Origin of the sequence: Enterobacter cloacae complex sp. IR5384, from assembly GCF_049237265.1 — a bacterium.
GTDB classification, from domain to species: Bacteria; Pseudomonadota; Gammaproteobacteria; order Enterobacterales; family Enterobacteriaceae; genus Enterobacter; species Enterobacter cloacae.
The window spans coordinates 1-56,915 of record NZ_JBMKHJ010000032.1; the positions used below are offsets into that span (position 1 = coordinate 1).

The following is a 56,915-nucleotide window of genomic DNA, read 5'->3' on the forward strand; positions in this document are numbered from 1 at the left end:
AAGAAAAAGTCGATCACCATGGGTAAAGGATGTTAAAAAGTGTTCACCATGTCCCCGAACACCTGTCAACCATGTCCCCGGACTGTACACCCTCAAGGGAGAGGGGGTCCTCCGTGCAGGCATTATTTTATGGGGAACCCTCAGCCCACAGGGAGAGGGAATGATTAAGAGAACCGGGGCGAGGGGAAAAACTTACTTCTGCGCCTCAAGCGCTTCCTTCACCCAGCCATCAAACTGCTGCTGGTGGGCTTTAATCCAGCCGTCAACGTGGCCCTTCACATCCGCCTCAGACGATTTGCCCGCGTGCATCATCGCATTCTGGGCGTTGATGTCCGCCAGCGGCAGCTTCATTACCGAGAACAGTTTGGCGGCGGCCGGGTTTTTCTCCGCCCAGGCTTTGTTGGCGACGATATGCATCGTATTCACCGGGAAGCCGTAGTTCATGCCGTTCGGCAGTTTGGTGTCGATATCTTTCTGCTCGCCCGGCAGGGAGGAGAACGGTACCTGCAGCCACACCACATCTTTACCCGGCTTCAGCACGTCGCTCACCCAGTACGGGGTCCAGGTGTAATAAATCACCGGTTTACCCTCTTTAAAGCGGGCGATGGTGTCGGCCATCATCGCTGAGTAGTTGCCGTGGCTCACGTCGACGGTTTTCGCCAGACCGTACGCTTTGTTCTGGTGGTTAATCACCGCTTCACAACCCCAGCCCGGCGAGCAGCCCATCATATCGGCTTTGCCGTCGCCGTTAGTGTCGAACAGTTTGGCGATCTTCGGATCTTTCAGCTGCTCAATATTGGTGATGTGGTACTGGTCGGCGGTTTTCTTGTCGATCAGATAACCCTGCGCCGCACCGGTCACGAAGGTGCCTTCACGGTAGAACTTCTTATCACCGCCAGCCGCGGCGTACATATCGTCGTGCAGCGGCTGCCAGTTGACGGCAGTGAAGGTCGCATCACCGGAGGCAATCGAGGTGTAGCCGACGTTGTAATCCACTTCGCTCGGCGTATTGACCGTATAACCCAGCTTCTCCAGCGCGCGGCTGACGATAAGCGTCTGGAAGCTCTCTTCCGAAATGGTGCTCTGCACCGGCTGCACGGTAATGCCTTTACCCGGTAGGTCCGCGGCGAATGCGCTGGTGGAGACAAGGGTGGCAAACGCTGTGGCAAAAAGTACCTTATGTCGCATCGTTGTTCCTTATTTTCTGAATGGGTGGGTGAGTAACCCGACAGGGCCGGTGGTATACCAGCGACGGTTGCCGCGACTGCGTGAATCACGACCGACAGCCTGGGTCAGGCGGTCAAGGATAATGGCGAGGATCACAATGCCCACGCCGCCGACGGTCGCCAGCCCCATATCGAGGCGGCCAATACCGCGCAATACCATTTGACCCAGCCCGCCAACGGCAATCATCGAGGCGATCACCACCATCGAGAGCGCCAGCATCAGCGTCTGGTTAACCCCCGCCATGATGGTAGGCATTGCCAGCGGGAGTTGAACTTTAAACAGCATCTGCCGCGGGCTGGCACCGAACGAACGGGAGGCCTCAATCAGATCCGCAGGCACCTGGTTAATCCCGAGTATTGTCAGACGAATAATCGGCGGCAGGGCGAAGATAATGGTCACCACCACGCCCGGCACGTTGCCGATACCGAACAGCATCACGATGGGCACCAGATAAACGAACGCTGGCGTGGTTTGCATCGCATCCAGCAGCGGACGAACAATCTTCGCCGCCCGTGGACTGCGCGCCAGCCAGATCCCCGTAGGCAAACCAATGACAATGCAGAAGAGCAGGGCGGTCAGCACCAGTGCCAGGGTGATCATCGCCTGCGACCACGCGCCAATGGCACCAATCGCAATCAACGAGATCAGCGTGGCGATCCCCATGCCTGCGCTACCAAACTGCCAGGCGATCAGCGAGAACAGCACAATCGCCACCGGCGCGGGCATGCCCAGCATCAGCTGCTGGAAGCCGTTGAGGATGTAATCCACCGGAACGCGGATCCCCTGGAAGACGGGACGGAAATGGGTAACCACCCAGTCGATCCCCTCCGTTACCCAGCTGTCCAGGGGGATCAGCGTTTTGTGGAACGGATCCATAATATTGAAATGTTCTGGTGCCGGTGCTGGCGCATTATTGAGCCAGTCTGCCGCGCCACCGCCATCGGCCGGTGCTGGCGTGGAACCCCACGCATCGGCCGATTGCGCAGCGCTGTCTGCTGCCTCTGTGGTGCCCCACGGGTTAGATTGATCAGCCATGGTTTGCCCCCTCGCGATCTAAAGCCTGCAGCAACATCCGTTTTGAGATGATGCCGACGTACTGTTGTTCTTCACCAATAACCGGCACGGCACAGGGTGCCTGGCCGACGTGAGAGAGCAACTCGCTGAGCGGCGTTTCGGCATCCACGGCAAGCGGAGCGTCAATTAACGCCGCATCAATTCCCTGGTTTTCGCTGAGCGCGGTTTTGAGAGAATCGATGGAGACAACGCCGACAAATTTATTGCCGCGTTCAACCAGATAACCGTATTCACGGTCTTCGTCCTGCAGAAGCTTAAGGGCAGAGCGCGGACCGAAACCTGGCGTTTTACGAATAATGCCGTTCGGGGTACGACGGGCAATATCTTTGGCGCTAAACACCTGGCTAATATCCACGCCGCGGAAGAAGGTCCGCACATAATCATTTGCCGGATTATTCAGAATTTCATCCGGTGTACCGACCTGCACCACTTCGCCATTTTGCATAATGGCAATGCGGTCGCCAATACGCATGGCTTCATCAAGATCGTGAGAAATAAAGACAATGGTGCGCTGGTGTCTCGCCTGTAATTTTACCAGCTCATCCTGCATCTCGGTGCGAATTAAGGGATCAAGCGCCGAGAAGGCTTCATCCATTAATAAAATATCGGGATTAATGGCTAATGCGCGGGCTAAACCTACACGCTGACGCATGCCGCCGGAAAGCTCATCCGGATACGCATGGGCATAATTTTCCAGCCCCACCTGGCGCAATGCATCAAGCGCTTTTTCCTGACGTTCGCTGGCGGCAACGCCCGCTAATTCCATACCAAAGGCGGTATTATCCAGTACCGTCATATGCGGCATCAGGGCGAACGACTGGAAGACCATCGCAATCTTTTTTCTGCGCACCTCGCGGAGTTCGGCATCTGATATTTGGGCAATGTCTACACCATCAATCAGGACCTGCCCACGGGTGGGTTCAATCAGGCGATTGAGAAGGCGAACCATAGTGGATTTACCCGAACCGGATAACCCCATGATGACAAAAATCTCGCCTTCTTCAATGGCCAGACTGGCGTCTTTAACGCCAAGCGATAGCCCGGTTTTTTCCAGAATTTGCTCTTTCGAAAGGCCTTTTTCAATATATTTGAATGCGCGCTGCGGATGCTCGCCAAATATTTTATAAAGATTCTTCACTTCTAATTTAATTGCCATGCAATAGAGAGTGTCCTGTTATTTGTTTATGTCGATATGATTACCATGGTAAATTGTTAACGGGCATAACCCTAACATACTCAGATTCTGAGGCAACCCTGGGTTTGCTTATGGGTTGAATTTTGCAGTAAGCGAAACGGCTGAATTTCCCATGAGTAAAGGGCTGAGCGCGATCTGAATTTTTGTGAATTTTTTGCTGCGCCATCGGGAGAATTCGCCTGGATCGGAGTGATTCAGGCGAATATGTCGTGGAGATGACAGTGTAGCTGAAGGAGAAATATCCGGAAGGAAATTGGAATATTTATATTTAATTAATGAACGTTAAGGCGCTCATTAAAAATCCCAGTCCTCATCTTCTGTTTCCACCGCTTTACCCATCACATACGATGAGCCGGACCCGGAAAAGAAGTCGTGGTTTTCGTCAGCGTTGGGGGAGAGCGCCGCCAGAATTGCCGGGTTCACGTCGGCCATTTCCGGCGGGAACAACGCCTCGTAGCCGAGGTTCATCAGCGCCTTATTGGCGTTGTAACAGAGGAAGGCTTTTACCTCCTCTTCCCAGCCGGTTCCGGCGTAGAGTTCTTCGGTATAGCTCAGTTCGTTATCATAGAGATCCATCAGCAAATCAAGGGCAAATCCTTTTAGCTCCTCGCGTCTGGCATCACTGACTTTCTCCAGCCCTTTCTGGTACTTATAGCCGATGTAATACCCGTGCACCGCTTCATCCCGGATAATGAGGCGAATGAGATCGGCGGTGTTGGTGAGTTTGCCGCGGCTCGACCAGTACATCGGCAGCCAGAAGCCGGAGTAGAAGAGGAATGATTCCAGAAACACGCTGGCGATTTTCTTCTTCAGCGGCTCATCGGCCTGATAATAATCCAGCACCAGGTTGGCCTTGCGCTGCAGTGACTCGCTCTCTTCACTCCAGCTGTAGGCCGCATCCACATCTTTGGTCTGGCACAGCGTCGAGAAGATCGAACTGTAGGAACGGGCGTGCACCGCTTCCATAAAGCTGATGTTCGACATCACCGCCTCTTCGTGCGGCGTCAGCGCATCGGCCATCAGCGCGGGGGCGCCAACGGTATTCTGGATGGTGTCCAGCAGCGTCAGACCGGTAAAGACGCGAATTGTCAGCTGCTGCTCGGCATGACTCAGGGTTTGCCAGGTCGGAATATCGTTAGAAAGCGGCACTTTTTCCGGCAGCCAGAAGTTGCTGGTCAGGCGGTTCCACACCTCCAGGTCCTTATCATCCTGAATGTGGTTCCAGTTAATCGCACTCACGCGTGACAGTTTCATCCTTTCTCCTTACAGCGCGCAGGACACGCAGCCTTCGATTTCGGTGCCTTCCAGCGCAAGCTGGCGCAGGCGAATGTAATAGAGCGTTTTAATGCCTTTCTTCCAGGCATAAATCTGTGCTTTGTTGATATCCCGCGTGGTGGCCGTATCCGGGAAGAAGAGCGTCAGCGACAGCCCCTGATCCACGTGCCGGGTTGCTTCGGCGTAGGTATCGATGATTTTTTCCGGGCCAATTTCATACGCGTCCTGATACAGCGCCAGGTTCTCATTGGTCATAAACGGGGCGGGGTAGTAGACGCGCCCGGTTTTGCCCTCCTTGCGGATCTCAATCTTCGACACAATCGGGTGAATGCTCGACGTGGCGTGATTGATATAGGAGATAGAGCCGGTGGGCGGCACCGCCTGCAGGTTCTGGTTATAGATGCCGTGGCGCATCACATCGTCACGCAGCTGCTGCCACATTTCGCGCGTGGGCAGAACGATCCCGGCGCGGGCAAACAACGCGCGCACTTTCTCCGTTTTCGGCTGCCAGTCGCCCTCCAGGTACTGACTGAAATATTCCCCGCTGGCATAGCGCGACTGCTCAAAGCCCGCGAAGCGCTGGTTGCGCTCGCGCGCCAGCATCATTGAGGTGTGCAGCGCATGCCAGGTGATGGTGTAAAAATAGAGGTTGGTGAAATCCAGCCCTTCCGGGCTGCCGTAGGCGATGCCTTCCCGCGCCAGATAGCCGTGCAGGTTCATCTGCCCCAGACCGATGGCGTGCGACGCGGCGTTGCCTGCCTCAATGGACGGCACGCTGCGGATATGACTCATGTCTGATACTGCCGTCAGGCCGCGAACCGCCGTGTCGACCGTACGGCCAAAATCGGGGGAATCCATGGTGTGGGCAATATTCAGCGACCCGAGGTTGCAGGAGATATCTTTGCCGATGTCGGCGTAGTCCAGATTCTCGTCATAAGTGGACGCGCTGTTGACCTGCAAAATCTCCGAACAGAGGTTGCTCATGTTGATGCGCCCGGCAATCGGGTTCGCACGGTTTACCGTGTCTTCATACATGATATACGGGTAGCCGGACTCAAACTGAATTTCGGCAAGCAGCTGGAAGAAATCGCGGGCGTTGATGTATTTTTTGCGAATGCGATCGTCGGCAACCAGCTCGTCGTAAAGCTCGCTTATCGCCACGTCGCCAAATGCTTTGCCGTAAATTCGCTCGATGTCATACGGCGAGAACAGCGCCATGTCGGCATTCTCTTTGGCGAGCTTAAAGGTGATATCCGGGATCACCACGCCGAGCGACAGGGTTTTGATACGGATTTTTTCGTCGGCGTTTTCGCGTTTGGTATCCAGAAAACGCAGAATGTCCGGGTGGTGGGCGTGCAGGTAGACTGCCCCGGCCCCCTGACGCGCGCCAAGCTGGTTGGCGTAGGAGAAGGCATCTTCCAGCATCTTCATCACCGGGATCACGCCGGATGACTGGTTCTCAATGCGCTTAATTGGCGCACCCGCTTCACGCAGGTTAGACAGTAAAAACGCCACGCCGCCGCCGCGTTTGGACAGCTGCAGCGCCGAATTCACCGCGCGGCCAATCGACTCCATATTGTCTTCTATACGCAGCAGGAAACAGGAGACCAGCTCGCCGCGCTGGGCCTTGCCGCAGTTAAGGAAGGTCGGGGTGGCTGGCTGGAAGCGCCCGGAGAGGATCTCTTCCGTCAGCTGTTCAGCCAGGGCTTCATCGCCCTGGGCCAGGGTCAGCGCCACCATCACTACGCGATCCTCAAAGCTTTCAAGATAGCGTTTGCCGTCGAAGGTTTTCAGGGTGTAGCTGGTGTAATACTTCCAGGCACCCAGAAACGTCTGGAACCGAAAACCGCTTGCGTGGGCCCGCTCAAATAACCTGACCACAAAGGCGCGGTCGTAACGGGAGAGCACGCGTTCTTCGTAATACCCTTCGTTGACCAGGTAGTCGAGACGCTCATCCTGGCTGGCGAACGTCACGCTGTTTGGACGGACATGGGCGGCAAAAAAGGCGTCCACGGCGTCATGATCTTTACCAAACTGGATGCGCCCCTCGCGATCGTAGAGGTTAAGCATCGCGTTTAAGGCGTGGTAGTCCGGTGTCGCCTGCATTACGCGTTCTGCGGTTGTCGTTGCCAAAATTCGTTCACTCCTTTACGCACGTTCTCTACGTCCTGCTGTGTCCCCATCAGTTCAAAGCGATAGAGATACGGCACGCCGCATTTTTGAGAGATGACATCCCCGGCGCGACCAAAGGCGTCGCCGAAATTACGATTGCCCGCCGCAATCACGCCGCGAATAAGCGCGCGGTTATGGGGATCGTTGAGAAAGCGGATCACCTGACGCGGTACCGCACCTGCCGTACCGCCGCCGCCATAGCTGGGAACCACCAGAATGTAAGGGTCGTCTACCTGAATACGCTCCCGCTCGTTGAGCGGAATGCGCACCGCAGGCAGCCCGACGCGCTCAATAAAGCGGAGCGTGTTTTCCGAGCTGCTGGAGAAGTAGACCAGCCCACTCATGCCCTTGCGGCCTGCGCGGCGAGGCGGTTAATCATGTCCGGGCGAAAGCCAGACCAGCTGGTTTCCCCGGCCACCACCACTGGCAGCTGGCGAAATCCCTGGGAACGCAGAGTATCGGCAGCCTCGGGCACCAGATCGATATTCACCATCTCAAAGTCCACCCCGCGGCTTTCCATAGCGCGTTTGGTCGCGTGGCACTGAACACAATCGTTACGAGTGTAAATAATAATGCTCATGATTCGTATTTCCATTTAAAATAAGAGAACGGCGCGAAGCATCGCGTCAGGTTGTGTGTGTCTTGCTAAAGGGAATACTAGATGTAGTTGCGCTAAGTTTCAACCATACAAGATATGGGAAATTCAGATTGATGGCGCCCCAATGATGAGCACAGCGGGGCAGGGCAGGCTGCACGGGTTTTTCAGGCTTTCAGGCAAAGAAAAGCCCCGGCGCCAGAGGCAACCGGGGCTGATAACGCGCGCTTACTTACGCAGGCTAAGCAGGGCGCCAACAAAAATACCCACCGCCGCGACCGTACCCAGGGTACACAGCGGTTTTTCACGAACAAAGGTGGTGGCGCAATTTGCCATGTCGCAGGCAGCCTGGGTGGCACGAGAGCGGCCATGCATTCGGGCGCGTGTCTCACGCAGCAGAGACTGAGCCTTACGTTTTGCGGCCTCCGCATCGTCCTTCGCATCGGAGCCCCAGGATTTCAGCACCTCCTCCAGCGTGTCCGCTAATCTGCTGACATCATTACGAATATCCTGAGCGTCGTCGTTAATATCGTTTTGGTTCGGTCTGTTAAACATACGATCCTCCATAATTTTGTCTTCCGGTTTAGTTTAGTTCAGAAATTTAATATCTGAAGCGAGTCACGACTCATCAGGCCGTTTATGGAATATTCTGAAAGCCCTGCTAATGCTGAATACTGTAAGGTTGCCGGGCAGGAAAAGATAACGAGGAAAAGATATGTATTTACGACCGGATGAGGTGGCGCGCGTTCTTGAAAAAGCGGGATTCACCATGGATGAAGTGACGCCAAAAGCGTATGGCTATCGCCGTGGCGAGAATTATGTTTACGTGAATCGTGAAGCCAGAATGGGGCGTACCGCTCTTATTATTCACCCGACGCTGAAAGACAGAAGTCTGTCATTTGCTGAGCCTGCCTCGGATATTAAAACCTGCGATCACTACCAGCAATTTCCGCTCTATTTAGGCGGCGAGACGCACGAGCATTATGGTATTCCGCATGGTTTTAGCTCGCGTATGGCGCTGGAGCGGTTTCTGAAGGGACTGTTTGGCGACGCACAATAATACTGCGACTGGCATACGCCAGTCGCTTCATATCAGGCTTTTGCCTGGCTGTACTGGCTGACCCTGAACAGGCGACGACAGTAGTCGAGGAAATAGCCATACACCGCGCCCATCAACATCGAAATCACGATATTTGAGCTCACCGCTGCGGCAATCTGATGCCAGTCTGCCCCCACCGTCAACAGGATCGCCACATACACAGGCGACTGAAACGTCACATAGGCCAGCACATCTGCCAGGTTTTTCATCCAGCCAGACGGGCTGATGCGGCGGGCGAAGCGCATCACGGCATCACGGTATAAGCCGTAAGGCCAGGCGATAATAATGTTCACCGGGATCGCTACCAGACGCGAAGAAAGTGACTGCTCGAAGGTCATTCCGGAGAGGAATATTTCAATCAGCATGTTCACGACGGAACAGTAGACAACCATCGCGAAAGTATCCGCTACCGCGTGGCGCAGGCGAGATTGCGGTGAGAACATGGCTGAGCTCCTTGAGACGCACAAAAGTAATGATCTTAGTGATTTGGGTTGGTTTGGTTGACGTGTATAGCGTATCCTTCTGGCTTTAAACTAACAACTAGTGTTAAATTTTTATTTATTCGCGTTTTTTCCACAAAATCCTCTAAAGACGATGGTTTTTTGCTCGCTTCGTTATTTTCTTTCTCGTCCTGTTTTTTGATGCGCAAAATCAACAAGTTGCTTGCAGTGCGTGGGCGGCGACCGTGCGAAACGCAGCGTGCAGCGTACCCTCCTGTGATTTGCCTTAAAACCGACCGTTTATGTTGTTATGAATGTTTATTAAAAGCAGCGCGACAACGCGATATCCGGATAATATAAGCGGCGTCTTTAAAAATATTTACAATAATGACAAAAAGCGTCGATGGGTGGATATTATGTTTGAAATGAATTATTCTTCGCTTTGATTTTACGACTCACCACAAAAAAGGTTTTCAAATAATATGTCTTTGACGTTACAGAATCTTAATAATATCCGAACTCTGCGCGCCATGGCGCGTGAATTATCCCTGGACGTTCTTGAGGAAATGCTGGAAAAAGTCAGGGTCGTTGCTGAAGAGAAACGTAGTGAGCAGGCGGAATTAGAGCAACAGCGCGCTGAGCAGCAGGAAAAAATTAATGCTCTGCTGGAACGGATGAAAGCCGATGGTATTTCACCGTCCGATCTGCTGGGTGTAGAGCTGGCGCATGCGGGTAAATCGGCGAAAAAACGTAAGCCGCGTGAAGCAAAATATCGCTTTATTGACCAGAACGGTGAAGAGAAGACGTGGACCGGTCAGGGCCGCACGCCGAAGCCTATTGCCAATGCGCTGGAAAACGGCAAATCACTGGATGATTTTCTGATCTAATGCCTGAGCCGGGCGGAAGACTCCGCCCGGTTGTCTGTTTAGCAGACGCCAAAATCACCGTCTTCGGTGTACAGCGCAACATCCGCTGCTTTCAGGGTATATTTCTCGCCCTGCTCATTGCTGGCCTGAACGGCCACAATGCTATCCCCATTCACTTCTAGCACTTTCAGTTTCGGGCCGCCCTGACGCGGTTGCACATAATCACCGACAGAAAACATAGAACCTCCTCATCGTTTTAGCGATCTTCACTGTAGCCCACGTCACACGCCGGGTACAGCAGGGTTCATCGATTACTGCTTATGAGGTATGTCTGTTCCACGGCATCACCTTGAGCAGTCTTGCCATGCCGCAAAATCCGGTCAGGCCAGCAAACAGAAGCCCGGCCCCGACAAAACCGCTCAGCAGGAAGAAGCCGCTGGAGAGCGTATAGCCCAGCACCACGCCGCACAGAATCAGCAGCCCGGCAGCAATTTGCACCTGACGCATCAGCGGCAGCGGCTGGGATTTATCTTCTACGGTCGGCAGTCCGGCCTGTTTCCAGCCCTGAATACCGCCCTCGACCACCAAGGCCTGAGCAGGCGACGCCGCCTGGGCAAGACGTGCGGCGTTGTTGGATGTTCTGGCCCCGGACTGGCAGTGAAAAATCACCGTTTCACCTGCCCCGGCGTTCAGTGCGCCGGGTAAGGTGTCCAGCGGCACGGACTGTGCGACGGGAATATGCTCGCGGGCATATTCGTCAGGATCGCGAATATCAATCAGCTTTGCGCCGTCATCAATAAGCGCGTTTGCCTGCTGTGGCGTAATCAGAGGAAGAGACATGGTGTTTCCTTACGATCGTGTTTTATGTAGTAGAGCATTTAAAGAAGGATTTAAGCCAGTGTAAAGAGGGTAAAGGCAGGTAAAAGCGTGCCAGCCGAATGGCAGTTACCCGTAAACTGGCTACGCTTAGAGATGTCTCTTTTATAATTTTCAATTGGTTAGCTTGCACGGAGTCTTTATGGGTTTTTGGCGTGTTGTTTTTACGATTATTCTCCCGCCGCTGGGCGTACTGCTTGGCAAGGGACTGGGCTGGGCGTTTATCCTGAATATCCTTCTGACCATACTGGGCTACTTCCCTGGACTTATCCACGCGTTTTGGGTTCAGACGAGAAACTAGGTGCGCCACAGTAAGTCGCTGTAGATCCCGGTCAGTACGCCCTGCGGGCCGAACTGCTGTTTGATCCAGCGCGTGACCTGGCCGGTCGCCGCATGCTGCGTGGCAAGCAGCATGCGCGAATCCTGACGCGGGTTATTAATGCGTCGTGTCACCAGCAGCCCGTCCGCTACGGCCTCCCGGGCCATGTATTCCGGTAAAAAACCGATCCCTTCCCCCAGAATCTGACACTGGCATTTGGTGTTAAAATCCGGCACCAGAATCGCCTCCTGCCCGTGCAGCAGCCAGCCGACCTTCTTATTAATGGTGTGCGCGGTGTCCTCCACCATGATGTTCGGGTAGAGGCGCAGCTGGCTTTCCGCGATCGGTTCCGGGACAAACGCCAGCGGGTGTTCCGGCGCGATGGCGAATACCCAGCGAATAGCGCCAATCTCCGTATAATCAATGCCGCCGCCGTCAAGAAGCGTATCCGGCGCGCCAATCGCGATATTGGCCTGGTTATTGATGATTGAGTCCCAGACGCCGTTATAGACCTCCGTGGTGACGGTGATCTGGCAGGTGGGAAACTGCTTTTTCAGCACCTGCAGCAGCCGCGCGGTATGGCGTGGGGTATACAAAAGCTGATTGATGCAGATGCGTACCCGCGCCTCGATGCCCTGAGAGATGGTGTCTATCCCGCGCCTGATGGCATAGAAATCGTTCAGCAGATCGGTAGCCTTGCGGTAAAAGTAAAAGCCGGACTCGGTCAACTCAATGCTGCGGGTGTTACGCACAAACAGCACCACGTCCAGCCCGGTCTCCATTCGTTTGATGGTGTAACTGATGGCCGACGTGGTCACACCCAGCTCGGCGGCGGCTTTGCTGAAACTGCCAAAACGCGCCGCCGTGGTGAAGGCCAGCAGATTCTCTTCAGTAAAGATGGAATTCATATTACGGCTCCGGGTTACCATCAGTTTTGAACATATTTTAACAGCGGCGCAACAACGCATTTGACGGCGGTCACAGTTCTGATGTTTAGCTACAGGCCTTGTTATGCAAGGCTTCTTTGGTCATAAGGAAAATGCCGTGAATGGCCTGAAAAAACGCTTACCCATAAGAAAAAGGTTGCACAGACGCACGTTTTGGCTGAACCGTTGAATTTAACTCAACAATGAATTGACTGTCGATGAATGATTTTTAAGCGGATTCTTTTCTGAAAGGGCTGTTGCTATTCTCAGGTCATCAGCAACACACCATCGGGAGTCTGTATGTCTGCGAACGAACTTGTGACGGAATTTTTACTGGCGGCAGAGCAGGGTAATGTCGACGCGCTAAAAGCCTGCCTTGAGAAAGGTGTCGATATTAACGCCACCAACCGTCAGAAAAGAACCGCCATTGTTATTGCCAGCCTGAAAAAACATTACCCCTGTGTCGCGTTATTAATTGACGCCGGTGCGGATATAGATAAACAGGACCAGACCTGTTTTAACCCCTTCCTGATCAGCTGCCTGACCAATGATTTAACCCTGCTGCGGCTTGTTCTGCCCGCCAACCCGGATCTGGACCGCCTGACGCGCTTCGGCGGAGTGGGGATTACGCCCGCCAGTGAGAAAGGACATGTGGAGATCGTCCGCGAGCTGCTGGAAAAGACCGATATCAACGTTAATCACACCAATTTTGTCGGCTGGACGCCGCTGCTGGAAGCCATTGTTCTGAATGACGGCGGCCCGAAACAGCAGGCGATCGTGAAGCTGCTGCTGGACCACGGTGCGAATCCGCACATGACCGATAAATACGGTAAAACCCCGCTCGAACTGGCGCGGGAAAAAGGCTACCACGCGATAGCTGACCTGCTGCTGGCGGCGGGCGCGTAATTTATTCGGCCAGCCTGTTTCCGGCTGGCCCCCATTTCAAACGTATTTTTCCGACGTGCATTTTGCACGACGGCGGCCCCCTTTTATCCGCATTCAGGAGAAAATAATGCCCACAAAAATCGTGATTAAAAAGAACACGTATTTTGACTCCGTCTCATTAATGTCCGTTTCCACCAAAGCCAATAAATTGCCGGGCGTTGAACAGGCGTTTGTGGCGATGGCGACGGAAATGAACAAAGGCGTATTAAAACATCTCGGGCTGTTAACGCCGGAATTAGAGGATGCGAAAAACGGCGATCTGATGATCGTCATTAAAGGCGACGCGGCCAATGATGAAACCCTGGCGGCGATTGAAGCGTTATTTACCCGAAAAGAGAGCGCGGGCACCCATGAAGCACGCTACGCGACTCTGGCCAGTGCGAAAGCCCACCGTCCCGACAGCAACCTGGCGGTGATTTCAGTAAACGGCATGTTTGCGGCACGCGAAGCGCGCAAGGCGCTTGAAAACGATCTCAACGTGATGCTCTTTTCCGATAACGTATCCCTCGACGATGAACTGTCGCTTAAGCAACTGGCGCATCAGAAAGGGCTGCTGATGATGGGGCCAGACTGCGGCACTGCCATCATCAACGGCGCAGGACTGTGCTTCGCCAACGCCGTACGCCGCGGGTCGATAGGCATTGTCGGGGCGTCCGGCACCGGTAGCCAGGAGCTGAGCGTGCGCATTCATGAATTTGGCGGCGGGGTATCGCAGCTGATTGGCACCGGCGGGCGCGATCTCAGTGAAAAAATCGGTGGTCTGATGATGCTCGACGCCATCGACATGCTGGAGGCCGACGATGCCACCCAGGTCATCGCGCTGATCTCCAAACCGCCAGCGCCAGCGGTGGCAGAAAAGGTGTTGGCGCGTGCCCGGGCCTGTCGCAAACCGGTCATCGCCTGCTTCCTTGGACGCAACGAACCGCCCGCCGATGAAGACGGTCTGCAGTTCGCCCGCGGCACCAAAGAGGCGGCCCTGAAGGCCGTGCTGCTCACCGGTATCAACAAAGCGTCCCTTAACCTGCATCCGCTCAACTGGCCCCTGATTGAAGAGGTGCGCGCCCGTCTCACTCCGCAGCAGAAATACATTCGCGGTCTGTTCTGTGGCGGCACCCTGTGTGATGAAGCGATGTTCGCCGCGCTTGAGAAGTACGACGACGTCTACAGCAACATTCAGCCCGATCCGGCGAAACGCCTGCGCGACATTAACGTCAGCCAGGCTCACACCTTCCTCGATTTTGGGGATGACGATTTCACCAACGGCAAACCACACCCGATGATCGACCCGACCAACCGCATCAGCCGCCTGCTACAGGAGGCGCGCGATCCGGAAGTGGGCGTGATTGTGATGGACTTCGTGCTGGGCTTTGGCGCGCATGAGGATCCGGTCGGCGTGATGCTCGATGCCATTAAAGAGGCGCAGGCGATTGCGAAAGCCGATAACCGTCCGCTGGAGATCCTCGGCTACGTGTTGGGCACCGACCAGGATCCCCAGTCGCTGGCGCAGCAGTGTCAGCTTTTGACCGATGCCGGCGTGATCTGGGCCAGCAGCAGTACTAACACCGGATTACTGGCACGCGAATTTGTCTGCAAAGGGGAGAACGCCTGATGACCACCTTATTCAACCAACCGCTGAACGTCATTAACGTCGGTATTGCGCTGTTCAGTGACGATCTTAAAAAACAGCACGTCCCCGTCACCCAGCTCGACTGGGCACCGCCGGGGCAGGGCAATATGCAGATCGTCGAAGCGCTCGACCAGTTGGCCGCGGAGCCGCTGGCAGAGAAGATCGCTGCCGCCAACAAGATTGCGCTGGAGCGCATCATTCAGTCCCACCCGGTGCTGGTGGGGTACGACCAGGCGATTAACGTTGTGCCGGGGATGACCCGTACCACCATTCTGCATGCCGGTCCTCCGGTGAGCTGGGAAAATATGTGTGGCGCGATGAAAGGCGCTGTCACCGGCGCGCTGGTGTTTGAAGGGCTGGCGAACGATCTGGAGGAGGCGGCAAGGCTGGCGGCTTCAGGCGACATCACCTTCTCGCCGTGCCACGAGCACGACTGCGTGGGCTCGATGGCGGGCGTCACCTCCGCGTCGATGTTTATGCATATCGTTGAGAACAAAACCTACGGCAACCGCGCCTACACCAACCTCAGCGAGCAGATGGCGAAGATCCTGCGCATGGGCGCCAACGACCAGAGCGTCATTGACCGTCTGAACTGGATGCGCGATGTGCTTGGCCCGATGCTGCGCGACGCCATGAAGATTATCGGCGAAATCGATCTGCGCCTGATGCTGGCTCAGGCGCTGCACATGGGTGACGAATGCCACAACCGCAACAACGCGGGCACCACGCTGCTGATCCAGGCGCTGACGCCGGGGCTGATCCAGGCGGGCTATCCGGTGGCGCAGCAGCGCGAGGTATTTGAGTTTGTCGCCAGCAGCGACTACTTCTCCGGCCCGACGTGGATGGCGATGTGTAAGGCCGCGCTGGACGCCGCCCACGGCATTGAGCACAGCACCGTGGTCACCACCATGGCGCGTAACGGCTACGAGTTTGGTCTGCGCGTCTCTGGCCTGCCAGGGCAGTGGTTCACCGGCCCGGCGCAGCAGGTGATTGGCCCGATGTTCGCGGGTTACAAGCCGGAAGACTCCGGGCTGGATATCGGCGACAGCGCCATCACGGAAACCTACGGTATCGGCGGCTTTGCGATGGCGACGGCCCCGGCGATTGTCGCTCTGGTGGGCGGTACGGTGGAAGAAGCCATCGATTTCTCCCGCCAGATGCGCGAAATCACCCTCGGTGAAAACCCGAACGTCACCATTCCGCTGCTGTCGTTTATGGGCATTCCAACCGCCATCGACATCACCCGAGTCGCAGGCAGCGGCATTCTGCCGGTTATCAATACCGCCATTGCCCACAAAGACGCCGGTATTGGCATGATTGGCGCGGGCATTGTGCACCCGCCGTTTAGCTGTTTTGAAAAGGCGCTGTTGACCTTCCGCGATCGCTACTTTTTATAAGGCAAGCATCCATGAAAAACATGAAACTGGAGTGGAAAAGAGGTGACTGGGCGGCATATTTCGGGTTGATGACCAACAACCTGACCAATTTGCTGACCATGATGGGGTTGCTCATTTTTGTCGTCGGCATCCCGAAGGAGATTGTTTATGGACGCATCGCGCCGGCCTTCGGGCTGGCGGTGCTGGTGGCGAGCGTCTGCTACGCGTGGTTTGGCCTGCAGATGGCGCGCGCCACCGGACGAACGGACGTCACCGCGCTGCCGTCTGGCCCGAGCGCGCCGTCGATTTTTACCGTTACTTTTCTGGTCCTGATGCCGGTCTACCAGCAAACCGGTGACGCGGATTTTGCCATTCAGATCGGTCTGGTGTGGTGCTTTGTCGAGGCGATGATTCTGGCGGGCGGCTCTTTCCTGGGGGAGACCATCCGCAAGATGATCCCGCGTACCGTGCTGCTCTCGTGTCTGTCGGGCCTGGGCCTGCTGTTGCTGGCGATGAACCCGATGCTGCAGGCGTTTGAAGCGCCCACCGTGTCGTTCATTGTGCTGCTGCTGATCTTCATTAACTGGTTCGGCAAAAAACCAATCTTCGCCAGGATCCCGACCGGTCTGCTGTTGTTGATTGCTGGCACGGTGTTAGCGTGGATCTCCGGCCTGCAAAGCCCGGAGGCAATCAAAGCCTCGATGTCCTCTTTCGGCTTTAACCCGCCCGAAGTCCATGTAGAAGGTTTCCTGCAGGGCTTGCCGCACGCGCTGCCGTATCTGGCGTCTGCCGTGCCGCTGGGGCTGGCGAACTACATCTTCGACCTGGAAAACATTGAAAGCGCCCACGCGGCGGGAGACGAATACCCGACCCGCAAGGTAATGCTGGCAAACGGCCTGGCCTCCATGCTCGGCTGCCTGATGGGCAATCCGTTCCCGGTGACGGTCTATGTGGGTCATGCGGGCTGGAAAGCGATGGGCGCCAGCATCGGCTACACGCTGGCCTCCGGCGTGACCATGTTTATCGTGCCGCTGTTCGGGCTGGGGGCGTTTATGCTCGCCATCATTCCGATGACCGCCATCGTGCCGATCCTGGTGTTTATCGGCGTTGTCACCGCCAACCAGGTGGTGAGGGAAACGCCCAAAGTGCAGGTGCCCGTGATTTTCATCTGCCTGTTCCCGTGGATCGCCAACTGGGCGTTGACCATGATGAACAGCGTGATGGGCGCGGCGGGCACCAGCGCGGCGAAAATCGGCACCGACGTGCTGCACAGTAAAGGGATCTACTACGAGGGGCTGGTGCATCTGGGCAGCGGCGCACCGCTCGCCAGCATGCTGTGGGGCTGCATCGCCATCTTCGCCATTATCAACAAACCGCTGCGCGGCGCCGTTGCTGCCGCCGGTGGCGCGCTGCTGGCGCTGTTTGGCGTGATCCACGCCCCGGTGGTGGGCTTTGCCGAAGGCAGTTCGCTGATGTTTGTGACGGCGTATCTGATGATGGGCGGCATGTTTGTGGTGAAGCATGTGCTGGATATCTCTGTTAATCCCCCTCTCCCTGTGGGAGAGGGCCGGGGTGAGGGCACCAGAACGCACCTTCTAAAGGAAACAAAATGAAAGAGCTTATGGTCGTCGCCATTGGCGGCAACAGCATTATCAAAGATAACGCCAGCCAGTCGGTTGAACATCAGGCACAGGCGGTAAAGGCGGTGGCAGAGTCGGTGCTGGAGATGCTGGCCTCGGACTATGACATCGTGCTTACCCACGGCAACGGCCCCCAGGTGGGGCTGGATCTCCGCCGCGCTGAAATTGCCCACGAGCGAGAGGGACTGCCGCTCACGCCGCTGGCCAACTGCGTGGCGGATACGCAGGGCGGTATCGGCTACCTGATCCAGCAGGCGCTGAACAACCGCCTGTCTGCGCGCGGTGAGCAAAAAGCGGTCACCGTTGTCACTCAGGTGGAGGTGGATAAAAACGATCCGGGCTTTAGCCACCCGACCAAGCCTATCGGCGCGTTCTTCAGCGAAGCGCAGCGCGATGAACTGCAGCAGGCGCATCCGGACTGGCACTTTGTTGAGGATTCTGGCCGGGGCTATCGTCGCGTGGTGGCGTCGCCGCAGCCGTTACGCATTGTTGAAGCCGATGCCATCAAGACCCTGACGCAAAAAGGCTTTGTGGTGATTGGCGCGGGCGGCGGCGGTATTCCGGTGGTGCGCACTGAGCAGGGCGATTACCAGAGCGTTGACGCGGTAATTGATAAAGATCTCTCCACCGCGCTGCTGGCGCGCGAGATCCGCGCCGACGTACTGGTGATCACCACCGGGGTCGAAAAAGTGTGCATCCACTTTGGCAAGCCGAACCAGCAGGCGCTGGACACGGTGAGCGTGGCGCAGATGACCCGTTACAAAGACGAGGGCCATTTTCCGGCGGGCAGCATGCTGCCCAAAATCGTCGCCTCGCTGGAATTTTTACACCATGGCGGCAAGCGCGTGATCATCACCTCGCCAGACTGCCTGCCCGCCGCGCTGCGCGGGGAAACCGGTACCCATATTGTTAATGAAGGAAGATAAGATGAGTGAAAATAAAAGCCGCCGTGAATTCATCAGCCAGAGCGGCAAAATGGTCACCGCCTGCGCGCTGTTTGGCGCGACCGGCTCCGTCGCGTATGCTGCCGATTCCGCAAAACCAACCTGCGAGACGGGCAAACCGATGAACATCACCGCTAAACACTACTACCTGGACAACGTGCTGCTGGAGGCCGGATTTAACGTCGACGGCGGCGTGGCGACGAGCACCCGCACCGAGCTGAAAACGCTGGAGATCAAAGACGGGAAAATTGTCGCCCTGCGGGATAACAAAAGTCATGCGGACGCCACCCTGCCGCACTATGACGCAGGCGGCAAGCTGATGCTCCCGGCGATGCGCGATATGCACATTCACCTGGATAAAACCTTCTACGGCGGCCCGTGGCGTTCGCTCAACCGCCCGGCGGGTACCACCATTCAGGATATGATCCGCCTTGAGCAGAAGTTGCTCCCCGAACTCCAGCCTTATACCCAGGAGCGCGCCGAAAAGCTGATCGATCTGATCCAGTCGAAAGGCTCCACCCTCGCCCGCAGCCACTGCAATATTGAGCCGGTCTCGGGCCTGAAGAATCTCGAGAACCTGCAGGCGGTGCTGGCGCGCCGCAAGCCCGGATTTGACTGCGAGATCGTGGCGTTTCCACAGCACGGCCTGCTGCTGTCGAATTCCGAAAAGCTGATGCGCGAGGCGATGCAGGCCGGGGCGCACTACGTGGGCGGGATGGACCCAACCAACGTTGACGGGGCGATGGAGAAATCTCTCGACACCATGTTCCAGATTGCGCTGGATTATGACAAAGGGGTGGATATTCACCTGCACGAAACCAGCCCGGCGGGCGTGGCGGCGGTGAACTACATGGTCGAAACCGTGGAGAAAACCCCGCAACTGAAGGGCAAACTGACCATCAGCCACGCCTTTGCGCTGGCCACGCTCAACGAGCAGCAGGTGGACGAGATTGCCACCCGCATGGCGGCGCAGCAGGTGACTATCGCCTCCACCGTGCCGATTGGCACCCTGCATATGCCGCTGAAGCAGCTGCGCGATAAAGGCGTGTTTGTCATGACCGGCACCGACAGCGTGATCGACCACTGGTCGCCGTACGGCCTGGGGGACATGCTGGAAAAAGCGAATCTCTACGCCCAGCTCTATATCCGCCCTAATGAGCAGACGCTGTCCCGCGCTTTAGGTATTGCGACCGGTGACGTGCTGCCGCTGAACGACAAAGGTGAACGCGTCTGGCCGAAAGCGCAGGACGACGCCAGCTTTGTGCTGGTGGACGCCTCCTGTTCCGCCGAGGCGGTGGCGCGCATATCTCCGCGCACCGCGACCTTCCATAAGGGGAACCTTGTCTGGGGCACAGTGGGTTGATGTGCATTTCTCCCTCTCCCGGTGGGAGAGGGTTGGGGTGAGGGCAACAGGCCGCAGATTTTGTAGGTCGGGTAAGGCGAAGCCGCCACCCGACGTTACAGATGATAACCCGACAGCCGCAGCTCCCGGTCAATCCACTCAACGAACTGCTGGATCTTCCACGCGCGTTCATGCATATGCGGCATTACCAGATGATGCGCGTTAATGGCGATCCCCATCTCATCCGGCAGTACCTGCACCAGTGAGCCATCTTTCAGGTGGTCTGTCGCCATCATTTTGCTCTCAAGGATAAATCCCAGCCCCATGCGCGCCGCTTCAAAGCTCATATAGGAGCGGTCAAAGCTGAGGCTGAAGTTGAGCCAGGGCCTGTCGATATTGTGCCAGGCAAACCATTTTTCCCAGTTCACCAGAGTGCTGGTGGACGAGATGAGAGATTGTTGCAGCAGATCGGTGGGTGTGCTGATGGGGTGTTTTTGCGCATACTCCGGCGAGGCCAGCACCACCAGCGTGTCGTTTTTTATGGTCATCACCCGGTAAGCATCCCAGTCCGGGATACCGTGGCGGATATCAATATCAATATTATCTCTGGCGAACTGCAGATTCTCATAGGAGCAGGTGAGATTGATGGTGATATCGGGATATTCGGCACGAAACTTACCCAGGCGGCGCAACAGCCATGACAACCCGAAGGTGGGCGAGGAGTGCACCCGAAGCACGGCGTTATCTTTCTCTTTGACGATCTGATCGGTGGCGCGTCCGATGGCGCTCATCGCCGCCGAGACCTCCCGCAGATATTTTTCTCCCGTTGGGGTGAGCTGAACCCCTTTGCCGCTGCGGATGAATAATTTCTTGCCCATCCACGACTCCAGCGACGCGATCTGATGGCTGACCGCAGAGGGGGTGACGTTGAGCTGTTCGGCCGCCTGATGGATGCTCAATGCGTTAGCGACGGCGATGAATGCCTGCAAATTTCTGAGCGAGGGCAGTGATAACGTCTGGCGATCCTGCGCGGACATAGCCTACTCCTGTCATGTTTATTGATAAAAAACATAACATTGAGACGACATGCGGGCAATTTTATCCCGATGTTATTTTTTTGAGCTGTATCGCGAATCAAATTTATCTCAGCAATAAATGAGGTTTATTGAATGGTGTTTCATTCATGAGCCGATATATTGACCTTGAACGTAAAAATAAAACGACTCACGTTGTTCGAATAATGAGGTAAGTTATGTCTCGTATAGAACATGCTGTCCCCTACATAAACACTAAAAAAACCAATTACCGTTTCGTTGTGCTGGCATTAATTTTTATTGTGTATGCCATTAACTATGCTGACCGAACAAATATTGGTGCAGTACTGCCCTTTATCATTGATGAGTTTCATATTAATAATTTCGAAGCCGGTGCCATCGCCAGTATGTTCTTTTTGGGATACGCATTGAGCCAAATTCCAGCGGGCTTTTTTATCGCCAAAAAGGGTATTCGCGGCATGGTGGCGCTGTCGATATTCGGCTTCTCGGCGTTTACCTGGCTGATGGGCACGGCGACCTCAGTTCTGGGTCTGAAGTTTATTCGTCTGGGGCTGGGGTTAACGGAGGGGCCGTGTCCTGTCGGGCTGGCCTCCACCATCAATAACTGGTTTCCACCAAAGGAGAAGGCCACCGCCACCGGCGTCTACATTGCGGCCACCATGTTCGCGCCGATCCTCGTGCCGCCGCTGGCGGTGTGGATCGCCATGACCTGGGGCTGGCGTTGGGTCTTCTTCTCCTTCGCGATCCCCGGTCTGGTCATTGCCGTTCTGTGGTATCTGCTGGTGCGCACCAGACCATCAGAGAGCGCATTCGTCTCTAAAGCCGAACTGGAGACCATTACTGTGGGTCAGGAGACGCCGGACGCCAGACGGGAAAACATCGTGATTTCACCGGGCTTTGCGCGCCTTGACCGCCTGATTCGCGTGCGGGACTTAGCCCCGGTGAGCACGGTAAAAGGCCTGTTTACCTCGAAGAATATCCTCGGCGATTGTCTGGCCTATTTCATGATGGTCAGCGTGCTGTATGGCCTGTTGACGTGGATCCCGCTCTATCTGGTGAAAGAGAAAGGCTTTACGTTTATGAGCATGGGGCTGGTCGCCAGTATGCCGTGCATCGGCGGATTTATCGGGGCGATTTTTGGCGGTTACGTATCCGACAAACTGCTCGGCCGTCGGCGTAAACCGACCATGATGTTTACCGCCATCAGCACCGTGTTAATGATGGTCATCATGCTGAATATTCCGCAAAGCACCGTTGCGGTTTGCGTGGGGCTGTTTTTTGTCGGCCTCTGTCTGAATATCGGCTGGCCTGCTTTTACGGCTTACGGTATGGCCGTTGCGGACAGTAAAACCTATCCGATAGCTGCGTCAATTATCAATAGCGGCGGAAATCTCGGCGGATTTGTTTCCCCGATGCTGGCGGGTTTTCTGCTGGATAAAACAGGAAGTTTTAACTCTGTATTTATTTATTTCGGTGTTTGTGCAGCGATTGGCCTGTTTGTGATTATGTTGCTGGATGAACCGAAATAAAAAATAAATTCCTTTTACCATAGTGGAGTAAATATATGCTACTGAAAGATAAAGTCGCCGTTATTACCGGCGCGGCTTCTGTACGCGGTTTGGGTTTTGCCACGGCTAAATTATATGCCGGGCAGGGTGCGAAGGTGGTGATTATCGATTTAGATGCTGAGGCCAGTCGGGCAGCGGCGGCGAATCTGGGTGAAGAGCATCTGGGCCTTGCGGCGAACGTCAGCAATGAATTACAGGTTAACGCCGCCATTGAGCAGGTGCTGGGAAAATACGGGCGCATCGATATTCTGGTGAATAACGCCGGTATTACTCAGCCGATTAAGCTGATGGATATTAAACGCGAGAATTACGACGCGGTGTTGGACGTCAGCCTGCGCGGCACGCTGCTGATGTCCCAGGCGGTGATCCCCACCATGCGCGCGCAGAAGTCGGGCAGCATTGTCTGCATTTCATCGGTATCAGCACAGCGCGGTGGCGGTATTTTTGGCGGCCCCCACTACAGCGCGGCTAAAGCAGGTGTGCTGGGCCTGGCGAAAGCGATGGCCCGCGAGCTGGGTCCGGATAACGTACGCGTAAACTGCATTACACCCGGCCTTATCCAGACGGACATCACCGCAGGCAAGCTGAGCGATGAGATGAAAACCGCCATCCTGGCGGGCATTCCGCTTAACCGCCTCGGCGACGCGCAGGATATTGCCCGCGCCGCGCTGTTCCTTGGCAGCGACCTTTCGTCTTACTCCACCGGTATCACGCTCGACGTGAACGGCGGCATGCTGATCCATTAAGGAGACTCGACGATGACGGATACCACAGTTCAACAGGTTGCCGCGGCGGCATGGCGTATTCGCCGCTATGCGCTGCGCATGGGCGAAGTGCAGGGGCAGGGCTACATCGGGCAGGCGCTGGGCTATGCCGACGTACTGGCCACCGCGTTTACCCACGGTATGAACCTCAAGCCGGACGAGCCGGAGTGGGAAGGCCGTGACCGTTTTCTGCTTTCCCACGGTCATTACGCCATTGCCTGTTATGCCGCTCTGATTGAAGCCGGGATCATTCCTGAAGAGGAGCTGGAGACCTACGGCTCGGACGACAGCCGCCTGCCAATGTCCGGTATGGCAACTTACACGCCGGGGATGGAGATCTCCGGTGGTTCGCTGGGACAGGGGTTAAGTATTGGGGTCGGCATGGCGCTGGGGCTGAAGCACAAGCAGAGCGCGGCATGGGTCGTTAACTCCATGTCGGACGGTGAGCTTGACGAAGGATCAACCTGGGAAGCGGCTATGTCTGCAGCGCACCATGGCCTGTCGAACCTGATCGTGCTGGTGGACATTAACCGCCAGCAGGCAGACGGCAATTCGCACAAGATCCTTGGCTTTGAGCCGCTGGAGGATAAATGGACCTCGTTCGGCTGGTATGTGCAGCGCGTAAATGGCAACGATGTCCCTGCGCTGGTGGCGGCGTTTGATAACGCCAGACGCTATCCGGAAAACCAGCCACGCGTCATTTTGTGCGACACGCTGATGGGCAAAGGTGTGCCTTTCCTCGAACAACGTGACAAGAACCATTTTATTCGCGTGGATGCTGACGAGTGGCAAAAGGCACTCGCCGTGCTGGATGCCAACAAACCTGAAGGAGTGCTGTAATGAGCCAGATAACGGAGAAAAAACCGCGTTTAACCACGTCGGCCATGATTGCCTCTATTGCGGAAGACGGCCAGGAGACGCGCTCTGCACCGTTCGGCCATGCGCTGGTGAAGCTGGCGGAACAGCGCCCGGAAGTTGTCGGTATGACGGCGGATTTGTCGAAATATACCGATCTGCATATCTTTGCGCAGGCGTATCCGGAACGTTTCTTCCAGATGGGGATGGCGGAGCAACTCTTAATGGGCGCGGCCGGGGGAATGGCAAAAGAGGGGTTTATTCCCTTCGCCACGACATATGCGGTCTTTGCCACCCGTCGTGCCTACGATTTTATTCATCAGGTTATCGCCGAAGAGCATCTCAACGTGAAGATATGCGCTGCACTGCCGGGGTTAACCACGGGCTACGGTCCGAGCCACCAGGCGACGGAAGATATTGCGATTATGCGCGGTATTCCGGGGATGACCATCATCGATCCCTGCGACGCGATAGACACCGAACAGGCTGTACCGGCGATCGCGGCGCACAATGGGCCGGTGTATATGCGACTGCTGCGCGGCAAGGTGCCGGTGGTGCTGGACCAGTACAATTACCAGTTTACGCTGGGCAAAGCCGCGCTGCTGGAAGAGGGGAGCGACGTCCTGATCATCGCCTCAGGGTTAATGACCATGCGCGCGCTGGAGGCAGCAAAGCAGCTGCGTAAGGATAACGTCAGCGTGGCGGTACTGCACTCGCCCACCATTAAACCGCTGGATGAGGAGACCATTCTGGCGCAGGCCGCGAAACCTGGGCGGCTGGTGGTGGTCGCCGAAAACCACAGCACTGTAGGGGGGCTTTGTGAGGCAGTGGCGTCGTTGCTGATGCGCCATCGCGTGCATGTCGACTTTGATACCGTTGCGCTACCGGATGCTTTCCTGGATGCAGGTGCGCTCCCGACGCTTCACGATCGCTACGGGATCTCAACGGCAGCCATGGTGGAGAAGATCCGGCGCAGGCTTTGATTCGCCAGACGGTTTAGTTGTCAACGGGCGAGGGGTGTTTTACCCTCGCCTCTGTTGCAATGAAGGAGTCCGTGATGGCACAAAATATCTACGACAACCCCGCCTTTTTTGAAGGTTACGCCCAGCTGCCGCGCTCGGTAGACGGCCTGAATGGCGCGCCGGAGTGGCCTGCGCTGAAAAGCATGCTGCCGGATTTACACGGCAAATCGGTTATCGATCTCGGCTGTGGTTATGGCTGGTTGTGCCGCGCGGCGCGTGAGCTGGGCGCTTCTGCGGTAACCGGCGTTGATATCTCCGAAAAAATGCTCGCCCGTGCGGAAGAGCTGACCCACGATGCCGGGATTGTGTATCAACGTAGCGATCTGGAATCGCTGGCGATGAAAGCGAACAGTTTCGATCTGGTCTACAGCTCGCTGGCGCTGCACTACCTGCCCGAGCTGAATACTCTGTTTGGCAACGTTCAGCGTGCGCTGAAACCCGGCGGCAGTATGGTCTTTTCCATGGAGCACCCGATTTACACTTGCGCGACGCGTCAGGGCTGGTTGACCGATGACGCAGGCGTGCGTTTCTGGGGCGTGAACCACTATCAGGACGAAGGTCAGCGCGTCAGCAACTGGCTGGCAGACGGCGTGATCAAGTATCACCGCACGCTGGGCAGCACGCTTAACGCCCTGATCAACGCCGGTTTAACGGTAAGCGAAGTGAACGAATGGGGGCCAACGCAGGCGCAGATTGACGCCTGGCCCGCGCTGGCCGAAGAGGCAGACCGCCCGATGCTGGTGCTGATTTCCGCCCGTAAGGCTCAGTAACCCACCTTATACACCCGCCCGGTCTGCACCCCTTCCACGCTGCGGCGATAGGCTTGCGCCACGGCGGCGGCCGGCACGCTTTCAAAGCCCGGGAAGAAGCCGTCGTACGTTTCGACCGATTCAGTGAGGACCGTCGGGCTTATCAGGTTGATGCGGATCCCGCGCGGCAGCTCGCAGGCGGCAGCGCGAACAAACCCTTCCAGCGCGGCATTCACCGTGGTGGCATTGACGCCCTGCGCGATGGGCTCGTGCGCCACAATCCCGCTAATCAGGGTAATGGAGCCGCCATCGTTCAGGTAGTGCTGGCCGGTCAGCGCCAGGCGCACCTGTCCGAGCAGTTTATCCTGTAACCCCTGATTGAAATCGCTGTCTTTCATAGTAGCGAGGGGGCCAAAGTACAACCCGCCGCTGGCGGAGACAATCGCATCCACACGACCGACCTTCTCAAACAGCGCCTGCACGCTCGCCTGTGACGTAATATCCACCTGCTCATCGCCCTGCGTGCGGCCCACGCGGATCACTTCGTGGCGGCGACTGAGCGCCTCCGTTACTGCGCGACCGACCGTACCGCTGGCACCAATAATGATGATTTTCATTGCCGACTCCTCATGTTGTGAGTCTTCATTCTTTAATAAATTAAAAGTCGGATAAACTGGGCTAAAGTTAGAAGATTGCTAACCAGAGGTTTGTAATATGGATAAGCTTCGCGGCATGGAAACCTTTATCGCCGTAGTGGAAAGCGGCAGTTTTACCGGGGCGGCCTCCCGGCTGGATATGTCGTCGGTGATGGTGGGGAAGTACATTGCGCTGCTGGAATCCGAGCTTGGCACCCGTCTGCTGGAGCGCAATACGCGACGTCAAAGCCTGACCGACGCCGGGCGGGTCTATTATGACGAGGCGAAGCGGGTGCTGGAGCAGGTGGCCATTGCCGAAAGCGCAGTGGAACGTCTGCGCGCCGCACCAGCGGGCACCCTGCGCGTGACGGCACCTACGTCGTTTGGCGGCTGCGTTATCGCGCCGCTAACCGCCACCTTTTTGCAGCGCTACCCGGCAGTGCGTATCGAACTGGATCTCACTAACCGGATGGTGGATCTGGTGGAAGAGGGGGTCGATCTGGCCATTCGCATTGGTGATATTCGCAATGACGATCTGGTGGCGAAATACCTGTGCCCTTACAACATGGTGATCTGCGCGTCGCCGGATTATCTGGCGCGCCACGGTACGCCGCAAACGCCTGCCGATCTGGTGGACCATCTCTGCCTTTCCCACACGGTATGGACCGCGCGCAACGAATGGCGGTTGCCGGGTGTGGAGGGCGAAGTGCGCTGGAAGCGCGATGCCATTTTACGATGCAACGACGGCTACGGCTTACGCATGGCGGCGCGCGCCGGGGCGGGGCTGCTTCTGCAGCCGGAGGTGCTGGTGGCGGAAGAGCTGGCAAGCGGCAGACTGGTTCGGGTTCTGGAGCCGTTTACACCCGCGCCGAGGCCGGTGCATTTACTGTGGCGTCAGGATTTACGTCCCCTCCCGAAGCTAACGGAATTTATTGCTCATATTCTGCTAAGATTGGGCACAATATAAAAAAGAAGGTAATCAAAGAATGTCTGCAAACAAACTCGCCAGCAGCGCGCAGGGCCTGCAATCTTCCGCCATCCGTGAATTATTAAAACATAGCAAAATGGCAGGCGTCATTTCGCTGGGTGGGGGTATTCCTAACCCGGCTTTGTTCGATCACGAAGGCCTGAAAATCGCCGCTGATGCCGTACTGTCGCAGCATTTTGGTGAAGCCTTCCAGTATGGTCTGACCGAGGGTGTGCCGGGACTGCGGGAAGAGATTCAGCGCATCTGCGAAGGGCGCGGGATCCGCTGCAAAGCGGATGATGTGGTCGTGACCTCCGGTTCACAACAATCCCTTGACGTGCTGGCGCGCGCGTTAATTAATCCGGGCGATACCGTCGTCGTCGAACGCCCAACCTATCTTGCCGCGCTGCAGGTCTTTGGTCTGGCGCAGGCGAATTTCGAATCCGTTGGCACCGATGGCGACGGCATGAAAGTGGATGAACTCGAAGCCCTGGTGGCAAATAAACCCATCAAAGCGGTTTATATTGTGCCGACATTTGGTAACCCGGGTGGCGTTACGCTGTCTGAGGCGCGCCGTAAACAGCTGGTGGAACTCTCGAAACGCTATGACTTCGTGATTATCGAAGACGATCCGTACAGTGAAATTAATTACACCGACGAAGTTTTCCGCCCGTTAATTGCCCATGCCAAAGATATCGGCAACGAAGAGAACGTGGTGTATACCTCAACCTTCTCTAAAATTCTCGCGCCGGGCACCCGTGTGGGCTGGGTGCTGGTGCCGGAGTGGTTGAAGCGTGCGGTGGTGAACCTGAAGCAAACCACCGATTTGCACACCAGCACGCTGTCGCAGCTGATGACTTACGAATACCTGAAAACCGGGCGTCTGGCCGGGCAGATCAAAATGATCCGCGAAGCCTATCGTCAGAAGTACCAGACGTTCGCCAACGAACTGGAAGCCGAGCTGGGCGATGTGATGTCGTTCCACAAGCCGAAGGGCGGCATGTTCCTGTGGGCGAATATGAAAAATGGTAGTAATACCACGCGCTGGCTGGAAAAGACGTTAAGTAACGGCGTAGTATTTGTGCCGGGCGAATTTTTCTACTGCAATGAGCCAGACCATTCGACGCTGCGTATGTCGTTTGTAACGCCAACGGATGAAGAGCTGAAAGAGGCGGTTCGTCGCCTGAAAAAATCGCTGTAAAAGACCTGCGCATAATGGCGCTCCTGCCGTTATGCGCAATACGCGTTCAGGGCGGCAGGAGCCGCGATCGTCCATGGTGATCTCCATGTTTGAATTTCTGCTCGGTGTCGTTACGCACACACCCGCCTGGGTGTGGGTGCTGTTTATCTTCCTTATCTCCCGCGGCATTAAAGCCCGCAAGCCCGCCACCGTGACGCTGGAGCGGCTTGCTATCATTCCGGGCATTTTTCTTATCTGGGATATTTACGATCTGGTGGTCTATCGCACGCTGACTCCTGCGACTGTTGCATTGTGGACGGCGGGGATCCTTGCCGGTGCGGCACTGGGGTACTTCCTGATTAAGCAGGCGGCTATCACCCGAGCTGAGGCACCGCGTAGCCTCCACCGTCAGGCAGACTACACCGCGCTGCCGTTTATGATGCTGGCGTTCGCGGTGAAGTATGTGCTGGGCGTGATGAGCGCCATCTCTCCCCATACAATGCAGCAACCCGCCATGAGCGCGCTGGCAATTATCTCAGGCGGGGTATTTGCGGGCGTGTTTATCGGAAAATTTGCGCGTTATGTTGAGGTATATAACCGTAGCGTACCGCGCCCGGCGGAGTGACGTTACTCTGTCGCATGGGCCAGCGTGCGATCTGAAGCATCGCCGCTGAGGGCCCGCGTGACTTCATGGATCCGCCAGATTTTCCCTTCACGCAGCGCGGCAAACAGGTAAACCTCGATCTCTGCCTGACGACCGCCAGGATACGTGACCGTCACGATATGCCGGTCAGCCAGAAGTTCGTCATGACAGGCTATCTCCGCCACGGTGAAGGCGATCGTGCGAGTCTGCGAGCTGACGTGGCTCAGGTGCTGGATAAATCCCCGGTAATCAAGCGTGTGACCGTCCGTAACCTGCTGGTAATCGGGCGTAAAGACCTCTGCCGGATCGATATCGCCGTTGAATAAGCGGGTTAACAGGCACGCCATCTTTTCGCGCTGTGCGGCATTGTCGGTGTCGGCTATCAGGGATGTGATTATGCTCATTAAGGGCTCCTTATGTGGTTTAGTCGCCATTATCCTTGACAGCCGAAGACGCAGTTTCTGTAATACGCCGATGAATAACGATTTTCGGTCAAAATGATATGGTCAGTACTGAGACGCTCCTTCATCCTGGCGGGTACCGAACCCCCTGGCACAGCCATCGCGCTGGTCAGCTGTGGCGCATTGCAACGGGTCTGCTGGTGATTGAGTCGCAGCAGGGGCGCTCGGTCGTACCGGCAAAACACATCGGCTGGATCCCGCCTGGCAATCAGCACGCCGCCTTTTCTGAAAGCGCGATAGAAGGCAGCGCCATCTATCTTGACCCCGCCTGCTGCGCAAGGCTTCCCGATGTGCCCGCCCTGTTCGAGCCCGACGATCTTACCCATGCACTGTTTTCCCGCTTAAGCGTTGCTGAAAGCGAGTACGATCCGCGAAAGCTCACCCTGCTGCTGGATGAGCTTGCCGTGGCACCTCAGGTGCACTTTTCTCTGCCCGTGCCGACGGATCCGCGTCTGAAGGACGTGGTCAGGCATTTGCTGCAGTTTGTCGATGATAACCAGACGGTTGAGAGCCATGCCCGGCAGGCGGGGATGAGCGTGCGTACGTTCAACCGTCGGTTTCGTGCCCAGACCGGAATGAACTTCGTTAACTGGCGGCAACTGGCGCGCGTTATGCAGGCAATGGAGTGGTTGGCCGCGGGGAAGCCGGTGGGATGGATTGCGCTGTCTTGCGGTTACAGCAGCGTCAGCGCATTCATTGAGGTCTTCAGCGCGTGGACCGGTAAAACGCCGGGGCAGTGGGCGCTTAAAGAAGCCCCTTTTGGGCGAAGGTAATGCGCGTGGCGTCGTTGAGATGCGTAATTTTTCCTGGTTATTCATAATTAACGTCCTGTTTATAAATATAAAACAGGTGCGGTATGATGCCCTCACCCCGGCCCTCTCCCACAGGGAGAGGGAGAAAACCACCTCAACCCAGCAACGCGATTCCAGCCTCCGTCCTCAGCCAGCGCGGGGCTTTTAGCTGGTCGGCAAAATATCCGGTGAGTTCAAAGAGTAAATCCCCCATCACGCGTGCGGATCCGGGCGTGAGCGCGTCAGTCATCAACAGTTGGGTAATTTCCTCGCAGTAGCGGCAGAGCTGGTCGGATTCGGTGTTGAATACAGGCTCACGTTCGGGAAATCGATCGACGGTGAGACGTTCCTGTAGGTGCTCAGGGATAGGCTCCAGCAGCATTGGGCGGAGCAGGGCAAAAGTCGAGGCAAGACGACCGCAGAGGGCTATTTTTCTCGCGGGATTGGTCTCTTCTACCAGCGCTTCGCAATAGCGTTGGCAATTGTCGGCAAGATCGATGAAGTCGGTGTTGCAGTCGAAAGGGGTCGTGAAAAGTGCGTTACTGGTGGTCATGATTTTTCTCCAATCAGGTAATTAACCCGGCCGCGGAAATGCCAATTTCCGGGTGGCAGGTCTGAACGGAGTTGGCATTACCGGCTTGGAGTGTACCGGCGCGTCTTGCGACGCCCCCGTCCAGCCCACCATTGGAATGTAGCCAGACGTGCGGCGTAACAAGGACTTACGCCGTCTCCAATCATAACCGGGATGCCAATCCCGACGCCAGATTTTGCTGGCGTGGGAGGAACATACGCCCGAAAAGCCGTTAGAAAAAGTGGGGATGAAGGGATAAGTTACATTCTGCGAGGCTGCTTCAGAAAAAATGGAAAATGAGGAATGCGTTCAAGCCAAAAATGTTTCACCTGATGAGCAAATATTTTCCGCCGCACATAATACTGCCGGTTTATAAAATTAGGAATTTATAAAGGTCTATTTTATCAACATTGCGGTCAAAGTGGCGTATGGTATTTATTCTTAATAAGAATGGCTATGAAGGTGTGTATGGATACCGTCGAGGCGCTTAATGGAACCTACTTCTATAAAGGAATTTGCAACATATCGGCTGGTGAACTGTTTTTCTGGATTTTGTTAGATAAAATTGAAGAGCAGTTTGGCGGCATAGAGGATGCACTAACAATGAGTTGTATCATTTTAAGAGTGCCGATATTAAAGACCAGAAATAAGCCCTACGGAACAACAGCAGGAACATCTATAGCATCAAAATATTTACGTCAATATCTCAATGTAGAGTTACCTGTAAGATTACCGACGTTAACTGAAGCGAGCATTGCCACTTTAAAACCTAAGTATGTGACAAATTTGGGGGCCTTTATCGGGAGAGGCCTACCAGTGATTGGCTGGACATTGGTAGCCAGCGATTTGGCTCAAATATGCTATAAGACACTTAAAATGTATAACACGATTGCTCATAAGAAAGACCGGATATGGTAACTGAACAAGAGGTTTTGGCTTTTTTTCAGAATGAATTGCCCGTTATGGGTACATTTACCGGCAAGCTCATACCTTTGCAGTTAGATGATATTTTACAAGACTATGCAGAGGATGATGATTTAGCCATCTGTATGGATAAATTCAGCGAACGATTCAATATTGATATAACGCTGATGAATTACAATGCCTATTACCCATGGTTTCACACATGGTTTTTTCGAAAATGGTTTACGGATAAACCCGTAAAGCAAATTTCTAAGCCTTTAACGGTGAGGATGTTCGCCGAATCTGCGAAAGCGGGAAGATGGTTATATGATTAATAAGGAGGAAAATGATGGCTGTACCGGTCCATTTATGGCTAAAAGATGATGCAGGGAATCTGATTAAGGGGTCATCTGACGTAGAACATAGAGAAGGGAGTATTGAATTACGTGGTTTGACACATAATTTAAGTATCCCGGTTGATGGGACAACAGGAAGACTCACCGGAACACGTCAGCACGCTCCTTTCCTGTTTGAAAAAGAAATTGACAGCGCATCCCCCTATCTTTATCGGGCTGTTGCAACAGGGCAAACTCTCAAATCTGCAGAGGTAAAGTGGTACCACATTAATGATGCAGGGCAGGAAGTTGAATACTTCAATATTTTACTGGAAAGTGTAAAAGTTGTTTCTATTACGCCAATTATGCACGATACACGTAACTGTCCGGGAACAGGGCACATGGAAAGCATTCAACTGCGCTACGAGAAAATCACATGGCGTTATGTTGATGGAAATATTCAATACTCCGATGCCTGGAATGAGCGAGCTACGGTTTGAAGTGCAACAAACTGCCTCCGCTCTATAAATTGAGTGGAGGCATGTCCTGTTCATCCTGCAAAGATCACCGCTCCCTCAGCGCTTCCTTCGCCCGGTTAAACGGCTTAATCATATAATCCAGCACCGTTTTCTCCCCGGTTTTAATATCCACCGTCGCAATCATCCCAGGCACAATTGAGAAGTGCCTGCCTGCTTTATTCACCAGGTAATCCTGGCTGGTGCGGATAAACACCCGGTAATAGAACACTTCCGGCTTGGCTTCGTCCTGGATGGTGTCCGGGGAAATCGTCTCTACCACCCCGTGCAGCCCGCCGTAAATGGCGTAGTCGTAGGCGGTGATTTTGACCAGCGCTTCCTGGTTCGGGTGGATAAAGGCGATATCGCGCGGCGAGAGGCGAGTTTCGATCAGCAGGTGATCGTCCACCGGCACGATCTCCATCAGCTCGCCGTTGGGCGGGATCACGCCGCCGATGGTGGTGACCTTGATGTTTTTCACGATCCCGCGCACCGGCGATTTCACCGTCAGGCGCGTGACGGAATCCTGACGGCCTTTCAGGATCGCCGAGACCATATCCACCTCCGCGTTGGCTTTGGAGAGCGCCTCGCGCGCCTGAACGTAATACTGCGAGCGCACGTCGGTGAGCTTCAGCTCCAGGTCACTTTTCTGCCGCTGCAGGCGCAGCACCTCTACGTGGCTGGCGGCCCCGGTTTTGACCAGCCGCTGGGTGATCGCCAGCTCCTTATTGGCGAGATCGAGCGCGGCACGCAGCTCCCGCTGGGTATCCTCAAGCTGCGCGCGGCGGGAGTTGTAAAGCCGCGTTTCGTCGGCAATTAACTCAGGCCATTCCTTCAGCGAAGGGGGGAACTTCAACGGCAGATCGTTTACCTCGGCATACAGGCGCGCGCTGGAGGCCAGCGAGGCGCGATAGCGTGCCGCACTTTCGCCGACGTTTGATTCTGAACGCGTGGGATCAAGGCGCGCCAGCACTTGTCCGGCCTGTACCTGATCGCCCTCGTGGACGTTCAGCTCGGTGAGGATCCCCCCGTCCAGCGACTGTAAAACCTGCTCGCGCGAGCTGGGGATCACTTTGCCGGTACCGGTTGAGACCTCATCCAGCACGCCAAACCAGGCCCAGATCCCGAGGACGATAAACAGCAGCAGAGAGAGGATCACGATTCGTCGCGCGCCGGTGTAGCCGCTTTCGGAACCGAGCGCATTATCCAGATCGTCCATTGCCGCGGCATCACGCTGACTGATTTTCATTTTTCCACTCCCTTGCGGCGGCTGCCTGCTGTTGTTGAATGCGGCTGTTATTCAGCGCCTGCGCTTTCGGGGCATCCATCACCAGCATGCCCTCCTTGAGCACCACCACCCGCTCGACCAGTTCCAGCACCGGCACGCGATGGGTCGCAACGATAAGCGTGCGGTGGCCGAGCCAGGCGCTCAGACGCTGGATAAATTCCCGTTCGGTATGCTCATCCAGCGAGGCGGTGGGTTCGTCCATCAGGACGATATTCGGGTCGCGCAGCAGCATGCGTGCCAGCAGGATCGACTGCCGCTGGCCGCCGGAGAGCCCCACGCCGTTCTCCATGATCGGATAGTCCAGCCCCTTCGGCAGCTTCTGCACAAAGCTCGCCGCGCCGGTTAACTCCAGTGCGGCGAAAATCTCCTCGTCGGTGGCGCGCGGCATGCCGAGGGTGATGTTTTCCCGCAGGGTGCCGTAAAACAGCCGCGCGTTCTGGGTCATAAAGCCGACGTTGCGCCGGACATCGGCGACGTCGAGGTGCGGCAGGCTGAGGTTGTCGAGCCGCAGCTCGCCGCCCGCCAGATCCATCCCGCCTGCCATCGCCTGCAGCAGGGTTGATTTGCCCGCGCCGTTACGCCCGAGGATCGCCACTTTCTCACCGGGCTTGATCTCCAGACGGTTGATGCGCAGCGCCATGCGCGGATCCTCCGGGTGATAGCGAAACTGCGCCTGCTCGAACAGGTAGTGACCGCGCAGCACGTCCTGGCGGATCGGCGTCTCCTCGCGCTGGTTCTCGGTAGGTAACTGCATAATGCTGTCCAGCCCCTCTTTTGCCGCTTTCACCTGCTGCCAGCGGGCCAGCACGCCGCACAGCGTCGCCATGGGGGCGATCATGCGCGAGGCCAGCATCGAGGCGGCGACCACCGAACCGGTGGTCAGCGTGCCGTCGATCACCATCGGCGCGCCGACCACGATCACGGCGGCGTAAACCAGGCTCTGGATGGTCATCCCCCAGCTGATCAGATTCTGCGTCAGCTCGCGGGTACGCAGGCCAGATTCCGCGGTGATCTGGATATAGCTGTTCCACTGCTGCAAAAAGCGGTTTTCCGCCTGCATCAGCTTGATGTCCTCCAGCCCCTGCACGCTTTCTACCAGCACCGCGTTGCGCAGGGTCGATTCATGGGCAGATTGTTTCGCCAGCTCCGCCAGCTTCTTCTGCAGCAGCAGGCCGGGCAGAACCATGATCACCGCCGCCACCGGGGCGATCCACGCCAGCTGCGGGGCGATAATCGCCAGCACCACCACAAACAGTAAGAAGAAAGGCAGATCGACAATCGTCGAGATGGTGGAGGAGGTGACCATCTCGCGGATCTGCTCCAGCTCGCGCAGCTGGGAGATAAAGCTGCCGGTAGAGCGTGGGATCGCGCTGTTGCGCAGCCGCAGGGCGTGACCGAACACGCGATCCGAGACGCGCAGATCCGAGCGTTTGCCCAGCAGATCCATAATGTGCCCGCGCGCCACGCGCAACACGAAGCCGAACAGGGTGGCGATCAGCACCCCGATGGTCAGTACGTACAGCGTCGGATAGGACTGGGCGGGGATCACCCGGTCATACACCTGCATGGAAAAGACAATCCCGGAGAGCGACAGCACGTTGATAAACAGCGCGGCGAGCATCACCCAGCTGTAGGGGCGCAGGTCGCGCATTACCAGCCGGTAGAGCCAGTCCGGGCGGTATTTTGAGATATAGGCGTCCACCCGGCTGTCCTTCAGCGCTGCCAGCGGACGCAGGGCGATGACGTGGCGGATGGCGGGCAGCATCGCCGTCATCGACAAACGGTTGGTGTAGGTCTGGTCGTCAAAGAAGCTGACCTCCAGCGTATCGTCGCCGTCGAAATGTTCGATCACGCCAACCCTGCCGTCGTTTAGCGCCACCACCACCGGCAGACACCAGCTGTTGATCGACTGCTGGCTGGCGGTAAGCAGCTGAAACGACAGCCCCGCCTCGCGGGCGAGCTGGGTGAGGGCGGGCACCATCGGTTTGCCTTTCAGCCACGGTGCGCCTGCCAGCAGCGCGCCGGGAGAGCAGGCGACGCGGTAGCGCGTGGCAATAAAGCCAAAGGCCTGCGCCCACTGGGCCAGGGCATCATCCGTCATGGGCTCAGCTTGCGGCATATCACGCTCTTTCATGGCTGGATCTCCACGGTCTGGATGGTGCGGTTATCAAGATCGAACGCATGGCGCAGCTGCCCGGTGTTGTAGAGGCAGTTGAGCTGCAGCTGATGCAGCTGGCCAAGGGTCTGTTGCTGGGTGAAACGCGCCTGGTAGACCTCCTGCTCGGCGTTGAGCACATCGAGCAGCGGGCGTGAGCCAAGGTCAAGATACTGCTGCTGATACAGCTCGCGGGTGCGGGCGCTGAGCGCCTCCTGACGACCCTGGATCTGCAGGGTGCTGAGCAGGCTCATCACCTGACTGCGCGCCTCAAGCAGCTTCTGGCGAATCTCAAGGCGGGTGCGCTGAATGGTGGATTGCGCCGCTTCCACCGCGTGTCCGGCAGCGTTACGCCGGGCGGTGAGGCCGCCGCCCTGATAGAGCGGCATTTGCACTTTCACCCACGCGGAGTATTGCGTGCGATCCCGCGTTTCGTTACCCGCATAGCGGTCGTTGAGGTAGTGACGCACTTCCGGCTCCAGCGAGACGGTCGGGGTCATCTGGGCGTTGGCGTAGTCAAGGTTGGCCTGCGCGACGTTCGCCTGCGCCCAGGCCGCTAACACCGCTGGCACCAGACGATCGTCCGGTTCGGCGATATCACAGCTACGGGCCAGCTTTTGCGGAAAATCGTTGCCCACCTCGTTGAGGGTGTTCCAGCCGAGAAAACTCATCAGCGTGGCGCGGGCGCTGTCGAGGCTGGCCTGGTACTGCATGAGCTGGGCGCGGGCCCCTTCGATACGGGCATCGGTCTGCACCACGTCAGAGAGCGAGGTGGCCCCTTCGTCGTTACGCTGGCGGGTCAGCTTGCCAATGGAGGAGAGAGCGTCGAGCTGTTCTTTGGCGGTATCGACCATCTGCTGCCAGGTTTGCACTTCCACCATGGCGATGGCGGTATCGTGGGCGATGGTGTCGATGCTCACCAGCACATTGGCCTGCTGCTGGGCAACCCCGGCGTTTTCGGCACGCACCTGGCTTGCCACCTTGCCAAAGTCGTACAGCATCTGGGAAAGAGAGAGCACCAGCGATGGCGTAAAGCCATTATCGTCGCCGTCATGGGTATAGCCATTGTCCATACCGGCGTTAATTTGCGGGTAGTATTTCGATTTGGCGACGTCCACCTCTTCACTCTGTTGGTAGAGTTTTCCTACCGCTTCACTGATGGCCGGGTGCCAGGTGACGGCGCGGTTGACGGCGTCGCCAAGCTGCAGCGTGCCGGGGGCGGCGTTGCCCGCCACAGGCGCCACGCGGCCATTCAGGGAGGGGAGTTCCTGCGTTTCGCGAAGTTGTCCGGTATTAATCATCGCCGCCGGATTAGCGGAGAGTGCGGGCACAGATATCAGGCAGCACGAGAGCCACCAGTAAGGCATCATCTTTCCCATGTCATGTCCCTAATAAAAAATAAGTACAGCTTTATTGTTTATGCCCGGGCGCAGTGCGCCCGGGTCAGGTACTACAGGTGCTATCAGGTCACGATGTGTTGCTGGTTAACTAACTCGTCGTAGGTGGTCTGGACGTTATCAAGCGTCACGAGCGTGGTGTTGGTATAGGTGCTTCCTGTACCGTCACGGTCGATGGCGATCACGGTACTGCCATTGCTGTTCGTCACATGCAGGTAATTACCGAGCGTTGACGCACTGCCGTTCCAGCCCACCAGCAGATCGCCGATGTCAATTTTGTCTCCCTGGGCCAGCGAGAAGTTGGTCCAGTGATCGCCGGCGGTACTGCTGACGTTACCCGCGGTGGCGTTGCCTGCGGTGCTGTTCAGCACCTGATAAATCAGCGTATCGCCGTACGCGGTGCCGGTAATGACATCGTTATGCTCAGAACTGACGAACTGCGGCGCCATATTGATGGTCAGCGTGGCAGTGTCCGTATTGCCGTTGGCATCGGTGAGGGTGTAGTTGAAGACCTCCTTCGACGTGATGGTTGAGAGCGACACCCCGCTGTTGAGGGTGTAGGTGTAGTGGCCGTCTGCGCCAATCGACAGCGTGCCGTAATGACCCGTGACGTTGACCAGCGTGCTGCCGGTGTAAGGATCCAGCGTGGTGGTGGTGCCGTCGAAGCCGGTAATGGTCACGCGGGTATCGACCGACTGCAGCTGATCCATCGCCCCGGCGGAATCCGTACCGTCGAAGATATTGCCGTCAACGGTGTGGCCGCTGGTGGAGTCGAACTGGGTCAGCGAGTAGGTGGTACCGTTCACGCTCGGGGTGATGGTGATATTGCCCACGCTCAGCCCCGGTACGCTGCCGGTATAGCTCAGCGTATAGGTCCCGGCGTTCAGATCCAGCCCGGTCAGGGGCACGTCGATACTGCCGCCCAGCAGCGAGCCGCCGCTGAAGGAGCCGGTGCGGATAACACCGTTGGCATCACTGATCGTCCAGTTCACCGTCAGCCCGCCCAGCGCCAGCAGCGACGCGACGTCAAAGTGCAGCGACGCGCTATGCAGGGCGGTGTTCGGATCCACCACAAAGGTCCCGCTTCCGCTGCCCGTGGTGGTACCTAGCAACGAGGTGGTCCAGCTGGCGCTGCCGACGGTGGTGTCAGAGTAGGCCGAGGTATGGTGTACCGACGTGACACTCATCTCGGTGCTGACATCGTTCACCGCATCCATTGCCCGCGCGGTTGGGGTAATGTTGAGCGAGCCCGTATCTTTCGCGCCGTTTGGAGCCGTAATGGTATAGACGAAGGTGTCTGGCGTGCTGATATGGTCCGCACCCACGCCGCTATTCAGGGTGTAGGTGTACTGGCCGGACGAATCAATGGTCAGCGTGCCGTATTCTCCCTGAATGTCGGTTGTTCCACTGCTGTTAACCGCCACACCGTTCACTTCCGTCACCACCGTGCCATCCGGCACCGGATCGTTCGCCAGCACATCCCCCGTGGTGCTCTCCCCGATGCTGGAGACGCTGTAGACATGATCCTGCAGCACGCTCAGGGTGTAGGCCGTCAGCGCGGTGATCCCTGCCGCCGTATTGAGCAGGAAAAGATACTCCCCGGCAGGCAGGTTCAGCGTCAGCTGCGAGGAGGTGCCGCCCAGCAGCGGCGCACGCAGCCAGCCCGGCTCAACGCGCATCTGCTCGAAGGTCTGGGTCGCGTTGTTGAATTTATAGACGTACAGGTCGAACACCGATGCCAGGGCTACGCCCCCCACGGAGGCCTGAATCGTCATGGTGCGGGTTGTACCTTCCTCCACGGTGTAGATGATCGGGTTGGTCATATCGTCCAGCAGGTTCAGCCCCAGCGTGTTGCCGAGATTGATCCCCACCAGGGTAAAGCCGCTTTGCGACGATGTGCCGTTATCGATGGCCAGGACGGTGGTGTCGAAGGTCAGGGAAGCCGCGTCGTCTACGGCGACAATGCCATTCGCCACGCTGCCCGAACCGAGCGACAGCACGAGATTTGCCGACGCGCTGACACCGTTATGGGTAATGGTGTAGGTGAAGCTCTCCGTGCGGCCAATCACCGCGGCACTGGTGTCGGTGAGGTTGTAGGTGTAGCTGCCGTCGCGGTTAATTGTCAGCGTACCGTACTGCCCCTGAATCACCGTGCCGTCGGCGTTAACGCTGGTGGTGACCCCCAGCGCGTTGGTCACGGCGGAGACGGTCGTACCTGCCGGAGCGTTATCGCTGCCTGCGGTAGGATCGGTATCCAGGATCACGTTACCGTCCAGGCTGGTGTCGCCCGTTACGGTCCCGGCGCTGGTCTCTTTCACCGCCACATCCAGGCTGGTGTACGAGCCGGTTGCCAGCAGGTTGGTGTTGTAGCTCAGCACGCGATACTGGCCATCAGCGAGCCCGGTCAGGTTCAGCGACACGCCGGTGGCCCCAAGGGTCAGCAGGTCGGCGAACTGCGGTTGTCCGGTATCCACGACGGTGGTCCAGGTGTTGTTGACGGTATCGAAACGCTGCACCACCAGCTCCAGGGTGTTGAGCAGCGAAAGCACCGCCCCCGTGGCGTTGGCATTGACCACAATATCCGCACTGCCGCCGCTGCCCACGTTGAACTCAACCTGGGCTGTATCGTTGCCCAGCAGGGTCAGCACGTTGCCTACGGCGCCCACCAGCAGGAAGCCATAGTCGCTGTACTGGCTGTTGGTGACGGTGGCGGTGGTACTGAGATCCAGCTCTTCAACGTTATTACTGGCAGAGAGCGGCACCACCGGCGCAAGGACCGAGCCCGGCTGCGAGGTGTTACCCGCCGCATCGGTGGCCGTGATCTGCAGCGTCTGGCCTTCGGTCTGCTTGTTGAGGAAGGTGTAGCTGTAGGCGCCATTGCTGTCTGCGGTGGTGGTCACCGTTGAGCCGTCCGCGAGGCGGATGGTGACGGTGCTGCCCGCTTCCGCCGTACCGGTCAATACGCTGCCGTCAGCGTTAAAGGTCCCGGCAGGCGCGTTTGGTGCAGTGAGATCGACAATAATTGTCGTCACCACAGACGCCGGACTGGTGTTACCCGCGGCATCGGTGGCGGTGGCGGTGAAGTTATGGGTGCCTTGCGTCAGCGTAGTGGTTTCTGGCAACGTCCAGTTGCCGCTGGCGTCGGCGGTGACGGTGCCCACCAACGTGATGCCATCGTAGATCCGTACCGTTGCATTCGCTTCGGCGGTCCCGCTCAGCGCTGGACGCGTGTCGTTGGTCGGGTTGGTGCCGGTCACCGGGCCGATGACGCTGCCGACATCATCAATTACCGAGCTGATAACCGGCGCGGCTGGGGCAAGGGTATCAACGTTAATCGTATATCCGGCGGTTGGCGCGCTGGCATTGCCTGCGGCATCGGTGGCGGTAAACGTCAACGTATGTGGGCCGTTGCTCAGCGCCGGGGAAGGCGTAAAGCTCCATGCCCCGCCGGTGGCCGTTACGCTGCCAATCTGCACGCCATTATCGAAGATTTTCACCGTAGAACCCGCTTCCGCCGTACCGCTGAGGGTTGGCTGCGCGTCGTTGGTTATTCCTCCGTTCGCGACTGGCGTTGCCGCATTGCCGACATCATCGAGGATGCTGATGAGCACCGGCAGCGCTGGCGGCGTGGTATCAATCGTCAGGCTGAAGCTGGCTGACGACGCGCTGGTGTTGCCTGCGGCATCCGTGGCCAGCGCGGTGAAGCTGTGCGCACCCTCTGTCAGCGTGGTATTGAGTAAGATACTCCAGCTGCCGCTGCCGTCTGCGGTGCCCGTTCCGACCAGCGTGGTTCCCTCATAGATATTCACGGTGGCAAACGGTTCGCTGGTGCCAACCAACCGAGGTATGGTGTCGTCGGTCGTCTGCCCGGATGTGATTGGACCGGTAATGGTCCCCACATCGTCAATCGCCTGGCCGATAACCGGCGCGGTGGGTGCCGTGGTATCGACAATCAGCGTGAAGCCTGGCGAGGCGGGGCTGATGTTCCCTGCTGCATCGGTGACCGTGGCGGTCCAGGTGTGGCTGCCGGCGACCAGTGGCGCTGATGGAGTAAAGCTCCATGCGCCGGTACCGTCAGCCAGCACGGTGCCGACAGGCTGTCCGTTTTCATAGATCGTGACCGTGGCGTTGGCCGTCGCGGTGCCGTTCAGCGTAGGCGTGGTGTCGTCGGTGCTTTGCCCGGAAGTGAGCGGAGCCTGAACACTGCCCGCGTTATCTGCCGCAGTCGAAATGACCGGCGCAGACGGCACGCCTGTATCCACTGTCAGGTTAAACGGTGCTGTTGCGGTGCCCGCGTTACCCGCTGCATCGGTGGCGTTGAAGGTGATGACGAGTGGCCCTTCGGGCAGATCGGTACCCGGCGTGAAGGTCCAGCCGCCCTGGGCATTCACCACGGCAGTGCCAATTTCATTGCCATTAACAATCACATGCACTGTTGAGCCCACGTCGCCCGTGCCGTTGAAGGTTGGGCGCGCATCGTTTGTGATACTTCCCGACGTGAGCGTTCCGGTAGTCGGTGCGACATCGTCAATCACGGTGGTCACCACCGGCACGCCAGGGGCTGCGGTATCGACGGTGAAGGCGAAGACCGACGAGTTAGCCGAGGCGTTGCCAGCGGCATCCGTTGCGTACACTCGCAGGGAGTAGCTGCCGTCGTCCAGCGGTGTGGTCGGCGTAAAGGACCAGCTCCCGGCTCCGTCGACGATCGCCGTACCGATCTGCGTGCCGTTATTCAGGATGTGGATAGTGCTGCCCGCCTGCCCAGTACCGCTAATCGTTGGGGTGTTGTCGTTGGTCGCCTGCCCGCTGGTGAGGTTGCCCGTGGCGCCGCCAGGGACGTTATCACTCACCGTATCCAGCGTTGGAACCGTCGGCGCCGTCAGTTCTACCACCACGCTCCATGGGGCTGAGACTTCGCTGACGTTGCCCTGTGGGTCGGTCGCTAGGACGGTGAAGCTGTGCGAGCCTTCGACGAGTGCGGTCTCTGGCGTAAAGCTCCACGCGCCGGTGTCATCCGCCGTTACTACGGCAATCTGGGTGCCGCCGTCGAAAATGGTCACCACGCTGTTCGCGTCCGCGGTCCCTGTCAGAGTTGGCGTGGCGTCGTTCGTTTCGCTGCCGCTGACTATCGGGGTGGCAACATTGCCCACATTATCCGTTACGCTGGTGATGACCGGCGTAGTGGAAAGGGTATCCACCACGAGGGTGAAGTCCGCCGAAGGACCGCTCTGATTTCCCGCCGGATCGGTCTCGCGGATGGTCAGAACATTACTGCCTTCTGGCAGAGCGGGCGTGGTGTAGCTCCAGGTGCCGGTATTACCAACCACCACGCTGTCCAGCAGCACGCCGTTGTTGTAGATGGAGATGGTATCACCCACCGCGCCGGTGCCGGTGAGGGTCGGCTGGCTGTCGTTGGTGGTCTGGCCGCTGGTCAGCGGACCGGTGACAGGACCAACGTCGTCAATTACCGAGCCAATGGTTGGCGTGCCTGGGGCGGTAAGATCGATGGTCACGCTGGCCGCCGGAGAGCGGCCGCTGGTGGCACCGTTGAGGGTCGCGGTCACCTCGAAGGTATGCAGCCCTTCGCCGAGCGCGGCTGGCGTATAGCTCCAGTTGCCGCTGCCGTCGGCGGTCACCATAGTCAATGGCGTCGTGCTACCGTCCTGGTAGATGGTAATCACGCTGCCCGCTTCGGCCGTACCGGTAAGCGTTGGTGTAGTGTCGTTGGTGGTTTTGCCTTTCACATCGCCGATGACCGGGTCCACGTCATCGACGATTGCCGTTATGACGGGCACCTGCGGCAGCTCAAGCGGCGAGTCGGTGACAATGAATGGCGTGCCGGGGCTGGCATTCCCTGCGGAATCGGTAGCGCTTACGGTTAGCGTGGTCGGATCCAGCTGCGCTGGACTCAGCGCAATGGAGAAGCTGCCGTCGATGGCGGCAGTACCGGTACCAATGACGTTATCACCGCTGTCTTTCACGGTAATGGTACTCCCTGCTTCGGCAGTACCGGTCAGCGGTGTCCCCTCCTGAGCCAGGGCCATATTGATCGGGTCGGTTGGCGCGGCAGTATCCACCGTCACGCTCAGCGGTGCTGAACTGCCTGAGATATTACCCGCCGGATCGCTGGAAGAGACGGTGAAGATGTGCTGGTCATCCGTCAGCGTTATGTCGGAAGTCCAGATCCAGGTGCCGTCCGTCTGGACCGTCACCGGGATTCCCAATGGCGTGCCGTCTACAGAAACGATCACCGTAGTTCCCGGTTCACCGGTGCCGGTGAGGGTCGGTGTTCCGTCACGAGTATAGAGTACGCTGTTGGTTAACTGGCTGTCTGAAACGGTACTAATCTGGGGTATTTCAGGCGCAACGGTATCAAGCGTCACGGAAACGACTGGGCTCGTCGCGCTGACGTTACCCGCGGCATCGACGCCCACAACGGTGATGTTCAGCAGGCCGTCCTGTTGTGGTGGCAGGACAAAGCTCCATTCTCCGTTAACGACATCGACACGTCCTACCTCAATGCCGTTGTTGTAAACGATGACCGTGTCGCCAGTCGTGCCGGTTCCTCCGACGGTTGGCGTCGCATCGGTGATTAAACCTCCATTCGGCTGGCCCCCGACGGCGTCAAATACCGGGACATCCGGTGCTACGGTATCCACGGTAATCGTAATCGCTGGCGACGGGTCAGAGACGTTGCCCGCCTCATCGGTGGCGGTGGCGGTGTAGACGTGGGTACCTTCCGCAATATTACTGTCAGGACGCCAGCTCCAGTTGCCGTTGCTATCTACCGTGACGGTGCCCACGACGGTCGGAGTGCCGTTGACGGTGTCAGTAATGTTAATAACGTCGTTCGCCGTACCGGTGCCGCTGAGTACCGGGCGCGGATCGTTGGTGGTTCCGCCATCGGGAACGGGGCCGGTTATCTGGCTGACGCTGTCGGTAATCACCGGTGCTGCTGGTGCTGTTGGCGCATCGGTATCAATGGTGATGGTGACCGGCTGCGATGGGGCGCTTTCGTTGCCCGTGCCGTCCATGTTGGTGACGGTCAGGGTAATGTCATAGGTGCCGTTAGGCAGCGGGGTGGCTGGCGTCCAGGTCCAGTTGCCGGTGCCGTCCACGAGCACATCATCAAGCTTAACGCCGCCGTTGTAGATCGTCACGGTATCGCCCGGATTGCCGGAACCGCTGAGGGTCGGCGTGGTGTCGCGGGTGGTTTCTCCCGGGTTCAGCGGCGTTTCTGTGCCGTCAGGATTGACCGTGATTGCCGGGATATCCGGCGTGGTTGGCGGAACGGTATCTACCGTCAGTTCAAACGGCGTTGAGATAGTGGTATTGCCCGCGGCATCCGTGGCATGCACCGTCAGCGTGTGCGGGCCGTCGGTAAGCGGGATAACGGGGGTAAAGCTCCAGCCGCCGCTGCCGTCGAGGGTCGCGGTGCCGAGCAGGGTGGTTCCGTCGTAGACGGTAATCACGGCATCTGCCGGCGCGGTGCCCTGCAGCAGCGGCTGGGTGTCGTCGGTGGTATCGCCGCTGGTAAGCGGCCCGTTAATGCCGCCGACGTCATCGGTTACGGTGGCGATGGTGGCCGCCGCTGGCGGCGTGGTATCGACGGTCAGGGTGAAGCCGACTGACGGTTGGCTGGTATTACCCGCCCCATCGGTGGTGACGGCGGTAAAGGTATAGGTGCCGTTAACAAGCGGTGTGGTTGGGGTATAGGTCCACGTGCCGCTGCTGTCGATCACAATTGTAGTGAGATCGACGCCGTCCTGGCGGATGGTGACGGTTGAGCCCGGCTCCGCGGTGCCGTTGAGCGTTGGCGTGGGGTCATTGGTGCTGTCGCCAGAGTTGAGCGCGCCGAGGCGTTCTGGCACGTCATCCACCACCTGGGTAATGACCGGCGCATCCGGGGCAACGCTGTCAATGATGATGCCCCAACTGTTGGAAACGTCGCTGGTATTGCCCGCCGCGTCAGTTGCGACGGCGGTCAGGGTATGGGGACCCTCGGCGATGGGGGTGTCCGGAGTAAAGCTCCACGCGCCGAGGCCATCGGCGACGGTGGTTCCAATATCAACCCCATCCACGCGGATGGTGACCGTGGCATTTGCTGCAGCGGTACCGCTGAGCGTCGGGGTTGAATCATTGGTGGTCTCATTGAGGTCGAGCGAGCCGGTTCGTCCGGGCACATCGTCAATGACCTGCGTAATCACCGGGGCGGCCGGAGCCGTCCCGTCGACGATAATGGTCCACGCGTTCGATTGTCCGCTCGGGTTACCGGCGGCATCTGTTGCGGTTGCCGTCAGCACGTACGTACCATCGGCCAGCGGTGAGGGCGGCGTAAAGCTCCAGAGCCCGGATGAGGGAACCTCCACCGTGCCGATAACGTCGCTGCCGTTGAAGATCGTGATGGTCGAACCGGGTTCGCCCGTGCCGTTCAGGGTCGGCGCCCGGTCGTTGGTCAGCCCATTCTGCTCCACGGGACCGGTTGTGTTCAGCACGTCGTCAATCACCGACACGATAACCGGGGCCTGCGGTGGGGTGATATCCGGCGCCGCTGCGGAGGTTGCTGGCCCCGTGTTGCCCGCAGCGTCGGTGGCGTCTGCGGTCAGGATTTCGCCGTTGAGCTTAGGCGGGGTCAGCGTCAGGCTAAAGTTGCCCTCGCTGTCGGCCACAGGGGTGCCAAGGATAGCGTCGCCTTCACGAATGGTTACCGTGCTGCCTGGCTCGGCGGTTCCGGTGATGGTGCCGCCATCATTCGACACGACGAGGTCGCCGGGGGCCAGCGGCGGTGTGGTGTCCACGGTGAAGATGATCGGCTCTGAGGCCGCACTCTGGTTTCCGGCTGCATCGGTTTCAACGACGGTTATTGCATGCGTCCCGTCCGGCAGAGGGCCGTCTGGCGTGACGCTCCATGTACCGTTCGGCAGTACCGTTGTGGTTCCAACCGCAACGCCGTTATCGTAGATAGTGATTGTGCCACCGGGTTCGCCCGTTCCTGCCAGGATCGGCTGTGACGCATCGGTAGGGGTGCCTGCGGTTATGGTCCCTCTGATCGCACCCGTGTCGTCGGTCAGCACAATCGCGGTTGGCGTGGTCGGAGGGGTAAGATCCACGGTGAGGGTAAATACCGGTGATGCCGGTCCGAGGTTGCCGGCGGCGTCGGTTGCCTGCACGGTAATCTGGTGGGTGCTTTCACTCAGGTCAGCTGACGGGGTAAATGTCCAGGTGCCGTTGCTGGCGACAACCGCCGTGCCAATCGCGACTCCGCCGTCATAGATGGTCACGGTGGAGCCCGCCTCTGCGGTGCCGCTGAGTTGCGGGCGTGGATCGTTGGTGCTGCCGCCGTTTGTGACCGATCCCGTTTGAGGATCAACATCGTCCGTCACGCTACCGATCGTCGGGGCATCGGGGGCGGTGAGATCCGGCGCTGTAATCGTGGTGCCCAGGCTGGTATTCCCGGCCGCATCCGTCGCGGTAGCGGTTACCTGTTCACCGTTGGTCAGTGGAGTGCCGAGAGACACAGTAAAGTTGCCGTCACTGCCGGTTTTCCCTGTGCCGATGACGTTACCGTTCGCGTCTTTCAGCGTGATGGTACTGCCGGGCTCGGCGGTACCGGTGACGCTTTTACCGTCTCCCGAGAACTGAAGGCTGGTTGGCGCATTTGGCGGTGTCGTATCCGGGTCGGACGGATCGACTGGTGTGTTGGGGTTAGGGCTGTTGTTATTCCCATCATCGTCATCCCCACCGCCACCACCGGTGCTTGCCGCCGCCGCGATGCCACCCGCGGCGACAATGCCACCCAGTACCCAGGGCCAGATGGCCGCGCCGCCTGCATCACTTCCGGATGCGGCAAGCAGGACGTCAGTGGAGGCAATAGATTCATAGGTGGCCGCCCCGGCGGGGTCCTGAATCCACCACAGCGCCCCCTCACTGTCCTGCAGTACCAGCTGGCTCGCCCCTTGCGCATCGGTGACGAAGAAATTTTTAACGGTAATCACCTCGCCGGAGTGTAGCGTGATCACCAGATCGTTACCGTTGCGGGCGAAGTCAGCGACATTGGCTCGCTCTACCTTAAGCTCAACGATAGAGGAATGGCTCAGCGTAACCTGAGTGCCTTCCGTGGTGGTTTCCACACCCGTAAGTTTCGATATAACAGAGATTTGGCTCATTTAGTGAGTACTCCAGCAGAGTTATCGTTAACGGCGAGCAAGATGAGCCATCTCTGTTAAGGGTAAAGCGCGCCCCCGGCGGAGTAACTGTTATTTAAAACAGCGCTCACCGTATTTATTTTCAGCGCGAACGATGCCCGCCAGAATGCAGAGTGGCAACATCAGAGCGAATCTATTTATTTGAGAAAAACTATCAACAATGTGATTTTGTCTTTTATATAACCTTGTATTTAATAGAGGAATTAATCCGGGACGGTATGAAAATGATATAGTCAGAAAAGTCTGGATATGCAAATTAAGCTTTAGTAAACATGGCGCAAGGATGTGAAGAGGGCATTGCTTTATAGATTTTGTTTATAATTTAAAGTTTGTAAGCCATTGATTATTTGCGATTAATTCATTTTTGATGAGTCGGTTTTTTGTGCGTTTTTGCCGCGGGAAAATAATTGGTAGGTGATAACTTTAATCGTATTCTGGCATTGATTGTTTATGGTTGCTTAATTGCGATTTAAGATAGGGTAATGTTTTTGATGTAAGATATATTATATTTATTCGCGTTTTAAAAATATTCTTTTACAGGGTTAAATTTTCTGCTAGCGGGCGATATTTAATAGAATGGTGAGGGGTAAAATACGCCTGACTTTATTTGAAGCAATAAAAAAGGCCGCGCAGGCGGCCTTTTTATCTGTGTGACGGTTACTCAGTGACTTTCTTTTCCAGCTCGCTGGCACCTTCTTTGGTTTTGTTCCAGCCTTTCTCAGCACCTTCTTTGGTGGCGTCCCAACCCTTCTCGGTGCCTTCTTTGGTTTTGTGCCAGACTTTCTGTGAGTCTTCGCTGACCTTGCTGCCAAAGCTTTCGCTTTTACCTTCTGCAGCATGTTTCTGTTTCAGCTTCAGCTCTTCACCTTTGTTCTGCTCTTCGTGCAGTTTTTGCTTCGCTTCGTTGGCGTTAGCGTTCGCCGCGGCGACGGTATCATCAGTTGCATGTGTGGTCGCAGCAAATACTGGAGAAGCCAGCAGAATGGCAGACAATGCGATAATTGTTTTTTTCATAATATCCTCATTTACGTTATCGGTTATGAGCGTGATTCAGCATGTCACAGACAAAGCGAAGCGGCTTTAGGAAAAAACTGTAAAAGGGTGGAGGCCATGACGGCGCTATTTCATGCGAAAGGCTAACCGAACGTGAGATATCCAATCTCAGCCAGTGCTGCCAGCGTCAGTTGAATAAAAAATACTATGGTGAAGGGTCTGTACATCGCTCTCTCCTTGTTTGCGCAAATTTCATCCGTGTTTTCCTGGTATGCTCCCGCCCGATGTTATTAGGGGCAACGTTATTATCTACAGGGCAGCGAAAATAATCATGGATGCCGCTCACAAGTTGTAAGACGGCATTTTATTAGTCACCGTGATTAAATATTTTCCAGGTCGATACCGCGCGTGTTGGGACCAAAAATACCAATGGTGAGCATAACAATCAGCATACTGATCACAATAAAGGCAATGACCGCCGTTGAGCCGCTATATTGCAGTATCAGACCGATAATTATACTGCTGAAGACGGTGGATAAACGGCTAAAGGAGTAACAAAAGCCGACCGCTCGCGCCCGGATACGGGTGGGGAAAATCTCTGACTGATAGGAGTGGTAGCTGTAAGTCAGCCAGGCATTGGACCAGGTAATAAAAAAGCCGCAGGCAATGAGCAGCAGTGGGTTGCTCTGAAACGCAAACAGCGAACCAAAGATGACCGTGGTCAGACAGGACAACACGATTTGCCATTTATTTTCCATTCGATCGGCATAGCGGCTGCAGATAAGCGCGCCAAGAGGATAGGCCAGCGTGATGAAAAAGGCGTATAACAAACTGTGCGTGACGGATGTCCCGCTGCCGGACAGCAGGGCGGGCAGCCAGTTTCCGAAGCCAAAAAAGCCAATCGCCTGAAAGATATTCATCACCACCAGCATCGCAACCCGGCCACGGTAGCGCGGAGACCAGATATCTTTAAACCTGCCCTTGAGTGAAACCTGTTCGTTGTGCTGCCCGGCGCGGAGAGGGAAATCCGCCTGTTCGCCGCTGCCGCAGCGCTTCTCCATCTCCTGCATGACGGTTCTCACCTCATGAAAGCGCTTTTGCTGCAGCAGCCAGCGCGGAGATTCCGGCAGCCCCTTGCGTACCAGCCAGATAATGATGGACGCCAGCGCGCCAGCGATCACCACGAACCGCCATCCGCTCAGGCCAAACCACATCTGCGGTACCAGCCACCATGACATCAGCGCGACGGCAGGAACCGAGAGAAACTGAATGAAAAAGGCGAAAGCAAAGGCGCGGGTGCGAAGGTGAGCAGGTACCCACTCTGTCAGATAGGTATCAATGGTAACCAGTTCAACGCCGAGGCCGATGCCTACCATAAAACGAAAAAAGATCACCCATTCCGCCTGATGCTGAAACGCCATGACGAGGGAGAACAGCCCGTACCAGAGCAGGGCATACATAAAGGTTGCGCGTCGGCCAATGCGATCAGCATAGGGGCTGAGCAGGCTGGCACCGATAAAAAGCCCCAGAAAAGTTGCGGACGCAAACGCGGCCTGGTCGGCCATACCGAACACGCCCTGCTGGCCGGTGTGGAAGATGCCATCAGCAATGAGACCGGCGCTGATGTAGCCTGTCTGAAACAGATCGTAAAGCTCAAAAAAACCGCCAAGGGACAGCAAGGCGATGAATCGCCAAAGTCCGGCGGAAGCCGGTAAGGCATCGATCCTTGCCGCAAGATCGTCCTCGCGGATGGGGTTTTGTGCCCCCCACTGTGTACCTGAAACTATGCATTCACTCACGATTAACCCTCTCGTAACATTCACCCTGAGTCGTTATGCTAGAGGGAAATCAGCGGATTTAAATTTTTAATTCGTATTCAGAAGCAATAAATAAAGCATAAAAAACCAGATATTTTTCTTTTAGTGCGTGGATATTCACCCTCTGAGTTAACCCATTTTTCGAAGAAAATATATTCTTGTTACGCGGTGAAAAATAGCCGTGCGGCGCTACGGAGTTATTATCGAGCCGGGGCAGAACGACAATGCTGGAAAATTTTCACTTGACGATAGCAAGGACTTTTGCCACTAATTATCGGGTGATGTTTGCTGACCTGGTGCAGATTGTAGAATGGAAAAAATCGAGAATTTAATTCCGATGGTGGTTTTCGCGCGTGTCGTCGAAACCCTGAGCTTCACCGAGGCCGCACTCTCTTTGGGAATGTCGAAGTCATCAGTTAGCCGGGATATTTCAACGCTGGAAAAACGTATTGGTGCAATGCTGCTTAAGCGCACCACCCGGAAAATAGAGATTACGGAGCTGGGGCTGAGCTACTATCAGCACTGCTTCAAAATATTGAATGAACTGCGCGCCGCAGAACGCTTTATACGGGATTATTATGAGGAACCAGCGGGGACAATAAAAATACTTGCCCCGGTGACGTTCGGAAAAGAGTATGTTGTGCCAGCATTAAATGCGTACTTAGAACGAAATATTATGGCCAACGTCGATCTCGATTTATCGGATAAAGCGGTGGATATCAAAGAGAGCCAGTACGATCTCTCTATCATTGTGGCGCAGGACACGCCAACCCATGAGCACACCAAATTTTTATGCTCCATCCAGTGGGGGCTTTATGCCACCCCTGACTGTATCGCCCGGATGCGTCCTGTTCTGACGCCGGGCGATCTCCCGGCCCACAACTACATTCTGTTTCGCGGTGTGGCGCGTACGGTTTCGCTGCCGTTCAGAAAAGAGAAACAGAAGGTCAATATTGACGTTCATAGCCGCTTCAGAAGCAACAACAGCGTGGCGCTGATCAGCATGGCGCTTTCCGGCCTCGGCATTGCTTACTTGCCCAATTACATTGCGCGAGAAAGCCTCGCCACCGGGAAACTGGTCCGGCTTTTACCCGGCTGGCAGATGGATGAATATAAAGTGTGGCTACTGTCCAAAAATAAAAACACGATGACCTCAGGCATTAAACGCTTTAGCGACGAACTTCAGCAGCTGATCGCCGGGGCCGAGGTCAAAGCAGGCTACTGATATCCAGCTCGCCATGACGCAGGATCGAGACTTTGTCATCCAGCAAAGAGATATGCGTGGTGGCGGTACGGCTGGGGTTTTTGCAGTTGGACGGGACAACCAGATCGACACAGTCTCCCATGTCTTCCCGGGCGAGGGTAAAACTGACAAGATCGCCCTCATCCTGCGGATACCCTGCCGGGATCACCACCAGCGGCCTGCCTAAGCGGCTGATGATGGTTCGCATCTGACTGTTTTTCACGCAGACGACCGGGAGAATATCGCCTGCGCCGGGAAGAAAATCGGCGCGCTGTTTCTTTCGCAGGCTGATTTTAAGGGTGCCGGGCCAGCAGGCCCGGCTGAGCATTTCAATTTTGCTTCTTTGCCACGGGCTGACATCCACCCATTCCCATATGTCCGCCAGTTCGCAGAAGCAAAACGTCATCTCTCTGGTACAGGGCGATCTTTTTAACAGCGTCAGTTTTTCCACGGCATCCGGGCTGTAAGGATCGGCTGCCAGGGCAAAGTGGGTATCGGTAGGGATCAGGATGATCCCGCTATTACGCAATACGGTAATGGCCTTGTCTATAAATGACATGATTATCGATATCCCTGTGACGCGGTTAAACCCAAAAATTAATAGTAATCGCCGTGGCGATAGTCCCAGGTATTAAACTGGGCGGACATGAAATTAATAATTTTATTCACGTCGAGACCTTTGCGAATTAATACCGGGCAAGGGGTCACTTTTCTGGCACTACCCTGTTCAGGGACCAGTTTCCCTTCGCTGTCCACCATGGACACCATCACGCCTTGTTCATAGCGACTCTCCTGGGTTTCATCAGGCTGTATAGACTTAACGTACTCGTTGGCACAAATAATTAAGTCTGCACGCGATTCGATGCGTTCCCCAATGAATTCCACCATGCCGCGGTTGCCTTTTCCTGACGGATTCGCCGAGCTGGCAAAAGAGAATTTCTGATGATTTTCCCACAGATCTTTAGCAATCATTTCGCCGGGTTTGCCAAATTTAATCACGAAGCAGCTTGTTTTTCTGCCGTCCATCATCAGCTCTTTGAGGCCGTTATCGGGTAATCTGGCGATGGCATCTTCTCGCCACGGTAAAATACAGCCCAGTAATACGTCTGCATCCCAGTGGGCCTGATAAAATGCCTCGATTTCCGGGTTCATCTCCGCCAGCGATTTCAGCTGTTCCATACTGCCGCACAATACCACGCCGGGTTTATTACGGTTTCGCTGTTTGGCTTCGAATTTTCTCTCCAGCCCCTCTTTATCTGAGGTCATAATGATATAACCCACTTTCGTAGGGCAAACAATCATTCCGCCTTCAGCCGATAATACGTTAATCGCTTCCGGCTGAACCTGACCATTCCACGCGACTTTCTTATTCATCATTCAATTCTCCCTGCACCGCACTGGTGTCATAAATTTAGGGAAAGGATGTCGTGTAATAAGAGGCTTCGCAATCAGCAGAGAAATTTTCACCGCATTGTTTCAGTGTTGGAACAATATCGCGTTATTCCTGGGCAATATGCCGGGTTGGTTAATTCTGTTACCGGTTTTGCTTTCAATCGGTTACCAATAGAACAACCCACCGGTAAATACCGATTTTCAAACAGAGGTTAACGCTATGAAAGTATCTATTGCAGGTTTAAGTGACTACGCTTTTCTCTCCAAAGCGAACGAATATCATAATTTTGGGGGGAATGGCGATAATGTCTCGCCCGCCTTGTCCTGGGAAAATGTCCCGCAGGGAACCAAAAGTTTTGCCGTAACCGCGTACGATCCTGATGCGCCAACGGGCAGCGGTTTCTGGCACTGGGTGGCGTATAACATTCCTGCCAGCCTGACCGGGCTTGCGGCAGGCGCGGGAAACCCGGCGAACACACCCGACATCAAACACGCCAGCTCCGATTTTGGTGCGCCTGGCTACGGCGGTTGCTGCCCGCCAGAGGGGGATATTCCGCACCGCTATATCTTCACCCTGCACGCCCTGAGCTGCGATGACCTGGGCGTGACGCCGGATCTGCCAAACGCGGTGATACGTTTCCTCATCAACATGCATACCCTTGAGAAAGCCAGCGTCGTCACGCTGTATAAGCGTTAATGAGGCGTGTGTGATTAACCGAATCAGAGCGGTTTTCGCCCGGCATAGCCTGCTCAAATGGGGCGTGGCGGGTGGCGTGCTGGTGGCCATTGTTCTGCTGTTTTTTGCGGGAATGGGGGTCTCCAGCAAGGAGGCCTTTATCAATGGCCGAATATCCACGGTGCTCTCCCCGCTGCCGGGACAGCTGGTGCTGGCGAAGAACATCGCGCCGGGACAGGCGGTCCGGGCCCGGCAATCGCTGGGAAATGTGGTCACCACGCAGGCGAACGACCAGATCCCCGGCCTGGTGGCCCAGCGCAGCGCGCTGGAGATCCAGCTTGCTGAACTCGACAAGCAAATTTCGGGGATCGATCAACGACTGCAGGTTTATCAGCAGCAGCGGCAGCAGTACCTCGCCGAGAGCAGGATGCAGCAGCAGTTAGGTGAGAAACAATCGGCTGCCACGTTTGTGCAACTGAAGGAGGAGCTGAGCGCGATTACGGCGCAAACCGCCTTCTCCCGACAGCAGCTTCAGCGCTATGAAAATCTCTACCAGCAGCGTTTCATCAGCCGCATGGAGTATGAAGAGCGTAAGAACAACACCCGGGTGTTGCAGGCCAGCCAGGAGGCGAAAGCAGCCGAGCTCCGTCAGCGTTTACTGGACGTGAATGCCGCCAAATCCGGTCTTCAGCTGACAGGGCCAAGAACGCTGGATGCGCCACAGCAGAATCAGCGCGATATGTCGCTCACAATCGAGAATATGCAGCAGGAGAAGCTACAGCTGATTGCCCGCAAGCAGGCGACGACGCAAAGCATTCAGGAAGTCGCTGCGCTCCTTCACTCCCGTCAGCAGGCGGCGCTCAACAGCAGCACGGACGGCGTGATCTGGGACGTGACGGAGGAGAGTGGTGCGAGCGTTCAGAACGGCACCCCGATTGTGCGCATTCTGGATTGCCGCACTCGCTGGGTTGAGGCGTTTTTTGATGAGGCTGACGCCGGCAGTCTGCGCCCGGGGATGGCGGTAACGGTGCGTCTGACCACCGCATCCGCCACACGCTGGAAAGGAACGATAAGAACCCTCCGTGCAGGGAGTGGACGCGTGGCGGTCGGGGAGAGGGACGTACAGCCCCCGCCTGAAATCGCGCGCCGGCAGTTGCCCGTGAAAGTGCTGACTGCACATATCGATATCGACTGGAAAGACGTGCCGGATCCCGCCAGTTTCTGCCTCGCGGGCCGTAGCGTAACCGTCAACATTTAAACAGGAAAAGAGATGCAGCATATACACAATACGGTCGCCGCCCTGAAGCGCGGCGAGGTGGTTCTGGTCCCCACGGACACGAATTACGCCCTGGCGGCAGACCCGTGGAACATTGACGCCTGCCAGAAAATTTACGATCTCAAAAAACGCGAACGACAGAAACCGCTGACGCTTTTCGTCGCGGAACCGGCGCAGGCATGGGATTACATCGCCGTCGATAAGGTCCAGCATCGCGCTGCGCTCGACAAACTGATTGGTGCCATGCCCGGCGCGCTGAATGTGGTGGTTCCGGCATCGGACAATGTGCCGCAGAACCCCTATCTGAAGCCGGACTCCATCTCTCTGGTGTGCAATCATCAGAGCGTGTTGCGAGAGGTGATTGCGCTGTTTGGCCGCCCGCTGGGGATGAGTTCTGCCAATCTTTCCGGCGTGGAGTCTGACTGCCTGATCGACATTGATGCCGCCCGCCAGACGTTTGGCGACCGTGTGGGCTATATTCTGCCCGCAGCCCAGCGTCCGGTGACAACGGTCTCCAGCACCATCGTCTCGTTACTGGAGAAGGAGATTAAAATCCTTCGTGCGGGAGATATGGATATTATGGCGATGCTGGCGTCATGACGACGCGCCGGTTACATCCCGGGTCTGGCAACCATGGCCTGTTCCTGGCCTACCGTATTATTTCCCGTTGCTATTTCCATCTTCCCGTCTTGCTGCTCTATTTCTGGACAATAGACATGGGGATGTACCGGATTATTTTCCTGCTGGCGCTGTATGGATTGACCAGCACCTTCAGCAGCGGCATACCCGGCTGGCTGCTGCGCTTCTTGTCACCCAGACAGACGGTGATTGCAGGCGAACTGATGAAGGCGCTGGGAATGGCGCTGATGCTCTGGAGCACCCGGCAAAGTGAGGTCAGCCTCCCTCTGCTGGTGGTGTCGCAGCTGCTTGGCGGCGCGGGATTTACCATTGCGCTGACCACGGATGCGGCCCTGCTGCGCCAGCTCACCGCAGGCGACCAGCACCGGTTTATGCAGATCCAGACCACGTCGCAAAGCGGGATGTTTATTGCCACCCTGATCGCCGGATCGCTGGGGAGTATTCTGTTTGACTACAACCCCCAGTGGCCGTTTATCGCCGCCATTGTGGTGAGCGTTATCTCCGCCGGGTGCGTGGCGTTGATTCGCGTGCAGGAGGCAGAGCCCGAACCTGCCCGGCCTGTTGAGCGGGTCTCTTTTTCGCCCAGAGGGGACCAGCTCTTCTGGATGCTGTTCTATTCCATTTCACGCGCTTTTACGCTGGCGCCGTTCATCGGCTTTATCCCGTTCTACTTTATTATGATGAATGTCGACCCGCTGCTTTTCGGTGCCGTGCTGAGCTGCTTTACGCTCTCGTCCTGGGGAGCGATCAAAATAGCCGGGCCGTTTATCGCACGGTTTGGGGTAACGGCGTTACTGGCGACGACAAGCCTTTTTATGACGGCGGCGCTGGGGCTTTTTGCCAGCAATGAATGGCTTGCAGCGAGAGGCATGGACTATTTTG

At 56.7% G+C, this 56,915-nt stretch carries 50 protein-coding genes (1 of these 50 running past the window's edge); 26 read left to right on the forward strand and 24 right to left on the reverse strand.

Annotated features, from left to right (window positions below):
• Window positions 1–192 precede the first annotated feature (192 nt).
• The 8 genes from proX to ACOTX3_RS20565 form a co-directional block, all read right to left on the reverse strand.
• Window positions 193–1,188, reverse strand: coding sequence for a glycine betaine/L-proline ABC transporter substrate-binding protein ProX (gene proX / locus ACOTX3_RS20530; protein WP_013098425.1), 996 nt, complete (start codon window positions 1,186–1,188; stop codon window positions 193–195).
• A gap of 9 nt (window positions 1,189–1,197) precedes the next feature.
• A complete protein-coding gene (proW, locus tag ACOTX3_RS20535) occupies window positions 1,198–2,262 on the reverse strand; it encodes a glycine betaine/L-proline ABC transporter permease ProW (RefSeq protein ID WP_058678781.1) in 1,065 nt (354 codons plus the stop codon).
• Window positions 2,255–3,457, reverse strand: coding sequence for a glycine betaine/L-proline ABC transporter ATP-binding protein ProV (gene proV, locus ACOTX3_RS20540; protein WP_013098423.1), 1,203 nt, complete (start codon window positions 3,455–3,457; stop codon window positions 2,255–2,257). Before proV ends, proW begins: the two co-directional genes overlap by 8 nt.
• 333 nt (window positions 3,458–3,790) lie before the next feature.
• The gene (gene nrdF / locus ACOTX3_RS20545) at window positions 3,791–4,750 is read right to left on the reverse strand and encodes a class 1b ribonucleoside-diphosphate reductase subunit beta (RefSeq protein ID WP_127869034.1); all 960 of its coding nucleotides are present in this window, start codon (window positions 4,748–4,750) and stop codon (window positions 3,791–3,793) included.
• A gap of 9 nt (window positions 4,751–4,759) precedes the next feature.
• Window positions 4,760–6,904 carry a class 1b ribonucleoside-diphosphate reductase subunit alpha gene (gene nrdE / locus ACOTX3_RS20550; protein WP_058678780.1) on the reverse strand — a complete coding sequence of 715 codons (2,145 nt, stop codon included), beginning with the start codon at window positions 6,902–6,904 and terminating at the stop codon, window positions 4,760–4,762.
• On the reverse strand, window positions 6,877–7,287 hold the full coding sequence (nrdI, locus tag ACOTX3_RS20555) for a class Ib ribonucleoside-diphosphate reductase assembly flavoprotein NrdI (protein ID WP_029883717.1): 411 nt from the start codon (window positions 7,285–7,287) through the stop codon (window positions 6,877–6,879). Before nrdI ends, nrdE begins: the two co-directional genes overlap by 28 nt.
• Window positions 7,284–7,523, reverse strand: coding sequence for a glutaredoxin-like protein NrdH (gene nrdH / locus ACOTX3_RS20560; RefSeq protein ID WP_045901508.1), 240 nt, complete (start codon window positions 7,521–7,523; stop codon window positions 7,284–7,286). Before nrdH ends, nrdI begins: the two co-directional genes overlap by 4 nt.
• A 243-nt stretch (window positions 7,524–7,766) precedes the next feature.
• A complete protein-coding gene (locus tag ACOTX3_RS20565; RefSeq protein WP_045901506.1) occupies window positions 7,767–8,093 on the reverse strand; it encodes a DUF883 domain-containing protein in 327 nt (108 codons plus the stop codon).
• A 160-nt stretch (window positions 8,094–8,253) separates the two neighbouring features.
• On the opposite strand from ACOTX3_RS20565, the gene ACOTX3_RS20570 reads away from it, so the two are divergent.
• Window positions 8,254–8,598: a DUF2002 family protein gene (locus tag ACOTX3_RS20570; RefSeq protein WP_013098417.1), complete on the forward strand. Its 345-nt coding sequence runs from the start codon at window positions 8,254–8,256 to the stop codon at window positions 8,596–8,598.
• 32 nt (window positions 8,599–8,630) lie between these two features.
• On the opposite strand, the gene alaE is transcribed toward ACOTX3_RS20570, so the two are convergent.
• Window positions 8,631–9,080 (reverse strand): L-alanine exporter AlaE, encoded by a 450-nt coding sequence (gene alaE, locus ACOTX3_RS20575; protein WP_013098416.1) that lies wholly within the window; start codon window positions 9,078–9,080, stop codon window positions 8,631–8,633.
• Between the two features lie 479 nt (window positions 9,081–9,559).
• Here alaE and stpA point away from each other — a divergent pair, with 479 nt between their 5' ends.
• A complete protein-coding gene (gene stpA, locus ACOTX3_RS20580; RefSeq protein ID WP_013098413.1) occupies window positions 9,560–9,964 on the forward strand; it encodes a DNA-binding protein StpA in 405 nt (134 codons plus the stop codon).
• A 38-nt stretch (window positions 9,965–10,002) separates the two neighbouring features.
• On the opposite strand, the gene ACOTX3_RS20585 is transcribed toward stpA, so the two are convergent.
• A complete protein-coding gene (locus ACOTX3_RS20585; RefSeq protein WP_023621597.1) occupies window positions 10,003–10,182 on the reverse strand; it encodes a hypothetical protein in 180 nt (59 codons plus the stop codon).
• 79 nt (window positions 10,183–10,261) lie between these two features.
• Entirely contained in the window at window positions 10,262–10,783 is a 522-nt protein-coding gene (locus tag ACOTX3_RS20590) for a rhodanese family protein (protein WP_058678779.1), read from the reverse strand.
• Between the two features lie 178 nt (window positions 10,784–10,961).
• Here ACOTX3_RS20590 and ACOTX3_RS20595 point away from each other — a divergent pair, with 178 nt between their 5' ends.
• Entirely contained in the window at window positions 10,962–11,120 is a 159-nt protein-coding gene (locus ACOTX3_RS20595; protein ID WP_013098410.1) for a YqaE/Pmp3 family membrane protein, read from the forward strand.
• Here the strand turns inward: ACOTX3_RS20595 and ACOTX3_RS20600 are convergent.
• On the reverse strand, window positions 11,117–12,046 hold the full coding sequence (locus tag ACOTX3_RS20600; RefSeq protein ID WP_020684930.1) for a LysR substrate-binding domain-containing protein: 930 nt from the start codon (window positions 12,044–12,046) through the stop codon (window positions 11,117–11,119). The two genes, ACOTX3_RS20595 and ACOTX3_RS20600, sit on opposite strands and share 4 nt — an antisense overlap.
• Window positions 12,047–12,364: 318 nt before the next feature.
• Between ACOTX3_RS20600 and ACOTX3_RS20605 the strand changes: the two genes are divergently transcribed.
• From ACOTX3_RS20605 to ACOTX3_RS20630, 6 genes are all read left to right on the forward strand, one after another.
• Window positions 12,365–12,970: an ankyrin repeat domain-containing protein gene (locus tag ACOTX3_RS20605; RefSeq protein WP_014832999.1), complete on the forward strand. Its 606-nt coding sequence runs from the start codon at window positions 12,365–12,367 to the stop codon at window positions 12,968–12,970.
• A 106-nt stretch (window positions 12,971–13,076) separates the two neighbouring features.
• Window positions 13,077–14,618: an acyl-CoA synthetase FdrA gene (gene fdrA, locus ACOTX3_RS20610; RefSeq protein ID WP_127869033.1), complete on the forward strand. Its 1,542-nt coding sequence runs from the start codon at window positions 13,077–13,079 to the stop codon at window positions 14,616–14,618.
• The gene (locus ACOTX3_RS20615) at window positions 14,618–16,033 is read left to right on the forward strand and encodes a DUF1116 domain-containing protein (protein WP_029883713.1); all 1,416 of its coding nucleotides are present in this window, start codon (window positions 14,618–14,620) and stop codon (window positions 16,031–16,033) included. The genes fdrA and ACOTX3_RS20615 overlap by 1 nt, the downstream gene beginning before the upstream one ends.
• Window positions 16,034–16,044: 11 nt before the next feature.
• The gene (locus ACOTX3_RS20620; RefSeq protein WP_127869032.1) at window positions 16,045–17,625 is read left to right on the forward strand and encodes a xanthine permease; all 1,581 of its coding nucleotides are present in this window, start codon (window positions 16,045–16,047) and stop codon (window positions 17,623–17,625) included.
• Entirely contained in the window at window positions 17,622–18,578 is a 957-nt protein-coding gene (locus ACOTX3_RS20625) for a carbamate kinase family protein (protein WP_020684934.1), read from the forward strand. The genes ACOTX3_RS20620 and ACOTX3_RS20625 overlap by 4 nt, the downstream gene beginning before the upstream one ends.
• A gap of 1 nt (window position 18,579) precedes the next feature.
• The gene (locus ACOTX3_RS20630) at window positions 18,580–19,959 is read left to right on the forward strand and encodes an amidohydrolase family protein (protein WP_127869031.1); all 1,380 of its coding nucleotides are present in this window, start codon (window positions 18,580–18,582) and stop codon (window positions 19,957–19,959) included.
• A gap of 95 nt (window positions 19,960–20,054) precedes the next feature.
• Here the strand turns inward: ACOTX3_RS20630 and ACOTX3_RS20635 are convergent, their stop codons facing one another.
• Window positions 20,055–20,975, reverse strand: a complete 921-nt coding sequence (locus ACOTX3_RS20635) for a LysR substrate-binding domain-containing protein (RefSeq protein ID WP_013098402.1) — start codon at window positions 20,973–20,975, stop codon at window positions 20,055–20,057.
• A 215-nt stretch (window positions 20,976–21,190) separates the two neighbouring features.
• Here ACOTX3_RS20635 and ACOTX3_RS20640 point away from each other — a divergent pair, with 215 nt between their 5' ends.
• The 5 genes from ACOTX3_RS20640 to ACOTX3_RS20660 all read left to right on the forward strand — a co-directional run bounded on the left by ACOTX3_RS20640 (window position 21,191) and on the right by ACOTX3_RS20660 (window position 25,972).
• Complete coding sequence (locus tag ACOTX3_RS20640) at window positions 21,191–22,522, forward strand: MFS transporter (protein WP_013098401.1); 1,332 nt, start codon at window positions 21,191–21,193, stop codon at window positions 22,520–22,522.
• Window positions 22,523–22,557: 35 nt separating this feature from the next.
• Window positions 22,558–23,307, forward strand: coding sequence for an SDR family NAD(P)-dependent oxidoreductase (locus ACOTX3_RS20645; protein WP_023620857.1), 750 nt, complete (start codon window positions 22,558–22,560; stop codon window positions 23,305–23,307).
• A gap of 12 nt (window positions 23,308–23,319) precedes the next feature.
• Entirely contained in the window at window positions 23,320–24,165 is an 846-nt protein-coding gene (locus ACOTX3_RS20650; protein ID WP_013098399.1) for a transketolase, read from the forward strand.
• The gene (locus tag ACOTX3_RS20655; protein ID WP_072200340.1) at window positions 24,165–25,163 is read left to right on the forward strand and encodes a transketolase family protein; all 999 of its coding nucleotides are present in this window, start codon (window positions 24,165–24,167) and stop codon (window positions 25,161–25,163) included. Before ACOTX3_RS20650 ends, ACOTX3_RS20655 begins: the two co-directional genes overlap by 1 nt.
• Before the next feature lie 74 nt (window positions 25,164–25,237).
• A complete protein-coding gene (locus ACOTX3_RS20660; protein ID WP_127869030.1) occupies window positions 25,238–25,972 on the forward strand; it encodes a class I SAM-dependent methyltransferase in 735 nt (244 codons plus the stop codon).
• Here the strand turns inward: ACOTX3_RS20660 and ACOTX3_RS20665 are convergent.
• Entirely contained in the window at window positions 25,966–26,568 is a 603-nt protein-coding gene (locus ACOTX3_RS20665; RefSeq protein WP_094916252.1) for a short chain dehydrogenase, read from the reverse strand. The two genes, ACOTX3_RS20660 and ACOTX3_RS20665, sit on opposite strands and share 7 nt — an antisense overlap.
• Before the next feature lie 97 nt (window positions 26,569–26,665).
• Between ACOTX3_RS20665 and ACOTX3_RS20670 the strand changes: the two genes are divergently transcribed.
• From ACOTX3_RS20670 to ACOTX3_RS20680, 3 genes are all read left to right on the forward strand, one after another.
• Window positions 26,666–27,553, forward strand: a complete 888-nt coding sequence (locus ACOTX3_RS20670; RefSeq protein WP_020690740.1) for a LysR family transcriptional regulator — start codon at window positions 26,666–26,668, stop codon at window positions 27,551–27,553.
• Window positions 27,554–27,572: 19 nt separating this feature from the next.
• Window positions 27,573–28,754, forward strand: coding sequence for a PLP-dependent aminotransferase family protein (locus ACOTX3_RS20675; RefSeq protein WP_038420464.1), 1,182 nt, complete (start codon window positions 27,573–27,575; stop codon window positions 28,752–28,754).
• A gap of 85 nt (window positions 28,755–28,839) precedes the next feature.
• Window positions 28,840–29,358 (forward strand): DUF6622 family protein, encoded by a 519-nt coding sequence (locus tag ACOTX3_RS20680; RefSeq protein WP_029883923.1) that lies wholly within the window; start codon window positions 28,840–28,842, stop codon window positions 29,356–29,358.
• A 2-nt stretch (window positions 29,359–29,360) separates the two neighbouring features.
• Here ACOTX3_RS20680 and ACOTX3_RS20685 read toward each other — a convergent pair whose 3' ends face one another.
• On the reverse strand, window positions 29,361–29,780 hold the full coding sequence (locus ACOTX3_RS20685) for a nuclear transport factor 2 family protein (RefSeq protein WP_020690742.1): 420 nt from the start codon (window positions 29,778–29,780) through the stop codon (window positions 29,361–29,363).
• 98 nt (window positions 29,781–29,878) lie between these two features.
• Between ACOTX3_RS20685 and ACOTX3_RS20690 the strand changes: the two genes are divergently transcribed.
• Window positions 29,879–30,610, forward strand: coding sequence for a helix-turn-helix domain-containing protein (locus ACOTX3_RS20690; protein WP_097535870.1), 732 nt, complete (start codon window positions 29,879–29,881; stop codon window positions 30,608–30,610).
• Window positions 30,611–30,743: 133 nt separating this feature from the next.
• On the opposite strand, the gene ACOTX3_RS20695 is transcribed toward ACOTX3_RS20690, so the two are convergent.
• Window positions 30,744–31,181 carry a hypothetical protein gene (locus tag ACOTX3_RS20695; RefSeq protein ID WP_072203667.1) on the reverse strand — a complete coding sequence of 146 codons (438 nt, stop codon included), beginning with the start codon at window positions 31,179–31,181 and terminating at the stop codon, window positions 30,744–30,746.
• Between the two features lie 486 nt (window positions 31,182–31,667).
• Between ACOTX3_RS20695 and ACOTX3_RS20700 the strand changes: the two genes are divergently transcribed.
• Genes ACOTX3_RS20700 through ACOTX3_RS20710 form a run of 3 tightly spaced genes read left to right on the forward strand, consistent with a single transcriptional unit; the run spans window position 31,668 to window position 32,937 of the window.
• A complete protein-coding gene (locus ACOTX3_RS20700; RefSeq protein WP_127869029.1) occupies window positions 31,668–32,117 on the forward strand; it encodes an STM2901 family protein in 450 nt (149 codons plus the stop codon).
• Window positions 32,111–32,437: a DUF1493 family protein gene (locus ACOTX3_RS20705; protein ID WP_040023494.1), complete on the forward strand. Its 327-nt coding sequence runs from the start codon at window positions 32,111–32,113 to the stop codon at window positions 32,435–32,437. Before ACOTX3_RS20700 ends, ACOTX3_RS20705 begins: the two co-directional genes overlap by 7 nt.
• A 14-nt stretch (window positions 32,438–32,451) precedes the next feature.
• A complete protein-coding gene (locus ACOTX3_RS20710; RefSeq protein ID WP_029882108.1) occupies window positions 32,452–32,937 on the forward strand; it encodes an Hcp family type VI secretion system effector in 486 nt (161 codons plus the stop codon).
• Between the two features lie 64 nt (window positions 32,938–33,001).
• Here ACOTX3_RS20710 and ACOTX3_RS20715 read toward each other — a convergent pair whose 3' ends face one another.
• The 6 genes from ACOTX3_RS20715 to ACOTX3_RS20740 form a co-directional block, all read right to left on the reverse strand.
• Window positions 33,002–34,171, reverse strand: coding sequence for an HlyD family efflux transporter periplasmic adaptor subunit (locus ACOTX3_RS20715; RefSeq protein WP_086528237.1), 1,170 nt, complete (start codon window positions 34,169–34,171; stop codon window positions 33,002–33,004).
• A gap of 10 nt (window positions 34,172–34,181) precedes the next feature.
• Entirely contained in the window at window positions 34,182–36,374 is a 2,193-nt protein-coding gene (locus tag ACOTX3_RS20720) for a type I secretion system permease/ATPase (RefSeq protein ID WP_127869028.1), read from the reverse strand.
• Window positions 36,371–37,774: a TolC family outer membrane protein gene (locus ACOTX3_RS20725; protein ID WP_127869027.1), complete on the reverse strand. Its 1,404-nt coding sequence runs from the start codon at window positions 37,772–37,774 to the stop codon at window positions 36,371–36,373. The genes ACOTX3_RS20720 and ACOTX3_RS20725 overlap by 4 nt, the downstream gene beginning before the upstream one ends.
• An 83-nt stretch (window positions 37,775–37,857) precedes the next feature.
• Window positions 37,858–47,958 (reverse strand): BapA/Bap/LapF family large adhesin, encoded by a 10,101-nt coding sequence (locus ACOTX3_RS20730; RefSeq protein WP_127869026.1) that lies wholly within the window; start codon window positions 47,956–47,958, stop codon window positions 37,858–37,860.
• Between the two features lie 696 nt (window positions 47,959–48,654).
• Entirely contained in the window at window positions 48,655–49,011 is a 357-nt protein-coding gene (locus ACOTX3_RS20735; protein WP_013098385.1) for a hypothetical protein, read from the reverse strand.
• Between the two features lie 359 nt (window positions 49,012–49,370).
• The gene (locus tag ACOTX3_RS20740) at window positions 49,371–50,777 is read right to left on the reverse strand and encodes an MFS transporter (protein WP_077681899.1); all 1,407 of its coding nucleotides are present in this window, start codon (window positions 50,775–50,777) and stop codon (window positions 49,371–49,373) included.
• Between the two features lie 340 nt (window positions 50,778–51,117).
• Between ACOTX3_RS20740 and ACOTX3_RS20745 the strand changes: the two genes are divergently transcribed.
• Window positions 51,118–52,032 carry a LysR family transcriptional regulator gene (locus ACOTX3_RS20745; protein ID WP_013098383.1) on the forward strand — a complete coding sequence of 305 codons (915 nt, stop codon included), beginning with the start codon at window positions 51,118–51,120 and terminating at the stop codon, window positions 52,030–52,032.
• Here the strand turns inward: ACOTX3_RS20745 and ACOTX3_RS20750 are convergent.
• Both ACOTX3_RS20750 and ACOTX3_RS20755 read right to left on the reverse strand, forming a co-directional pair.
• Window positions 52,016–52,609 (reverse strand): L-threonylcarbamoyladenylate synthase, encoded by a 594-nt coding sequence (locus ACOTX3_RS20750; protein WP_013098382.1) that lies wholly within the window; start codon window positions 52,607–52,609, stop codon window positions 52,016–52,018. The two genes, ACOTX3_RS20745 and ACOTX3_RS20750, sit on opposite strands and share 17 nt — an antisense overlap.
• A 38-nt stretch (window positions 52,610–52,647) precedes the next feature.
• Window positions 52,648–53,427, reverse strand: coding sequence for an L-threonylcarbamoyladenylate synthase (locus ACOTX3_RS20755; protein ID WP_013098381.1), 780 nt, complete (start codon window positions 53,425–53,427; stop codon window positions 52,648–52,650).
• Between the two features lie 235 nt (window positions 53,428–53,662).
• Here ACOTX3_RS20755 and ACOTX3_RS20760 point away from each other — a divergent pair, with 235 nt between their 5' ends.
• The 4 genes in view from ACOTX3_RS20760 to ACOTX3_RS20775 are tightly spaced (at most 12 nt apart) and all read left to right on the forward strand, a layout consistent with a single transcriptional unit that may run on beyond the window.
• On the forward strand, window positions 53,663–54,139 hold the full coding sequence (locus tag ACOTX3_RS20760) for a YbhB/YbcL family Raf kinase inhibitor-like protein (protein ID WP_013098380.1): 477 nt from the start codon (window positions 53,663–53,665) through the stop codon (window positions 54,137–54,139).
• A 10-nt stretch (window positions 54,140–54,149) separates the two neighbouring features.
• Entirely contained in the window at window positions 54,150–55,376 is a 1,227-nt protein-coding gene (locus tag ACOTX3_RS20765; RefSeq protein WP_013098379.1) for an HlyD family secretion protein, read from the forward strand.
• A gap of 12 nt (window positions 55,377–55,388) precedes the next feature.
• Entirely contained in the window at window positions 55,389–55,994 is a 606-nt protein-coding gene (locus ACOTX3_RS20770; protein ID WP_020690754.1) for an L-threonylcarbamoyladenylate synthase, read from the forward strand.
• Window positions 55,991–56,915 carry the 5' portion of an MFS transporter gene (locus tag ACOTX3_RS20775; protein WP_058679551.1) on the forward strand. The gene runs 302 nt beyond the window's last position, so only the first 925 of its 1,227 coding nucleotides appear in the window; its start codon is at window positions 55,991–55,993; its stop codon lies beyond the right edge, outside the window. Before ACOTX3_RS20770 ends, ACOTX3_RS20775 begins: the two co-directional genes overlap by 4 nt.

What these genes read in the sequence shown, in the direction of transcription:
- proX (WP_013098425.1), bottom strand. Translation starts at nt 1,188, where the DNA reads ATGCGACATAAGGTACTTTTTGCCACAGCGTTTGCCACCCTTGTCTCC.
- proW (WP_058678781.1), bottom strand. Translation starts at nt 2,262, where the DNA reads ATGGCTGATCAATCTAACCCGTGGGGCACCACAGAGGCAGCAGACAGC.
- proV (WP_013098423.1), bottom strand. Translation starts at nt 3,457, where the DNA reads ATGGCAATTAAATTAGAAGTGAAGAATCTTTATAAAATATTTGGCGAG.
- nrdF (WP_127869034.1), bottom strand. Translation starts at nt 4,750, where the DNA reads ATGAAACTGTCACGCGTGAGTGCGATTAACTGGAACCACATTCAGGAT.
- nrdI (WP_029883717.1), bottom strand. Translation starts at nt 7,287, where the DNA reads ATGAGTGGGCTGGTCTACTTCTCCAGCAGCTCGGAAAACACGCTCCGC.
- nrdH (WP_045901508.1), bottom strand. Translation starts at nt 7,523, where the DNA reads ATGAGCATTATTATTTACACTCGTAACGATTGTGTTCAGTGCCACGCG.
- ACOTX3_RS20565 (WP_045901506.1), bottom strand. Translation starts at nt 8,093, where the DNA reads ATGTTTAACAGACCGAACCAAAACGATATTAACGACGACGCTCAGGAT.
- ACOTX3_RS20570 (WP_013098417.1), top strand. Translation starts at nt 8,254, where the DNA reads ATGTATTTACGACCGGATGAGGTGGCGCGCGTTCTTGAAAAAGCGGGA.
- alaE (WP_013098416.1), bottom strand. Translation starts at nt 9,080, where the DNA reads ATGTTCTCACCGCAATCTCGCCTGCGCCACGCGGTAGCGGATACTTTC.
- stpA (WP_013098413.1), top strand. Translation starts at nt 9,560, where the DNA reads ATGTCTTTGACGTTACAGAATCTTAATAATATCCGAACTCTGCGCGCC.
- ACOTX3_RS20585 (WP_023621597.1), bottom strand. Translation starts at nt 10,182, where the DNA reads ATGTTTTCTGTCGGTGATTATGTGCAACCGCGTCAGGGCGGCCCGAAA.
- ACOTX3_RS20590 (WP_058678779.1), bottom strand. Translation starts at nt 10,783, where the DNA reads ATGTCTCTTCCTCTGATTACGCCACAGCAGGCAAACGCGCTTATTGAT.
- ACOTX3_RS20595 (WP_013098410.1), top strand. Translation starts at nt 10,962, where the DNA reads ATGGGTTTTTGGCGTGTTGTTTTTACGATTATTCTCCCGCCGCTGGGC.
- ACOTX3_RS20600 (WP_020684930.1), bottom strand. Translation starts at nt 12,046, where the DNA reads ATGAATTCCATCTTTACTGAAGAGAATCTGCTGGCCTTCACCACGGCG.
- ACOTX3_RS20605 (WP_014832999.1), top strand. Translation starts at nt 12,365, where the DNA reads ATGTCTGCGAACGAACTTGTGACGGAATTTTTACTGGCGGCAGAGCAG.
- fdrA (WP_127869033.1), top strand. Translation starts at nt 13,077, where the DNA reads ATGCCCACAAAAATCGTGATTAAAAAGAACACGTATTTTGACTCCGTC.
- ACOTX3_RS20615 (WP_029883713.1), top strand. Translation starts at nt 14,618, where the DNA reads ATGACCACCTTATTCAACCAACCGCTGAACGTCATTAACGTCGGTATT.
- ACOTX3_RS20620 (WP_127869032.1), top strand. Translation starts at nt 16,045, where the DNA reads ATGAAAAACATGAAACTGGAGTGGAAAAGAGGTGACTGGGCGGCATAT.
- ACOTX3_RS20625 (WP_020684934.1), top strand. Translation starts at nt 17,622, where the DNA reads ATGAAAGAGCTTATGGTCGTCGCCATTGGCGGCAACAGCATTATCAAA.
- ACOTX3_RS20630 (WP_127869031.1), top strand. Translation starts at nt 18,580, where the DNA reads ATGAGTGAAAATAAAAGCCGCCGTGAATTCATCAGCCAGAGCGGCAAA.
- ACOTX3_RS20635 (WP_013098402.1), bottom strand. Translation starts at nt 20,975, where the DNA reads ATGTCCGCGCAGGATCGCCAGACGTTATCACTGCCCTCGCTCAGAAAT.
- ACOTX3_RS20640 (WP_013098401.1), top strand. Translation starts at nt 21,191, where the DNA reads ATGTCTCGTATAGAACATGCTGTCCCCTACATAAACACTAAAAAAACC.
- ACOTX3_RS20645 (WP_023620857.1), top strand. Translation starts at nt 22,558, where the DNA reads ATGCTACTGAAAGATAAAGTCGCCGTTATTACCGGCGCGGCTTCTGTA.
- ACOTX3_RS20650 (WP_013098399.1), top strand. Translation starts at nt 23,320, where the DNA reads ATGACGGATACCACAGTTCAACAGGTTGCCGCGGCGGCATGGCGTATT.
- ACOTX3_RS20655 (WP_072200340.1), top strand. Translation starts at nt 24,165, where the DNA reads ATGAGCCAGATAACGGAGAAAAAACCGCGTTTAACCACGTCGGCCATG.
- ACOTX3_RS20660 (WP_127869030.1), top strand. Translation starts at nt 25,238, where the DNA reads ATGGCACAAAATATCTACGACAACCCCGCCTTTTTTGAAGGTTACGCC.
- ACOTX3_RS20665 (WP_094916252.1), bottom strand. Translation starts at nt 26,568, where the DNA reads ATGAAAATCATCATTATTGGTGCCAGCGGTACGGTCGGTCGCGCAGTA.
- ACOTX3_RS20670 (WP_020690740.1), top strand. Translation starts at nt 26,666, where the DNA reads ATGGATAAGCTTCGCGGCATGGAAACCTTTATCGCCGTAGTGGAAAGC.
- ACOTX3_RS20675 (WP_038420464.1), top strand. Translation starts at nt 27,573, where the DNA reads ATGTCTGCAAACAAACTCGCCAGCAGCGCGCAGGGCCTGCAATCTTCC.
- ACOTX3_RS20680 (WP_029883923.1), top strand. Translation starts at nt 28,840, where the DNA reads ATGTTTGAATTTCTGCTCGGTGTCGTTACGCACACACCCGCCTGGGTG.
- ACOTX3_RS20685 (WP_020690742.1), bottom strand. Translation starts at nt 29,780, where the DNA reads ATGAGCATAATCACATCCCTGATAGCCGACACCGACAATGCCGCACAG.
- ACOTX3_RS20690 (WP_097535870.1), top strand. Translation starts at nt 29,879, where the DNA reads ATGGTCAGTACTGAGACGCTCCTTCATCCTGGCGGGTACCGAACCCCC.
- ACOTX3_RS20695 (WP_072203667.1), bottom strand. Translation starts at nt 31,181, where the DNA reads ATGACCACCAGTAACGCACTTTTCACGACCCCTTTCGACTGCAACACC.
- ACOTX3_RS20700 (WP_127869029.1), top strand. Translation starts at nt 31,668, where the DNA reads ATGGATACCGTCGAGGCGCTTAATGGAACCTACTTCTATAAAGGAATT.
- ACOTX3_RS20705 (WP_040023494.1), top strand. Translation starts at nt 32,111, where the DNA reads ATGGTAACTGAACAAGAGGTTTTGGCTTTTTTTCAGAATGAATTGCCC.
- ACOTX3_RS20710 (WP_029882108.1), top strand. Translation starts at nt 32,452, where the DNA reads ATGGCTGTACCGGTCCATTTATGGCTAAAAGATGATGCAGGGAATCTG.
- ACOTX3_RS20715 (WP_086528237.1), bottom strand. Translation starts at nt 34,171, where the DNA reads ATGGACGATCTGGATAATGCGCTCGGTTCCGAAAGCGGCTACACCGGC.
- ACOTX3_RS20720 (WP_127869028.1), bottom strand. Translation starts at nt 36,374, where the DNA reads ATGAAAGAGCGTGATATGCCGCAAGCTGAGCCCATGACGGATGATGCC.
- ACOTX3_RS20725 (WP_127869027.1), bottom strand. Translation starts at nt 37,774, where the DNA reads ATGGGAAAGATGATGCCTTACTGGTGGCTCTCGTGCTGCCTGATATCT.
- ACOTX3_RS20730 (WP_127869026.1), bottom strand. Translation starts at nt 47,958, where the DNA reads ATGAGCCAAATCTCTGTTATATCGAAACTTACGGGTGTGGAAACCACC.
- ACOTX3_RS20735 (WP_013098385.1), bottom strand. Translation starts at nt 49,011, where the DNA reads ATGAAAAAAACAATTATCGCATTGTCTGCCATTCTGCTGGCTTCTCCA.
- ACOTX3_RS20745 (WP_013098383.1), top strand. Translation starts at nt 51,118, where the DNA reads ATGGAAAAAATCGAGAATTTAATTCCGATGGTGGTTTTCGCGCGTGTC.
- ACOTX3_RS20750 (WP_013098382.1), bottom strand. Translation starts at nt 52,609, where the DNA reads ATGTCATTTATAGACAAGGCCATTACCGTATTGCGTAATAGCGGGATC.
- ACOTX3_RS20755 (WP_013098381.1), bottom strand. Translation starts at nt 53,427, where the DNA reads ATGATGAATAAGAAAGTCGCGTGGAATGGTCAGGTTCAGCCGGAAGCG.
- ACOTX3_RS20760 (WP_013098380.1), top strand. Translation starts at nt 53,663, where the DNA reads ATGAAAGTATCTATTGCAGGTTTAAGTGACTACGCTTTTCTCTCCAAA.
- ACOTX3_RS20770 (WP_020690754.1), top strand. Translation starts at nt 55,389, where the DNA reads ATGCAGCATATACACAATACGGTCGCCGCCCTGAAGCGCGGCGAGGTG.